At 41.9% G+C, this 57671-nt stretch carries 53 protein-coding genes (1 of these 53 running past the window's edge); 29 read left to right on the forward strand and 24 right to left on the reverse strand.

From position 1 onward, the window contains the following. Positions 1-177 precede the first annotated feature (177 nt). Positions 178-735 (forward strand): gamma carbonic anhydrase family protein, encoded by a 558-nt coding sequence (locus OHT75_RS11175; RefSeq protein WP_264726618.1) that lies wholly within the window; start codon positions 178-180, stop codon positions 733-735. Between the two features lie 90 nt (positions 736-825). Here the strand turns inward: OHT75_RS11175 and OHT75_RS11180 are convergent, their stop codons facing one another. The 4 genes from OHT75_RS11180 to OHT75_RS11195 are packed head-to-tail and all read right to left on the reverse strand — an operon-like array spanning position 826 to position 4636. Next, complete coding sequence (locus OHT75_RS11180; RefSeq protein ID WP_264726619.1) at positions 826-1077, reverse strand: DUF1488 family protein; 252 nt, start codon at positions 1075-1077, stop codon at positions 826-828. A gap of 50 nt (positions 1078-1127) precedes the next feature. Next, entirely contained in the window at positions 1128-1946 is an 819-nt protein-coding gene (aroE, locus tag OHT75_RS11185) for a shikimate dehydrogenase (RefSeq protein ID WP_264726621.1), read from the reverse strand. 31 nt (positions 1947-1977) lie between these two features. Continuing rightward, positions 1978-3243, reverse strand: a complete 1266-nt coding sequence (locus tag OHT75_RS11190) for an amidohydrolase family protein (RefSeq protein WP_264726623.1) — start codon at positions 3241-3243, stop codon at positions 1978-1980. A gap of 10 nt (positions 3244-3253) precedes the next feature. Further along, positions 3254-4636 (reverse strand): amidohydrolase, encoded by a 1383-nt coding sequence (locus OHT75_RS11195; protein WP_264726624.1) that lies wholly within the window; start codon positions 4634-4636, stop codon positions 3254-3256. A 174-nt stretch (positions 4637-4810) separates the two neighbouring features. On the opposite strand from OHT75_RS11195, the gene OHT75_RS11200 reads away from it, so the two are divergent. Continuing rightward, the gene (locus OHT75_RS11200) at positions 4811-5245 is read left to right on the forward strand and encodes a group II truncated hemoglobin (protein WP_264726627.1); all 435 of its coding nucleotides are present in this window, start codon (positions 4811-4813) and stop codon (positions 5243-5245) included. A 22-nt stretch (positions 5246-5267) separates the two neighbouring features. On the opposite strand, the gene hemF is transcribed toward OHT75_RS11200, so the two are convergent. From hemF to OHT75_RS11215, 3 genes are read right to left on the reverse strand one after another with little or no spacing between them, the layout of a single operon-like run. Continuing rightward, positions 5268-6209: an oxygen-dependent coproporphyrinogen oxidase gene (gene hemF / locus OHT75_RS11205; protein WP_264726629.1), complete on the reverse strand. Its 942-nt coding sequence runs from the start codon at positions 6207-6209 to the stop codon at positions 5268-5270. Positions 6210-6213: 4 nt separating this feature from the next. Continuing rightward, entirely contained in the window at positions 6214-6780 is a 567-nt protein-coding gene (locus tag OHT75_RS11210; RefSeq protein ID WP_264726631.1) for an L-threonylcarbamoyladenylate synthase, read from the reverse strand. Between the two features lie 23 nt (positions 6781-6803). Then, positions 6804-7367: a DNA topoisomerase family protein gene (locus OHT75_RS11215; RefSeq protein ID WP_264726799.1), complete on the reverse strand. Its 564-nt coding sequence runs from the start codon at positions 7365-7367 to the stop codon at positions 6804-6806. A gap of 130 nt (positions 7368-7497) precedes the next feature. Between OHT75_RS11215 and OHT75_RS11220 the strand changes: the two genes are divergently transcribed. Continuing rightward, positions 7498-9267 (forward strand): collagenase, encoded by a 1770-nt coding sequence (locus tag OHT75_RS11220; protein WP_264726633.1) that lies wholly within the window; start codon positions 7498-7500, stop codon positions 9265-9267. A 50-nt stretch (positions 9268-9317) separates the two neighbouring features. Here the strand turns inward: OHT75_RS11220 and OHT75_RS11225 are convergent, their stop codons facing one another. The 3 genes from OHT75_RS11225 to OHT75_RS11235 are packed head-to-tail and all read right to left on the reverse strand — an operon-like array spanning position 9318 to position 12012. Beyond that, a complete protein-coding gene (locus tag OHT75_RS11225; protein ID WP_264726635.1) occupies positions 9318-9791 on the reverse strand; it encodes a DUF494 family protein in 474 nt (157 codons plus the stop codon). 2 nt (positions 9792-9793) lie between these two features. Continuing rightward, positions 9794-10894 (reverse strand): DNA-processing protein DprA, encoded by a 1101-nt coding sequence (dprA, locus tag OHT75_RS11230; RefSeq protein WP_454877253.1) that lies wholly within the window; start codon positions 10892-10894, stop codon positions 9794-9796. Positions 10895-10905: 11 nt separating this feature from the next. Further along, positions 10906-12012 (reverse strand): LysM peptidoglycan-binding domain-containing protein, encoded by a 1107-nt coding sequence (locus OHT75_RS11235; protein ID WP_264726637.1) that lies wholly within the window; start codon positions 12010-12012, stop codon positions 10906-10908. Between the two features lie 126 nt (positions 12013-12138). Here OHT75_RS11235 and def point away from each other — a divergent pair, with 126 nt between their 5' ends. The 5 genes from def to OHT75_RS11260 are packed head-to-tail and all read left to right on the forward strand — an operon-like array spanning position 12139 to position 17778. Next, positions 12139-12648, forward strand: coding sequence for a peptide deformylase (gene def, locus OHT75_RS11240; RefSeq protein ID WP_264726639.1), 510 nt, complete (start codon positions 12139-12141; stop codon positions 12646-12648). A gap of 8 nt (positions 12649-12656) precedes the next feature. Further along, complete coding sequence (gene fmt / locus OHT75_RS11245; RefSeq protein WP_264726640.1) at positions 12657-13613, forward strand: methionyl-tRNA formyltransferase; 957 nt, start codon at positions 12657-12659, stop codon at positions 13611-13613. Between the two features lies 1 nt (position 13614). After that, on the forward strand, positions 13615-14898 hold the full coding sequence (rsmB, locus tag OHT75_RS11250) for a 16S rRNA (cytosine(967)-C(5))-methyltransferase RsmB (protein ID WP_264726642.1): 1284 nt from the start codon (positions 13615-13617) through the stop codon (positions 14896-14898). Positions 14899-14914: 16 nt separating this feature from the next. Continuing rightward, entirely contained in the window at positions 14915-16324 is a 1410-nt protein-coding gene (trkA, locus tag OHT75_RS11255; protein ID WP_264726644.1) for a Trk system potassium transporter TrkA, read from the forward strand. Positions 16325-16335: 11 nt separating this feature from the next. Beyond that, on the forward strand, positions 16336-17778 hold the full coding sequence (locus OHT75_RS11260) for a TrkH family potassium uptake protein (RefSeq protein ID WP_264726646.1): 1443 nt from the start codon (positions 16336-16338) through the stop codon (positions 17776-17778). Between the two features lie 41 nt (positions 17779-17819). On the opposite strand, the gene hemG (OHT75_RS11265) is transcribed toward OHT75_RS11260, so the two are convergent. Further along, entirely contained in the window at positions 17820-18359 is a 540-nt protein-coding gene (hemG, locus tag OHT75_RS11265; RefSeq protein ID WP_264726648.1) for a menaquinone-dependent protoporphyrinogen IX dehydrogenase, read from the reverse strand. A 167-nt stretch (positions 18360-18526) separates the two neighbouring features. Between hemG (OHT75_RS11265) and OHT75_RS11270 the strand changes: the two genes are divergently transcribed. Beyond that, positions 18527-18832, forward strand: coding sequence for an ArsR/SmtB family transcription factor (locus OHT75_RS11270; RefSeq protein ID WP_261299181.1), 306 nt, complete (start codon positions 18527-18529; stop codon positions 18830-18832). Between the two features lie 24 nt (positions 18833-18856). On the opposite strand, the gene hemG (OHT75_RS11275) is transcribed toward OHT75_RS11270, so the two are convergent. The 4 genes from hemG (OHT75_RS11275) to pepQ form a co-directional block, all read right to left on the reverse strand. Further along, entirely contained in the window at positions 18857-19390 is a 534-nt protein-coding gene (gene hemG, locus OHT75_RS11275; protein WP_264726651.1) for a menaquinone-dependent protoporphyrinogen IX dehydrogenase, read from the reverse strand. Next, positions 19390-20847: a TrkH family potassium uptake protein gene (locus tag OHT75_RS11280; protein WP_264726654.1), complete on the reverse strand. Its 1458-nt coding sequence runs from the start codon at positions 20845-20847 to the stop codon at positions 19390-19392. Before OHT75_RS11280 ends, hemG (OHT75_RS11275) begins: the two co-directional genes overlap by 1 nt. Positions 20848-20929: 82 nt before the next feature. Then, positions 20930-21544, reverse strand: a complete 615-nt coding sequence (locus OHT75_RS11285) for a YigZ family protein (protein ID WP_264726656.1) — start codon at positions 21542-21544, stop codon at positions 20930-20932. Then, positions 21537-22853 (reverse strand): Xaa-Pro dipeptidase, encoded by a 1317-nt coding sequence (gene pepQ, locus OHT75_RS11290; RefSeq protein ID WP_264726658.1) that lies wholly within the window; start codon positions 22851-22853, stop codon positions 21537-21539. The genes OHT75_RS11285 and pepQ overlap by 8 nt, the downstream gene beginning before the upstream one ends. A 236-nt stretch (positions 22854-23089) precedes the next feature. Here pepQ and fadB point away from each other — a divergent pair, with 236 nt between their 5' ends. From fadB to OHT75_RS11315, 5 genes are all read left to right on the forward strand, one after another. Then, positions 23090-25240 (forward strand): fatty acid oxidation complex subunit alpha FadB, encoded by a 2151-nt coding sequence (fadB, locus tag OHT75_RS11295; RefSeq protein ID WP_264726660.1) that lies wholly within the window; start codon positions 23090-23092, stop codon positions 25238-25240. A 22-nt stretch (positions 25241-25262) separates the two neighbouring features. Continuing rightward, a complete protein-coding gene (gene fadA, locus OHT75_RS11300; RefSeq protein ID WP_264726662.1) occupies positions 25263-26426 on the forward strand; it encodes an acetyl-CoA C-acyltransferase FadA in 1164 nt (387 codons plus the stop codon). Positions 26427-26862: 436 nt separating this feature from the next. Further along, on the forward strand, positions 26863-27126 hold the full coding sequence (gene tusA / locus OHT75_RS11305; protein ID WP_264726664.1) for a sulfurtransferase TusA: 264 nt from the start codon (positions 26863-26865) through the stop codon (positions 27124-27126). Beyond that, positions 27123-27590 (forward strand): MOSC domain-containing protein, encoded by a 468-nt coding sequence (locus tag OHT75_RS11310; protein ID WP_264726666.1) that lies wholly within the window; start codon positions 27123-27125, stop codon positions 27588-27590. Before tusA ends, OHT75_RS11310 begins: the two co-directional genes overlap by 4 nt. A 228-nt stretch (positions 27591-27818) precedes the next feature. Next, positions 27819-31004, forward strand: a complete 3186-nt coding sequence (locus OHT75_RS11315) for an amidohydrolase family protein (RefSeq protein ID WP_264726668.1) — start codon at positions 27819-27821, stop codon at positions 31002-31004. Positions 31005-31224: 220 nt separating this feature from the next. Here OHT75_RS11315 and OHT75_RS11320 read toward each other — a convergent pair whose 3' ends face one another. Then, entirely contained in the window at positions 31225-31797 is a 573-nt protein-coding gene (locus tag OHT75_RS11320; protein ID WP_264726670.1) for a DNA-3-methyladenine glycosylase I, read from the reverse strand. 112 nt (positions 31798-31909) lie between these two features. Between OHT75_RS11320 and glyQ the strand changes: the two genes are divergently transcribed. Next, complete coding sequence (gene glyQ, locus OHT75_RS11325) at positions 31910-32815, forward strand: glycine--tRNA ligase subunit alpha (RefSeq protein ID WP_188843259.1); 906 nt, start codon at positions 31910-31912, stop codon at positions 32813-32815. Positions 32816-32824: 9 nt separating this feature from the next. Then, a complete protein-coding gene (gene glyS / locus OHT75_RS11330; protein ID WP_264726672.1) occupies positions 32825-34897 on the forward strand; it encodes a glycine--tRNA ligase subunit beta in 2073 nt (690 codons plus the stop codon). Between the two features lie 89 nt (positions 34898-34986). Here glyS and OHT75_RS11335 read toward each other — a convergent pair whose 3' ends face one another. From OHT75_RS11335 to dnaA, 6 genes are all read right to left on the reverse strand, one after another. After that, complete coding sequence (locus OHT75_RS11335) at positions 34987-36048, reverse strand: HDOD domain-containing protein (RefSeq protein ID WP_406682016.1); 1062 nt, start codon at positions 36046-36048, stop codon at positions 34987-34989. 133 nt (positions 36049-36181) lie between these two features. Next, entirely contained in the window at positions 36182-36898 is a 717-nt protein-coding gene (locus tag OHT75_RS11340) for a hypothetical protein (RefSeq protein ID WP_264726674.1), read from the reverse strand. Positions 36899-37019: 121 nt separating this feature from the next. Next, positions 37020-39437, reverse strand: coding sequence for a DNA topoisomerase (ATP-hydrolyzing) subunit B (gene gyrB / locus OHT75_RS11345; RefSeq protein WP_264726676.1), 2418 nt, complete (start codon positions 39435-39437; stop codon positions 37020-37022). A 15-nt stretch (positions 39438-39452) separates the two neighbouring features. Next, on the reverse strand, positions 39453-40535 hold the full coding sequence (gene recF, locus OHT75_RS11350) for a DNA replication/repair protein RecF (protein WP_264726678.1): 1083 nt from the start codon (positions 40533-40535) through the stop codon (positions 39453-39455). Positions 40536-40630: 95 nt separating this feature from the next. Then, the gene (gene dnaN / locus OHT75_RS11355) at positions 40631-41731 is read right to left on the reverse strand and encodes a DNA polymerase III subunit beta (protein ID WP_188843246.1); all 1101 of its coding nucleotides are present in this window, start codon (positions 41729-41731) and stop codon (positions 40631-40633) included. Positions 41732-41750: 19 nt separating this feature from the next. Further along, positions 41751-43139, reverse strand: a complete 1389-nt coding sequence (gene dnaA / locus OHT75_RS11360) for a chromosomal replication initiator protein DnaA (RefSeq protein ID WP_264726681.1) — start codon at positions 43137-43139, stop codon at positions 41751-41753. 446 nt (positions 43140-43585) lie between these two features. On the opposite strand from dnaA, the gene rpmH reads away from it, so the two are divergent. The 6 genes from rpmH to OHT75_RS11390 all read left to right on the forward strand — a co-directional run bounded on the left by rpmH (position 43586) and on the right by OHT75_RS11390 (position 48031). Next, positions 43586-43723, forward strand: a complete 138-nt coding sequence (rpmH, locus tag OHT75_RS11365) for a 50S ribosomal protein L34 (RefSeq protein WP_006083827.1) — start codon at positions 43586-43588, stop codon at positions 43721-43723. Positions 43724-43738: 15 nt separating this feature from the next. After that, positions 43739-44095, forward strand: a complete 357-nt coding sequence (rnpA, locus tag OHT75_RS11370) for a ribonuclease P protein component (protein ID WP_264726683.1) — start codon at positions 43739-43741, stop codon at positions 44093-44095. Beyond that, positions 44062-44316 (forward strand): membrane protein insertion efficiency factor YidD, encoded by a 255-nt coding sequence (yidD, locus tag OHT75_RS11375; RefSeq protein WP_188843240.1) that lies wholly within the window; start codon positions 44062-44064, stop codon positions 44314-44316. Before rnpA ends, yidD begins: the two co-directional genes overlap by 34 nt. 3 nt (positions 44317-44319) lie before the next feature. Further along, positions 44320-45945: a membrane protein insertase YidC gene (gene yidC / locus OHT75_RS11380; RefSeq protein ID WP_264726686.1), complete on the forward strand. Its 1626-nt coding sequence runs from the start codon at positions 44320-44322 to the stop codon at positions 45943-45945. A gap of 93 nt (positions 45946-46038) precedes the next feature. Further along, positions 46039-47400, forward strand: coding sequence for a tRNA uridine-5-carboxymethylaminomethyl(34) synthesis GTPase MnmE (gene mnmE, locus OHT75_RS11385; RefSeq protein ID WP_264726687.1), 1362 nt, complete (start codon positions 46039-46041; stop codon positions 47398-47400). 1 nt (position 47401) lies between these two features. Further along, on the forward strand, positions 47402-48031 hold the full coding sequence (locus tag OHT75_RS11390) for a 3'-5' exonuclease (protein ID WP_264726690.1): 630 nt from the start codon (positions 47402-47404) through the stop codon (positions 48029-48031). Positions 48032-48047: 16 nt separating this feature from the next. On the opposite strand, the gene OHT75_RS11395 is transcribed toward OHT75_RS11390, so the two are convergent. Further along, positions 48048-48917 carry a LysR substrate-binding domain-containing protein gene (locus tag OHT75_RS11395; RefSeq protein ID WP_264726692.1) on the reverse strand — a complete coding sequence of 290 codons (870 nt, stop codon included), beginning with the start codon at positions 48915-48917 and terminating at the stop codon, positions 48048-48050. A 202-nt stretch (positions 48918-49119) separates the two neighbouring features. On the opposite strand from OHT75_RS11395, the gene OHT75_RS11400 reads away from it, so the two are divergent. Together OHT75_RS11400 and fghA are read left to right on the forward strand one after the other, a co-directional pair. Beyond that, on the forward strand, positions 49120-50256 hold the full coding sequence (locus OHT75_RS11400) for an S-(hydroxymethyl)glutathione dehydrogenase/class III alcohol dehydrogenase (RefSeq protein ID WP_264726694.1): 1137 nt from the start codon (positions 49120-49122) through the stop codon (positions 50254-50256). Continuing rightward, the gene (fghA, locus tag OHT75_RS11405; RefSeq protein WP_319803635.1) at positions 50256-51098 is read left to right on the forward strand and encodes an S-formylglutathione hydrolase; all 843 of its coding nucleotides are present in this window, start codon (positions 50256-50258) and stop codon (positions 51096-51098) included. The genes OHT75_RS11400 and fghA overlap by 1 nt, the downstream gene beginning before the upstream one ends. A gap of 72 nt (positions 51099-51170) precedes the next feature. Here the strand turns inward: fghA and OHT75_RS11410 are convergent, their stop codons facing one another. Continuing rightward, positions 51171-52538 (reverse strand): alanine/glycine:cation symporter family protein, encoded by a 1368-nt coding sequence (locus OHT75_RS11410; RefSeq protein WP_264726698.1) that lies wholly within the window; start codon positions 52536-52538, stop codon positions 51171-51173. A 123-nt stretch (positions 52539-52661) separates the two neighbouring features. Here OHT75_RS11410 and mioC point away from each other — a divergent pair, with 123 nt between their 5' ends. The 5 genes from mioC to OHT75_RS11435 form a co-directional block, all read left to right on the forward strand. Then, entirely contained in the window at positions 52662-53105 is a 444-nt protein-coding gene (gene mioC / locus OHT75_RS11415; RefSeq protein ID WP_264726700.1) for an FMN-binding protein MioC, read from the forward strand. Positions 53106-53612: 507 nt separating this feature from the next. After that, positions 53613-55502, forward strand: coding sequence for a tRNA uridine-5-carboxymethylaminomethyl(34) synthesis enzyme MnmG (gene mnmG, locus OHT75_RS11420; protein ID WP_264726702.1), 1890 nt, complete (start codon positions 53613-53615; stop codon positions 55500-55502). 113 nt (positions 55503-55615) lie between these two features. Further along, positions 55616-56236 (forward strand): 16S rRNA (guanine(527)-N(7))-methyltransferase RsmG, encoded by a 621-nt coding sequence (gene rsmG, locus OHT75_RS11425; RefSeq protein WP_264726703.1) that lies wholly within the window; start codon positions 55616-55618, stop codon positions 56234-56236. Positions 56237-56292: 56 nt separating this feature from the next. Beyond that, positions 56293-57081, forward strand: coding sequence for a ParA family protein (locus OHT75_RS11430; protein WP_264726706.1), 789 nt, complete (start codon positions 56293-56295; stop codon positions 57079-57081). Between the two features lie 9 nt (positions 57082-57090). After that, positions 57091-57671, forward strand: the 5' portion of a protein-coding gene (locus tag OHT75_RS11435; RefSeq protein WP_264726707.1) for a ParB/RepB/Spo0J family partition protein. The gene runs 298 nt beyond the window's last position; 581 of the gene's 879 nt are visible here — the first part of the coding sequence; the start codon lies at positions 57091-57093; its stop codon lies off the right edge, out of view.

Below are 57671 nucleotides of genomic sequence, written 5' to 3' on the forward strand. Positions count from 1 at the left end.
GCGCTTTGCTTTCGCGCTGTGCCGTGTCAGTGGATGCGCATTATAGGGAGCTAAGATTTTTGCGCAACCCCTTTTTTAAAGTTTTTTGTAATTTACAGCTTGTTTGTTGACAAATTAACCTGACCAGCCAGTTTTTAAGCATTATACTGTCAAAAAACGCCATTTCTAAGGATATTTATGACTTCTAACTTACGATCTTACCAAGGTAAACACCCTGAATTAGCTGATAGTGTATATGTAGATAGTAGTGCTATTTTGGTTGGAGACATTAATTTAGACCATGATGCCAGCATTTGGCCACTTGTCGCAGCTAGAGGTGATGTGAATCTCATTCGGATCGGTAAGCGCAGTAATGTACAAGATGGCTGTGTTTTGCATGTTACTCGAAAATCACCCTCAAACCCTGATGGTCATCCATTGATTATTGGCGATGATGTCACGATTGGTCACAAAGCTATGTTGCATGGTTGTCAGGTGGGTAATCGTGTCCTTATTGGTATGGGCGCCATTTTATTAGATGGTGCCATTATTGAAGATGATGTCATTGTAGGTGCTGGTGCTTTGGTGCCACCAAATAAGGTACTTAAAAGTGGCTATCTATATGTTGGCAGTCCTTGCAAACAAGCCAGAGAATTAACCGATGCAGAAAAAGCCTTCTTACCTCAATCATCTGATAACTATGTGCGCCTAAAGAATGAATACTTGGTTGAGGTTCAACAAGAAGCAAGCTATTAAGTTTCTGACATGTCTTACAGATATATGAAGGATTAATTTTCAATACGGGGAAACGGACGTTTCCTCGTGTTATTAAAAATATTGAAATCGTTACAATAATATAGAACCATCATCCTCAAATAATTCATCTTTTATTGCGTGCTCAGTTAACTCTTCTATATCAAATCTTACCTGTTCGAATGCCATTGCGGCATTATGGATGTTTACTTGCAATAAAGATAATTCACCTAAAGCGACAAAACTTATCTTACAGTTAATATTTTGCCCTTGTTGCTGGGCTGTAAAGATAACCGTATTTTCGCCAACTGTAACATCATCACCAAATATAAGACTCTGATTCATAGGTTATCCATCGCTTCCATAATATAAAATAAAAAGGCCCTGTCAGACCGTTAACTCATCTGCTGACGAATAGTGCTCATGATCATTTGGGGATCTGGCATGACTCCACGCCAGATACTGAAGCTTTTTGCCGCCTGACCAACAAGCATCCCTAATCCATTAACTGTGTGTTTTGCGCCAACAGATTGAGCCCACTGATTAAATATGGTTATGTTTTTTCCATAGCTCATGTCATAACACATGGTATTTGGCCCAATAATAGCTTCAGGCAGGGGGGCTAATTCTCCAGACAAACCAGCTGATGTTGAGTTAATAACGATATCAAATTCATCATTTAGTGTATTGATGTCTTCTGCACAGACATGGCCATAGTCGTGAAATAGTGTCGCTAATTGTTGAGCCTTGTTATAGGTTCGGTTGCATATCACCAGCTTGCCAATATGACTTTGTAGTAAAGGCAAGATACACCCTCTTGCAGCACCACCAGCACCAACCAGCAATATGCGTTTACTGTCTAAGGCACCAAACTGCATTTGTAGATCATTCACCAAACCAACACCATCGGTATTATCGCCAATGATTTTTCCTTTGGAAGTGAAAGAAAGTGTATTCACCGCGCCAGCGAGTTTAGCTAATTCACTGAGTTCATCACACAATGCATAAGCTTGCTCTTTGAAAGGCGCGGTGACATTAGCACCTTTTGCACCTTGTGTAATAAAGGTGCGCAAAGTGGACTCAAATTGATCAACCGGAGATTCTATTGCTTGATAACTTATATCTTGTGATGTTTGCTTAGCAAACTCACCATGAATATAGGGTGATTTGCTTTGCACAATAGGGTTACCAAAAACAGCATATAAGTCGGTCATCAATTATCTCTCTTTCTTCAGAACTATGGCTCTACTTTGTGTACCCACGAGGCAAGTCAGATGGTGTGGTATAGCGTTCACGCAATTTATCATGACGACTTTGGGTACTTTGCTCTTTACCGTCAATGTACATTTTTACCACATGACTACTGAATTCAAACGGGTCACCATTCCAAATAACAATATCAGCGGGCTTACCGACCATAATACTGCCACTGTCTATGTTGAAAGTATCAGCAACGTTAACAGTTAATGCCGCCATTGCCGCATTGTAATCCATCCCATTAGCAACGGCATTTCCAGCACTATAACGTAAATTATAAACGTTATGGCTGTCACCCATATTAGATAAAATGACTTTTACACCCGCTGCATGAAGTTTACCTGCATTGCTTAAATCATTATGAAGTGAATCGAAGCTTTCTGGTAAATTTCGCATGGCATCAACAATGACAGGCACCTTGGCTTTGGCTATTTGATCGCTAATTAATACCGCATCTGCAGCACCAACAAGCACAAGATTGACATTAAAACGTTGCTTTAGTTTCAATATGGCAAGTATGTCACTGGCACGATCTGCGGCAACAATTAACGGTTTTTGACCAGATAAGAGCGACTTAACAATTTCATCAGCCTCTTCAAGCTCTGACACATCATTATTGCCTTTTTTGTCTTTCGACGCTTTAGCTAATGATTTTTGCCCCTTCTCTAATTGGGCGATTAATTGCTGAATAGCCGCGGCTCGAGAGCCTTCATGCTTTGCCCCTAGACGAACAAAGACCGCGGTATTGGTTGCTTTAATACTATCCCAACTGCCAGAAAGATCGACCACGAACGTTTGGCCAGAGTGGATATCTTCGCCGCCACTGGAGGTCACAATGTTACGGGTTATACCGCCTTTGCGGGTAAATGCAATGCTACTCGCTTTAGGATTGTAGCCAAAACTAGGGTCAAAGGTGATATCAGCCTTTTTATCCCATGCATCACTTGAATCGGCGACAGCATTCACTTCGACGAGGCCAAGTATGTTCATCGATCCAATAAAACCTGGTGTCACAATGCCGCCTTTAGCATCGATAACTTTATCGACATCAAGAGTTGCATCGGTTGCTGAGCCGACAGAGGTAATTACACCATCTTTCACCACAACAACGGCATTGTTTAGTACACCTTGCGCTGTTGCGGTGTGCACTGTGGCATGAGTAATTGCAAATGAATCAGCAAATGCTAAACCTGATGCGCCAAACAAAGTGCTTGCCAAAGATAAGGCGAGTAAAGATTGAGTCATATTTTTCATCGTTTTCACCTTATTCCTGTCCAAGTAAAAAATCGCTTTGTGCTTGATAGCGTGTATCTTGATGATCAAACACTTTGGCGCCATCTATAAATACTTGTTCAGCTTTGGCGTAAACACTAAACGGATTCACGTTCCAAATTACCACATCGGCATTTTTGCCTTCGCTAAGTGAGCCGGTTTTATCCGCAATGCCTAGAGACTTAGCGGCATTAACTGTGATCCAGCTAATCGCTTGCTCTTCTGTATAATTGAAACCGTTAGCATTTGCGTTATGCATAATTTTAGCGCTTTCTTGGTTTAGACGTTGAATAGTCACGGGTGAATCTGAATGCACGACAGCGCAGGAGTTCTTCACCGAATCGACAATAGCGACATTTTCTAGCACCATATCGTAAGCTTCTAACTTGAATCCCCACCAATCTGGCCACATCGCGGCACAATTGCCATTTTCAGCCAACGTGTCTGCAATTTTGTAGGCTTCAATAGCGTGGTGGAAAGTCCCCGAGTGATAATTAAACTCTTTACCTAAATCAATCATCATCACCATTTCTTCGGCTTTATAACAATGATTGTGTATAAGAATCTCTCCCTCTAACACTCCCTTTAAGGTATCTAAGGTTAAATCACGCTTCGGTGCGGCGGCATTTTTACCCGCGGCATAATCGGTTTCATATTTATCCCACGCACGTTTATATTCCGTGGCCTCGATAAACGCTTGTCGATAACCGGCCATATTGCCCATTCGTGTCATTGGGAGTTCTGAACGGCCACCATAAAGCGATTTAGGGTTTTCGCCACAGGCCATTTTTAAACCGTAGGGAGCATCAGGAAACTTCATTGCTTGCATGCTTTGCGCTGGCACATTTTTAAGGGTTACACCTCGTCCACCAATTAAGTTGGCAGAACCAGGTAAAATTTGCATCGTCGTCACACCGCCTTCACGAGCACGGTTAAACCCAGGGTCTTGTGGCCACACGCTATGCTCAGCCCATACTTCTGCCGTGACAGGATTGGTCATCTCATTACCATCATTATGAGATTCTGCATTAGGGCTTGGATACACACCGAGATGAGAGTGAACATCAATAATACCGGGCGTAACCCATTTACCTTGAGCATCAACAATGGTGGCGTCATCTGCAGCTAGATTTTTTCCAACAGCATTAATTTTGCCGTCCATCATGATGACATCAGCATTTTCTAATTTTTCACCCGTGCCAGTCAGTACTGTGGCATTTTTGATAATTGTTTTTGTACTAGGTAAAACCTGATAGGTACTTGGGTAAGGATTTTTATTTATGGTTACTTTGGGATCTTGAGCTTCTGATTGGTTGCACCCCACAAGGGCCGCAGTGACAGCAATCATCACCAAAGATGGCATCATCTTAGTCATTATTATTGTTCTCCATTGAAATTGCGGTCAATTTAGCAAGATAGGCTGGTAAACAAAACAGAAAAGTTAACTAAATCGTTTCAAAACATTAACCCAAATGGCGACGTTTGCGTAATTGGAATAACCTGAGTTGATTGAGATATAATCTCAACCAAACAAATATTCGGTATGATTATGAATTGGCTTAAAAAAATTTTCTCAAAACAGGATGCACAACAGGAAAGAGATCCTGAGCAATCCAACGCCTATGATTTAATTGGTGGTGATAAAGTGATTAGGGCTATTGCCCATGAATTTTATCAACAAATGCAACAACGACCCGAAACCCAACCTTTGCTAGCAATCCACCGTTCGCCAATCGCCGAATCGGAAACCAAACTTTATGAGTTTTTAAGTGGTTGGCTAGGTGGACCGCAACTTTATCAACAAAAACATGGTCACCCAGCACTTCGTGCCAGACATATGCCTTTCAGCATTGATGAGTCAATGCGAGATCAATGGCTAATCTGTATGCGTGCTGCTGTTGATAAATGCGTAAAAAAGCCTGAACATCGACTGGCGATTATTCAGGCTATTTCAACATTAGCTGATCACATGCGCAATCAGTAACAAAATTAGGTTAAATCTAGGTTTATGAATTCAGCTTCAACCAATCCTGTGGTTTAAGGTAGTACTCGTATAATTCAGCTTCAGGCGTGCCCTCTTCTGGCGTAAAACCATATTCCCAGCGCACCAGTGGCGGCATTGACATTAAAATTGACTCTGTGCGGCCACCGGTTTGTAAACCAAATAAAGTACCACGATCATAAACAAGATTAAATTCAACATAACGCCCACGGCGGTATAATTGGAATTGGCGCTCTTCATCTTGATATTCGAGATCTTTATTACGTTCTACAATTGGCTGGTAAGCTTCTATAAAGCCATTACCCACGGCTTGCATAAACGCAAAGCTATTCTCAAATCCAGGCTCATTAAGATCATCAAAAAACAATCCACCCACACCACGCGTTTCATTACGATGCGGTAAGAAGAAGTATTCATCACACCATTTCTTATACTTAGGATAAACATCTTCACCAAATGGTAGGCATAAATCATGTGCCGTTTGGTGCCAGCTGATAACGTCTTCTTCAAACGGATAATAGGGCGTTAAATCAAATCCACCACCAAACCACCAAACAGGGTCCGCGCCCTCTTTGCGGGCAATAAAAAATCGGACGTTGGCATGGGTTGTTGGAATGTAGGGATTATTTGGGTGGATCACTAATGACACGCCCATAGCCTCAAAGCTTCTACCCGCCAATTCAGGACGATGAGCAGTAGCCGACGCAGGCATTGCTGCGCCCATCACATGTGAGAAGTTCACCCCTGCTTGCTCAAAAACAGCACCTTGGGTCAATACCATACTGGTCCCCCCGCCGCCTTCTTCCCGCTTCCAAGACTCAGCACTAAAGGTAGATTTACCATCAAGAGCTTCTAATCGCTGACAAATATTTTTTTGCAACGACAATAAAAATGTTTTTACTTGTTCTGCATTGGGTAAACCGACGGCATCTGAACCAGTTTGCATATAATTAGTTTCCGTTTCTAATAATTTGGCCTGTGCGTGCATCAATAATCGTTGAGGGTTGACGCTGCTCTCCTAAAGAGCCCAACACCAAAGCATCAATTTTTCCCTCAAAATCACTGAGGATATCTTCGGCCAAAACAACGGGATCTTCACCCGCTAAATTTGCACTGGTTGATACTAACGGTTTCTGCAACGAGTCGCAAAGTGCGCGAACCACTGGGTGAGCAGAAACTCTAACCGCTATCGATGCAAATTCACCACATAACAGCTTAGAAACTGTGGGTTTAATTGGCATAACAAATGTAAATGGACCTGGCCACTTAGAAAACGCAAATTGAAGTTGTTCAGATGTCAATTGAGACTCATCAATATAAGGTGTCAGTTGAGTAAAATCACTTGCCACCAATATTAGGCCTTTTTGCCATGGGCGTTGTTTTACGGCCAAAAGTTTTTCAATAGCAATGTCATTATCGGGATCACACCCTAAACCAAATACGGCTTCTGTCGGGTATGCAATTACCCCACCTTCTAAAACGATATCAACAACAGCATCAGGCTGTACTTGCAACATGATTGATCCTCAACACAATTTGATTATAACGAACGTTTGTATTTACACATTTTTTGCGGACATTCAACACGATTGCCCGCAGCACCTTTTCGCTCAACCAGAATACCAAATCCGCAATCAGGGCAGGACTCATTAATTGGCGGGTAATTGACGATATATTTACATTTAGGATAGGCATTACAGGAAAAAAACGTTTTTCCATAACGGCTAGTGCGAGACTCTAACTGCCCTTTCAAGCAATGTGGGCAGGTAATGGGGTTAGCTTCATCACTGTGATCATGTTTTTCAATATGATGACACTCGGGATAATTTGTGCAACCAATGAAAATGCCAAATCGACCTGATTTTACAGCCAATTCATGACCACATTCAGGGCAATTTGAACCTGAAATAACCTGTGTTTCGATTGATTCATGCTGCACTAAAGGGCGAGTGTAATCACATGTCGGATAATTATTACAACCAATAAAGCTACCGTGTTTACTGTGTTTTAACGATAACTCACAGCCACACTTAGGGCAGAGTTCAAACTCTTTTTCTAAAGCATGCTCATGGACAGTAAATAATTGCTGATCAATTTTTGACATGGTGATCTCGTTGGCTGAATCTTTGTGCATTTTACCAAGCTCGATGCTGCTTGGGTATCGAATAAGCATCTAATTATCACTGGCCTTTGTATAAAACAAAATGTATATTGTATACAAAAAAGGAGCCGATATGTTAACCCGTTCACTCATTGCTTTGTCTTTCCTCTATCCAAGCCTAGCCCTACTTTCAGGTTGCAGTACTGTTGGGCAAATCGATACTAATCCTGCCATTGCCCAACAACTACAAACTACAGCAGTTGAACAGTTTTTTACTCCGGGTTATCCACACACCCGAGAGACTTTCAATCAAGCCGTAAAGCTCATTCAACATGAAAGTATCCCTGAGCAACTCGATAGACAGCTCTATTTTCTGCGAGCATTTAGCTACTTCGGTCCTTTAGCCACATTAACATTGGATGATAAACAGCGACTTACTGACGCTTTAGTCACACTATCAAAGCGAGAAGGCTTTACTGACAGCCCAAGATTACAAGAGCACTTCGCTGTAACGCTTTACCGCTATTACAATGCTGACGACACCGCTTTATTGCTTGGTGAATTGCTGCCAATACTTAATACACAATTACCACGACTCGCCAAACAACCCAACACCGAGGCGAATGACTACGCCTTATGGGAAACCTTAAGAGCTTACGGATTACTGCTCACTGATGCCAGAAAACACAATGAAGTTGCACTGACGAAACAACTTATTAATGGCAATATCAGTGAAACGTTACTAGCTTTCGCTAGCTCAGAACTGCGCTTTCGTGGGCAAAATGATTGGCCACTCGCAAATGCGTACTGGGCATTAGGGCAATATCGTCTCGCACTCCCGAGCGAGGAGGATGGCAAGCCAACTGCAGCAGAATTAGCTATTGATAACGCAGTTGCACAAATCGCCAAAGCCGATGTAAAACAGCGCGGTATCGGGGCTAAAAACACTTACACATTGGGTTTTCATGTGAACGCTTTTGCGGGGCAAGAAAGCTGTGAGCAACAAAGTGATATTTGCCATATCCCCACACTCACAGAGGTTTTACCAATTAATCATGTCTGTTCAGCATCACTGTTTATTCTAGCGCAAGACCTGAATCAGCAGGAGCTGGCACAAAGCTGCGAAAAACTTACCTCGCAGGAATCAAGTTTTCATCAATTACTTCAAACAGATAACACCCCCACTGCAAATGATACAAATAGCGCCTTGCGCGTGGTGGTATTTAAAAACTGGAGCCAATATAACGCATACGGCCAACTTCTGTTTGATATACAAACTGACAACGGCGGCATGTACATTGAAGGTACCCCCTCAAAACCAGGCAACCAAGCGACTTTCTTTGCTTATCGCCAGTTTTGGATTGAGCCTGAGTTTGCCGTCTGGAATCTTAACCATGAATATGTGCATTATTTAGATGGTCACTTTGTAAAGTATGGCGGTTTTGGACACTTTCCGAACAAAATGGTGTGGTGGTCGGAAGGGCTCGCCGAATATGTATCTAAAGGCAATGATAACCCCACAACATTCGAAGTGATTAAACGGGATATAGAGAAAGCACCGACATTAGCAGAGATATTTGCCACCGAATACAAAGATGGCCAAGATAGAACTTACAAATGGAGTTACATGGCAATTCGTTTTCTCGCTGAAAATTACCATGATGATTTTGTGCAGCTCAGTATCTACTTAAAAACGGACTACTTCGAAGGTTATGAGCTGTTATTAGATGAACTCAGCAAACATCAACCGCAATTTGCATTATGGCTTAATGATCACGCTGCCACTTTTGAAGATGAAACAACACAAGCATCAGCAAAAATAAACAAACTCGATCGCTATGGCTATCGCGACTATTTAACCCCAAGCCATCTTACTCAAGATAACCAACATCTACATTTTTAGATTGCTGAAAACCAAAAAGGAGGCCGAAGCCTCCTTTTTATCTCATTCCTTTATGAGTGTAGTCTTCCATCTGGCTGCTCAAAGATTAAATCTTCCATTTGCTCATAGGCTGATTCATTGCCGGGCACATTGAATAACACCATCAAAATCACCCATTTTAAATCTTCTAATACTAAAGCGGGTTCATCTAAATCCATTACTCTGTCTATCACCATTTCGCGTGTTTCGACACTCAACACCTGAATTTGTTCTAGAAACAATAAGAATCCGCGACATTGCACATCTAGCTTCGCCATTTCTTGCTTAGTATAGATACGGAATGAATGTTGCGCATGATTGCATAAATACGGCTGATCGCTTTCTTGCAAGTCTGCTAAATGCTCAAGCCATGCCAAGGCCTTAATAATATCGACCTGATGAAAACCTGCGCGTGTCAGCTCTTTGGTTAATTCATCTTCATCAACCAATAGCTCTATTTCACTATGAACATAGTTCTCAAATAAATACATGAGGATATCAAACATGGCTAACTCCTCTTTAGTCTGACGTAACCACCGGGTACCACGGCAACCCACCCTTGTAACTCAAGCTCAAGCAATTGTACTAACACCAGATCTATTGGTTTTCCACTGTGCTGAACTACAGCATCAACTGTTGTAGTCTCATATCCTACACTTTCTAACAGACTAGCTAACTGCAAAGGAAATGGCAAATTACTCATTTCGTTATCTTGTATATGGTGGCGCTGATGTAATTGTTCAAGGTGATATTGAGATAAACACCCTAACTCTTCTATTATATCGGCAGCATTCTCGACAAGCTTTGCACCATTTTTAATTAAATCATGACAGCCTTGATGAAATCCTGCCACAGTTGAGCCAGGCACTGCAAAGACTTCTCTGTTTTGCTCCATAGCCAATCTTGCAGTGATAAGAGACCCACTTTTGCGTGCAGCCTCAACAACGACAGTCCCTAAACATAATCCACTTACAATGCGATTTCGCTTAGGAAAATGTCCTGCTAGAGGGCTAACATTCGGCCAAAACTCACTTATCAGGCAGCCATTTTGCTGAATGTTATCATATAAAGATTGATGTCGCTTTGGATAAATCACATCAACGCCACAGCCGAGTACAGCTAATGTCGTACCAGCATTGGCAATAACCGCTTTATGCGCTGCACCATCGATTCCGGCTGCCATACCACTGGTAATACTAAACCCTTGATTAGATAACGCGATAGCTAAATTAGCGGCTGTATCGGCACCGTGCAAAGACATACTTCGACTCCCGACTATCGCGATAGAGGGCGGTAACAATGCATTGAGATTACCTTTAACGAACATCACAGCAGGGGGATCGTAAATTTGTTGCAGTAATGGCGGATATTGAGGATCTGATAAACAAATAAGGTGGTGGTTATCATCTTTTTCAAGCCAATCCAGTGCGCTATCGACTTTATCAAAATCGATAGCGCAAGCTTGCAAGGAACGAGATGAAAGTGGCAAGGCGCTAGGTTCAAACTGCAGTCTTTGCCTTAACTCTTCTACATCCATGTAAGTCAGTAATTGTTTAATCCGAGCGGGTCCTAGCCCAGATACAGCAGAAACAACTAACCAATCGACCAAATTGTCAGTAATTATTCACCTTTAAACGTTAAGTTTGCTGGAGTCACCAGTTTATCTTTTACTCTCACGGGACGATCACTCATCATAATTAACCCAAGGCTTGTTTTATCAAAAACTTTAAACACCATTAAGTTTCCATGATAAACATCAGGGACTTTAAACACTTTATCATCGGAAAAGTGAGCCACCACGTTATCATAGGATGAACGATCGACAGCCCGCACAGGCTGACCGTTGTTATCTAATATAATCTCTTCACCGTCACGATAAATCGCAAACACATGGCCAGGTTGAACACCGTCATTCAACCCTTTATCCATATAAACCACTTCAAGTTTACCAGCTTCACGATTAGCACTAGCGGTAGCGATGACACTGGCAGGTGCATCTAAAACCGCAGCCGTTGGTACGAAGAAGGCCGACATCAAGGCCTCATCTTCAACCGGAATAACCGCATAACCTACTTTAGTTTCCCGCAGGTTGCTTAACAATTGTACTTTTGACACCTCACCATCGGCCGTTACACGACCACTGGCCGTCAGAATAATTTCACGACCTAAAACCTCACCGGTCTCCGCATCTAAAAACTCACGACCTGGCTCATAAATGGCCACTTTCTGCCCGACGCCCATATTGGCATTCACAAACACAATGTCGTTTAGAATATGATGCTTAGATTCACTTTCGCCACTTAATACAAAAGGTTGCGCTGTTAACCACTCTTGTTCTACAACACGATTTTGTAATAAATAAGGTTGCAGAAGGGCTAAGTCAATTGTAGGTATAGCATCACTTTTAGGCACAATACGCCCTTCGATACCTTTTTTAATATGTTGTTTTTTCACTAAACGAGGTTGGCCGTCAATGAACACTAATGTCAGCCTATCACCGGGATAAATTAAATGAGGATTAGCAATTTGCGGGTTAACGCCCCACAATGTTGGCCAACGCCATGGATCTTTAAGAAAATAGCCAGATATATCCCAAAGTGTGTCGCCTTTTTTAACAACATAAGTATCGGGATGCCCCGCTTTTAAAGTTAATGTATCTGCGTTTAATCCAAAGATATTCAATGTCATAAAAGCAAGTAGTATTATCCGTTTCATGGTGTTGTCCATGTTATTAAGCTCTATATTTGAGCTTTTTACTGTTATTGAAGGCCCGTTAGGATTAAAATTATCCTATTTTTTACAGTCAGTATAGCTAACAAGCTAAATATTGACAGATTTGTTAAGAGTTTATCTATGTCATTATTAAATGTTTTACGTTTTCCAGATGAGCGTTTGCGCACTGTAGCCAAGCCTGTAACAGACTTTGGTCCAGCGCTACAGACACAAATTGATAACATGCTAGAAACAATGTACCACGAAAAAGGCATTGGGCTAGCAGCAACACAGGTAGATTTTCATCAGCAACTGATTGTTATGGACTTACAGGATGAAATTGAACGTCCAACTATTTTCATTAATCCAAAAATTGTGGATTCAAGTGGCGACTTTGCCAATGAAGAAGGTTGTCTCTCCGTTCCTGGGGTTTATGCCAAAGTAGACCGCGCAGAAAAAGTCACTTTACAAGCACTTGATCGCCATGGCGAAACTTTCACAGTGGAAGCCGATGAGCTGTTTGCTATTTGTATCCAACATGAAATGGACCACTTACAAGGTAAGCTTTTTGTAGATTACTTGTCGCCACTTAAGCGTCAGCGCATTAAAACTAAGCTTGAAAAAGAAGCTCGCCTAGCTGCAAAAGAATAGGATCCAATTTGAAACCGTTAAATATTATTTTTGCTGGCACGCCCGATTTCGCTGCTCGCCACTTACAGGCGTTAATTGCCTCAGAGCACAATGTTTGTGCTGTTTATACTCAACCAGACAGACCGGCAGGACGTGGTAAAAAACTGACTCCTAGCCCAGTAAAACAATTAGCGGTTGAACATAATATTGCCGTTTTCCAGCCAGCATCATTACGCAATGAGGATGCCCAAGCTGAGCTTGCCGCACTCAATGCCGATATAATGGTTGTGGTGGCATATGGACTGATTTTACCGAAAGTTGTACTAGATACGCCTCGCTTAGGATGTATTAATGTCCATGGCTCAATCCTGCCTCGTTGGCGCGGTGCGGCCCCCATTCAACGTGCCTTATGGGCAGGTGACAATGAAACTGGCGTAACCATTATGCAAATGGACATTGGTTTAGATACTGGTGACATGCTACTAAAAACCGCACTTAAAATTGAAGACACAGATACATCAGCCAGTCTTTATGAAAAATTAGCACTTCAAGGACCGGATGCGCTTATTGATGCTTTAGCACAATTAAGCTTAGGCACCTTAACCGCCGAAAAACAAGATGAATCCTTAGCTAATTACGCTGAAAAACTATCAAAAGACGAAGCAAAGCTGGACTGGAATAAACCCGCTAAACAGCTTTGGCAAGAAGTGCGTGCTTTTAACCCTTGGCCGGTAAGTTACTTCGAACACCAGCAAAGCAGCATTAAAGTATGGCAGGTACGCTACAACACCGCAGCTTGTCATGCCGCCCCAGGAACCATAACTCAGGCGGACAAAAATGGCATCGTTGTCGCCACTGCTCATGGCAGCTTAATTATCGACACCATGCAACTACCCAACAAAAAGCCTTTAGCGGTTGCAGACATTCTTAACTCACGCGCTGACTGGTTTAGTGTTGGAACCCTATTAAGCCAAGAGGCAAATTAGCATGAATGTGCGCGCATTGGCCGCCAAAGCCATTTTTGATGTATTAGAAAAAGGCGTATCTTTATCTGTTGCCTTACCAGAACAACAGCAACATCTTGATAATGGCAAAGACAAAGCCTTAATGGCAGAGATTTGCTATGGTGTCATGCGTCAACTACCTCAACTTGATAAATGCATTAGTGATTGCTTAGCCAAGCCTTTTAAGGGTAAGCAACGAATCGTTTACCAACTTTTGCTTGTGGGATGTTACCAACTTTACTTTACCCGCATTCCAGCACATGCTGCGATTTCAGAAACAGCTGAAGCTTGCAGACAATTAAAGTTTGATGGTTTAGTCAAAGTGGTTAATGGGGTCTTGCGCAATGTTCAACGCAATAATGCGCCGCTGTCTACTGAGGCAGAAACGCTTCGTTATAACACACCTGCATGGTTTATTAAGCGATTACAACAAGCATACCCAGATCAATGGCAACACATTATTGAACAAAGCCACCAGCGCCCGCCAATGTGGTTACGCAACAATCAATTATCACAAAGCCGTGATGCCTACATTGCCATGCTGGCTGAACAAGATGTATTGGCCAGCCAAGGCCCTAGTGCTGATGCGATTTTGCTTGAAAGCCCAAAGGATGTAAATCAACTACCAGGCTTTATGCAAGGCGCCGCTTCAGTTCAAGATGGGGCAGCACAATGGGCCGCAACCCTATTAGCCCCAGAAAATGGCGAGCTAATATTAGATGCCTGCGCAGCACCCGGTGGCAAAACCTGTCATATTTTAGAGCAAGCCTCTCAAGCCCAAATCGTTGCCGTCGATTTTGACGAAAAACGTCTTGCCAGAGTGCAACAAAACCTCGACAGATTGAATTTAAAAGCGCAAGTTATTCATGGTGATGCCGCCAACATTAGTGCTTGGTGGCAAGGTGAAAAGTTTGACCGAATTCTGTTAGATGCTCCTTGTTCTGCAACCGGTGTCATTCGTCGTCATCCTGATATCAAATGGCTACGTAAGAATAATGACATTGCCGAACTGGCTATTTTACAACAACAGATATTTGATCATTGTTGGCAGTGGTTAAAACCGGGAGGCACGTTACTTTATGCAACGTGTTCAATCTTACCGGAAGAAAATAGTCAGCAAGTTAGCGCGTTTTTATCTCGTACACCTGACGCGCAATTAGTGCCGATTAGTCAACAACAAAATGCACAAGATATTGGCTGGCAGATTTTACCCGGCCAGAACAATATGGACGGTTTCTACTACGCTCGCTTAATAAAAGCACTGTAAGGATATTGGCAAGGATATGAAGATTATCATCTTGGGCGCTGGACAAGTAGGCGGCACGTTAGCTGAAAATTTAGTTGGCGAAAATAACGACATCACACTTGTTGATAGCGATCGTGCCAGACTGAGAATTTTGCAGGATAAGTTCGATTTGCGCGTTGTTGTTGGCCATGGCGCACACCCTAGTGTCCTTAAAGAAGCGGGCGCCGAAGATGCCGACATGCTAATTGCGGTAACCAACAGCGATGAATGTAACATGGCCGCCTGCCAAATTGCCTATTCATTGTTTGGCACTCCCACTAAAATCGCCCGTATTCGTTCAGAACCTTATTTAGATTTACGCGAAAAACTGTTTATTAACTCAGAAGTTAAGTCTGGTGATACCAAGCCACGCGGTGGCTTTATTATTGATGAATTAATTGCGCCAGAACAGTTAGTAACTGCTTACATACATCGTTTGGTCGAATACCCAGGTGCACTTCAAGTTCTTGAGTTTGCTGAAGGAAAACTTAGCTTAGTCGCTGTACGTGCTTATTACGGTGGCCCATTAGTGGGGAATGCCCTTGCCACCTTACGTGAACATATGCCTAATATCGATACTCGAGTGGCAGCGATTTTCCGCCAGGGTAAAGCCATCATGCCCCGTGGCACAACTATCATCGAAGCTGACGATGAAGTATTCTTTGTGGCCGATAGCCGCCACATTCGCGCTGTTATGAGTGAAATGCAAAAGCTGGATAACTCGTACCGCAACATTATGATTGCTGGCGGGGGCAATATCGGTTTTGGTTTAGCCAAACGATTACAAAAAAATCATTCGGTGAAATTGATTGAGCATCGCCAAGAGCGCGCCGAGATGTTGTCAGAGAAACTCGAAAAAACCACGGTTTTCTGTGGTGATGCATCGGATCAAGAATTACTTAATGAAGAACATATCGACCAAACGGATGTATTTATTGCCGTAACCAACGATGATGAAGCCAATATTATGTCGGCGTTGCTGGCTAAGCGCTTAGGTGCAAAGAAGGTGATGGTACTGATCCAGCGTGAAGCCTATGTCGATATCGTGCAAGAAGCGAATATCGACATTGCCATCTCACCTCAACAAGCCACCATTTCAGCATTGCTGACCCATATTCGCCAAGGCGATATTTGTAATGTGTATTCATTACGTCGTGGTGCAGCAGAAGCCATTGAAGCCATTGCCCATGGTGACTCCAACACCTCTAAAGTGGTCGGTAAGCAAATTGGCGACATCAAACTACCACCGGGCACAACTATCGGCGCCATTGTACGCAAAGATGAAGTATTAATGGGTCATGACAAAACCGTTATTCAGCAAGGAGATCATGTGATTCTTTTCTTAGTCAATAAGAAGTTTATCGGCGATGTTGAAAAGCTGTTTCAACCGAGCGCGTTTTTCTTTTAGTTCGAATATAAATGATAAATTTCAAGCAACTGGTTTTTGTAATTGGCATATTCCTCGCCATCCTTACCAGTTTCATGCTTATCCCCATGGGTTTTGCGCTAGCATATGGCGAAGAAACCATTGGCGACTTTTTGCTATCCGCTTTATTCACCGGGATTGTCGCGACCATTTGTATCCAATCGGGTCGGCAGCATGACATTCGCTTGAATATTCGCGACATGTTTGTGTTAACCAGTGCAACTTGGCTAGCGGTCAGTTTTTGTGCAGCGCTGCCCTTTACGCTGTATCACGGCATTACTTATACCGATGCGTTTTTTGAAACCATGTCAGGGATTACAACCACAGGTTCAACCGTACTGTCAGGTTTAGATAGCATGGATCACAGCATTTTAATTTGGCGTTCTTTACTGCAATGGCTTGGCGGGATCGGCTTTATTGTGATGGCGGTGGCTGTTCTACCGTTTTTAAACGTGGGTGGCATGCGTTTATTTAGAACTGAATCATCGGATTGGAGCGATAAAGCGACCCCAAGAACTCAGCACATGGCAAAACACCTTTTCGTGCTTTACGCTGGTCTAACATTTCTGTGTGGCTTAGCTTACCACCTTGCGGGAATGAATTGGTTTGAAGCGATTAATCATGCAATGACAACCCTTTCAACTGGTGGATACTCGACATCTGATAGCTCAATGGCGCATTTTTCCAATGCATCACACTGGGTTGGGATAGTTTTTATGTTAGCAGGTGGTTTACCCCTTTTGATGTTTGTCCAGTCTATTCAACAACGTAGCCTGTTGATTTGGAATAATCAGCAAGTAAAAGGTTTTCTGCTGTTTGTCGGTGTGGTGTCACTAAGTATTGCAGTGTGGTTATCTTTTCATAAAGAAATAGACTTTATTGATGCATTAAGATTATCCAGCTTTAATGTGATTTCTGTGGTCACGACCACAGGCTACGGCTTAACTGATTATCAAGCTTGGGGGGCTTTTGCTGCTACAGCTTTCTTGTTTTTAATGTTGGTCGGTAGCTGTTCAGGCTCTACATCTGGTGGGATAAAAATCTTCCGATTTCAAATTGCGATGGCGATTATGCGTCAGCAAATCAAACATCAATTCCACCCAAATGGCATTTTCAAAGAAACCTACAATGGTCATAAGGTTCATGAAGATATCGTGCGTTCACTGGTGACGTTCTTTATGCTGTTTTTCTTGGTCATATTGGGTTTATCAATGGTATTGGTATTAACCGGTTTAGATATCATGACCAGCTTTACTGGGGCGATTACCGCGGTGGCTAATGTCGGCCCGGGTTTAGGCCCGATTATTGGCCCAGCGGGTAATTTTTCTAGCCTTTCTGATGTAGCTAAATGGGCATTAGCATTAGGTATGTTATTGGGTCGATTAGAAATATTGACCGTTGCGGTCCTTTTTCACCCCCAGTTTTGGCGATACTAACAATGTTCATGGCCTATAAGCTATAGGCCTTCTCTGAAGTTCTAAGGCTTAACCAGCGTCAATATATGCTCGGCATAACGCTTTACATCGTCCCAGTCTGTGTAATCTATAATCGCTTTAGGATCAGTTGGTCCATCAGTCATTTTCATGATCAAGCGGATCATCAAACTGTCGTACCAAGGCCAGGATGGGTAATCTACTTTACCGGCAATAATTTTGACATCTTGCGGTTGCCAAGGTGACAAAGATAAAAACTTTTGTAAATACTTATTGTTTTCAGGAATGCGCTTTTCAGGGTTGCGAGCCACCACATTCACACAAAAAAAGCTGTTCGGTGCTTGGGTTAATTGCGTTTGATAGCGCTCAACAAATTCAAAAACAGACTTATGATAAGAGCCATATAAAACACATGCACCCAATGCTATGGCATCATATTGAGGCCAGTCAATATCACCTTTAACATCATGGATATTAACAACATCACACCCGTTGCCTGCTGCCATAATTTGCTGTGCAATAGCACGACTAATTTGTGCAGTATGACCCCCGCGAGAATAATACAGTACCAATATTTTAGACATGGTTTAGCCTTATTGATTTGCAAAGTGTTAGTGTGGCAAAAAATTGCCTAAGATACCGATGAAATGATCACAAATTAGAATTAGCTCATATAATTAATACTGAGAATTGAGATCTCTCTTAGGCACGAGTATCATTCCCATATAAATCATCGCCCAAGGAATCCATCATGCAGCAAGAGATTGATGTCACGACTATGTTAGAAAATGCTGAAACGGCTGCAAAATGGCTAAAAGCCATCGCCAATCCTTATCGATTAATGATTTTATGTTTATTGTTAGACAAAGAACTGAGTGTGACTGAGCTCAACGAAACCGTGCCATTAAGTCAATCAGCGCTGTCACAACACTTAGCCGTATTGCGTGCAGAAGATTTGGTCAATACCCGTAAAAGCTCGCAGGTGGTATTTTATACTTTGAAAAACGAGCAGGTCACTGAGGTTATTTCGATACTACATCGGCGTTACTGTGCCTAACATTCACATCCTTACATTAGGCATTTACTGATTGATTTGCTGCTGCAACTTGGCAGCAAACTCATCTACTTTGTGCCAATCAGTAAACTCAAACGTGCCAGAAACATCAGTCGGGCCTTTGGTCATCCACATAATAAAGCGGATCATAAATTTATCGAAAAAGCGGTATTTGGGATAATCAATTTTACCGGCAAACACCCCAAGTAACTGCGGTTGCCATTGTGACAAAACTAAAAATTTTTGCATATATGGGTTGGTTTTTGGGGTGTTTTTCTCAGGTTTTCTTGCCACCACATTAACCGTAAAAAAACTATTTGGCTTGCCTTCAATACTCGATTTATGGGTTGAAATAAAATCATACAATGCGGGTCTATGCTTACCATAGCGAATACTGGCACCTATGACGATCTGCTGGGCAGCATTGACATCGGCTTGACTAACCTGCGCAACATCTTGCAACGTAACAAACTGCCCAGCCTCTTCAAGACGTTGCTTTATACGCTGACAAATTGCTAATGTTTGCCCATCAACTGTTGAATACACCATCAAAATTTGCATTAATTTTTCCAAAATGTCGGTGTGAATAACACCAAAAGGGTAAACACTTCTAACCGCCCAAAGAGCATCGCCATCACTAATACCCACTTTGCGCCATCTGTAATGCTGGCATAGTTATTAGCCACATCACCTAACCCTGGGCCCAAGTTATTCAAACTGGCCGCTGTAGCACTAAAGGCTGTAATCGCATCCATGTCCATTGCCATCAAGATGACCATACAAATCACAAAGACTAACGCATAGGCCGAAAAGAAGCCCCATACGGCATCAATAATACGATCGGGTAATGCTGTACCGCCAATACGAATTGAATACATGGCTTTAGGATGAACTAAGCGCTTAAGCTCACGCGAACCTTGTAATACTAATAAAATCAGTCGAATCACTTTCATCCCGCCGCCGGTGGAGCCCGCACACCCTCCAATAAAACTTGAGAAAATCAGTAAAATAGGTAGAAATAACGGCCAAGAATGGAAACTTTCAGTACCAAAACCAGCTGTAGTGGATATCGAGACAACCTGAAAAAAAGCATAATCTAAGGTTTGTTCGGGGGAGTCGTATATACCTGATGAATATAGCGTGACAAAACAAATAGCGGTTAAAACTAATTGCACAGCAATTAATACTTTAAATTCAGCATCTTTAAAATAAATTTTAAAGTTAATCCCTCGACGGGTAAATGCCGCAAAATGCAGACTAAAATTCACCGCTGCGATTAATAAAAACACCGCACATATAATGTTGATTAACGGACTATCGAAGTACCCTAAGCTGGCATCTTTTGTCGAAAAGCCACCAATGGCAATGGTTGAAAATGAATGACAAATCGCATCAAAAATATCCATGCCAGCAAAATAAAATGCCGTTGCACAGGCAATTGTTAACATTAAATAGATATACCATAAGGCTTTAGCAGTTTCTGCAATTCTCGGGGTCATTTTGCTGTCTTTTACAGGCCCGGGAACTTCAGCCTTGTAAAGCTGCATACCACCAATACCTAATAACGGCAAAATGGCTACAGCCAAAACGATGATACCCATACCGCCCATCCACTGTAATAGATGTCGATAAAACAGCACAGCTTTAGGTAAATCGTCCAGCCCCACAATAACCGTGGCCCCAGTTGTTGTTAGGGCCGAAAATGATTCAAAAAAGCTATCAGTCCAGCTTAAATCAGGTTCTTTAGAAAAGATAAAGGGTAACGCACCAATCGACCCTAGTACGGTCCAAAACAACACAACAATCAAAAAACCTTCACGGGTACGTAAATCGCCTTTTTCACGACGATTGGGATACCAAAGTAAAAAGCCTAAAAATAAGCTTACAAAAAAAGCCTGAATAAACGCCGTACCACCGCCATCTTTATATAACACCGCCACCAGCGCAGGAGGAAGCATAGTGATGGAGAATAACCCCATCAATAACCCCGTGATTCTTATGATTGTTTTATATTGCATTAATGGCTTCTGTTGGCTAAATGTTGTAAAAACATGAATAAATAAGCTTTATTAGGGCATTTTGGCATAACTTCAGCCTAGCTCAAACTGTAAACTTCACTTGAAGTGCCCCTTGGGTCATAGTGGCCAGCTGTGTATTGAAATGTTCGAGGGCATCTTTAGCTAATTCAAACTTAAGTTCAACCTTGTCGGTAAACTCTTTAGTTAACATCACCCCATCATGTTGGCCGATAATATATTCAATATCAGCTAATTGTGCATAGCTACACGCTAAGTAAACTGGATAGCGAATAAACTTAGTCACCAAACTGAGTTGTGGCATTCCTTGTTTAATACCCGAGCTGTAAGCCCGCATTAAACCGCCCACACCTAGCTTGGTACCACCAAAATAGCGCACCACAATTGCGCCAACTTCACCCACATTCGCCCCTTGCAATGCAGCAAGCATCGGTCTTCCTGCACTTCCCGCTGGTTCACCATCGTCACTGGAGCCGATATTCACCATATCATTAGGCGCACCTGCTATATAGGCATAGCAATAATGGCTTGCCCCGGGATATTCTTGCTTGATGTTAGTAAGTGTTAACTTCAAAACATCCTGAGTTGGACAATGAAACAGAAAAGAGATAAAACGACTATGTTTTATCTCTTCTTCAATCAATAAGTTAGACTCTGGTATCGAATAACTCTCAGTCAAGACCACACTCTCTTGTCATATTTTCATTTCTATCTGCATGAACGATGACATTATCTTCAATACGGATCCCACCAAAAGGACGCATCAAAGCAACCGTTTGCCAATTGACTAATTGTTTTGCATTATCCGATAAGTCATTCAGTAATGAATCGATAATATAAATCCCCGGCTCTATTGTGAGCACCTGGTTCACCGCTAGCGTTCTGGTGCAACGCAAAAATGGATGTTTTTCAGGTGCAGGGATATGAGTCCCTCTTTCATCATGGGAATACCCTCCCATATCATGAACTTGCAGACCAAGCATATGGCCCAAACCGTGCGGGAAAAAGGCATTGGTTACGCCTGAGTCGATTAATGCCGAGGCATCCGAATATGCCAGCTCAAAATCAATCAATAACTGTGCAATTCGCTCATGGGTCATGATGTGTAAATCAGTGTATTTCACCCCTGGTCTCATTGCATCAATAATACGTAATTGTTGCTGATTCAGTGCGCTGATTAATTCAGAGAAGCGGTTTTTCTCAAATGAATAAGTTCGGGTAATATCTGCCGCATAACCATGGTAGCTTGCGCCAGCATCAATCAAAAAAGACAATCGCTGCTGTGGCTTGACGTGCGCTAAAGTCATGTAATGTAAAATTGCAGCATTTTGATTGAGGGCAATAATGTTGCCATAGGGCATTTCATTTTCACCTTGGCTTATTTCGGCCAAATATTGCTGCTGGATCTCAAACTCACTAGCACCATTAAAAAATGCGCTTTTTGCCGCTTTATGACCTCTTACTGCAATTTGATTCGATCGGCGTAAACACTCAAGCTCGTATTGTGTTTTGTCTGCACGATGATAATGCAGATAATTCATGACAGCATCGGGGTTGCGTGATGAAAAATCAAGCACATCAGCAACATCTAAATGCTCACCTATATATGCCCACCCAGTTAAATCTTTTGGTAAAAACTCAGCAACTTTGTCGGCTTTAGTCAATAATTGAATATCAAAGTGTTCGGTCCAAAATGCTTCGGGAACATCACTGACCTTATGCCAAAAATCCACCGGACGATAAAAAACTAATTTAGGTTTATCTACACCATTTACAATGACCCAGCAATTAGGATTATCGAGTACTGGTAACCAAGCTTTGAAATGAGGGTTAACCTTAAATGGATAATTCATGTCATCTAAAAATTGCCGGTGTGGCTGCCCAGAGTGGATGACCAATCCTGCTAACCCTTCTCGGTGTGAAATTTCGGCCACACGACGATTTAATTCAGCAATATGCGCATGATAAAAGCTAGCCAGCTTATCCATTTTTTAATCCCTATTCTTGAGTTGGCGAACCTTAACAGTCTACCACAAAGGAAAAAAATCACCTCAGCAGACAAAAAATTAAACGGTCGTTTAAATTGGGTGTTGTAATTTTTGTCATTTAGTCGCACACTGTTGTGTAACTGGTCAAATGATGGCCTACACTGCTGTAAAACAAGCTTGATAACTACACGGTAATAAAGATGTGGAAATCGCTTTAAGCAATAAGGAAGCAAGCAATGATCTACCAAAGCCCTACCATCCAGGTTGAGTTACTAGAAGACAATATTGCCAAGCTGTGCTTTGATGCACCGGGCTCGGTAAACAAGTTCGACAGAGAAACTTTAGCCTCTTTAGATGCTGCATTAGATAGCATCAAGCAACATGCTGAGATTAAAGCACTGTTACTTACCTCAGCCAAAAGCACATTTATCGTTGGTGCTGATATCACTGAGTTTTTAGGATTATTTAAGCAAGATGACGCCACATTACTCGCTTGGGTTGAACAAGCTAATGCGGTATTCAATAAGCTTGAAGATTTACCTTTTCCGACAGTATCTGCCATCAACGGTTTTGCCTTGGGCGGCGGTTGTGAAACAATTTTAGCAACAGATTTACGTGTTGCAGATACTAATGCGCGTGTAGGTTTACCTGAAACAAAATTGGGGTTAATTCCAGGTTTTGGTGGCACAGTACGTCTACCTCGGGTGATTGGCGCAGACAATGCGTTAGAGTGGATCACATCAGGTAAAGAACAGCGCCCAGATGACGCGCTTAAAGTGGGTGCTATTGACGCTGTCGTTGCCCCAGAAAACTTACAATCTGCAGCCATTCAAATGATACACGATGCGCTAGCGGGTAACTTAGATTGGCAAGCTCGTCGTAAACAAAAGCAATCTCCCCTTCAGCTTGCTAAGTTAGAAGCTATGATGTCTTTTGCTACCGCTAAAGGCATGGTGTTCTCGATTGCCGGTAAACATTATCCAGCGCCAATGGCAGCTGTGAATGTTATCGAGCAAGCTGCAACACTTGATCGCGCAGGTGCATTACAAGTTGAAGCGCAAGCCTTTATTAAGCTAGCTAAAACTGAAGTCGCTACGGCGCTTATCGGTATTTTCTTAAACGACCAGTTCGTTAAAGGCAAAGCAAAAAAAGCGGTAAAATTAGCTAAAGATGTTAACAATGCAGCGGTACTTGGTGCAGGCATTATGGGCGGTGGTATCGCCTACCAAAGCGCTAGCAAAGGTACTCCGATTGTCATGAAAGACATCGCCCAGCCTGCACTTGAGTTGGGACTAAACGAAGCGGCTAAACTGCTTTCTGCACAAGTTGCCCGTGGACGATCTACGCCAGAAAAAATGGCCCAAGTACTCAACAATATCACGCCATCTTTAGACTATGCTGCAATTAAACATAGCGATGTGGTCGTAGAAGCGGTTGTCGAGCATCCAAAAGTGAAAGCGACCGTATTGGCTGAAGTGGAAGGTTTCGTCGCTGAAGATGCCATCATTGCATCAAACACCTCGACTATTTCAATCAACTTACTCGCAAAAAGCCTCAAGAAGCCTGAACGTTTCTGTGGTATGCACTTCTTTAACCCTGTGCACAAAATGCCATTAGTGGAAGTTATCCGTGGTGAGCATAGCTCAGAAGAAACCATTGCTTCAGTTGTGGCTTATGCCAGCAAAATGGGTAAAACCCCTATTGTTGTTAATGACTGCCCAGGCTTCTTTGTTAACCGTGTACTGTTTCCATACTTCGCAGGCTTTAACGGTCTACTTGCCGACGGCGCAGATTTTGCCGCCGTTGATAAAGTGATGGAAAAACAATTTGGTTGGCCAATGGGCCCAGCTTACTTACTTGACGTTGTAGGATTAGATACCGGCCACCACGCACAAGCTGTTATGGCTGAAGGTTTCCCTGACAGAATGGGTAAAACAGACAAAGATGCAATTGACATCATGTTTGAAAACAAACGCTTAGGACAAAAGAATGCCAAAGGATTCTATGCTTACTCTGTTGACCGTCGCGGTAAGCCGAAAAAAGATATCGACCCAACCAGCTACGAGTTACTCAAAGGTACATTTGGCGAACTAAAAGCATTTGAAGCTGATGACATCATCGCACGCTGTATGATTCCAATGATCATTGAAACTGTGCGTTGTTTAGAAGAAGGCATTGTTGCCTCTCCAGCAGAAGCTGATATGGGCTTAGTTTACGGCTTAGGTTTCCCTCCATTTCGTGGGGGTGTATTCCGTTATTTAGACACCATGGGCATAGCAGCATTTGTTGCCCTAGCGGATAAATATGCGCATTTAGGTGGCTTATACCAAGTGACTGATGCAATGCGTGAACTTGCAGCCAACAACGGTAGTTACTACCAAGCCTAATTAGCGGGAAAGGAATTAAATCATGAAACAAGCTGTTATCGTAGACTGCATTCGTACCCCAATGGGCCGTTCAAAGGCTGGTGTATTTAGAAATGTACGTGCAGAAACCCTGTCTGCAGAATTAATGAAAGGGCTACTGCTTCGTAACCCACAACTAGACCCTAACCTGATTGAAGACGTCATTTGGGGTTGTGTACAGCAAACATTAGAGCAAGGTTTTAACATTGCTCGTAATGCTTCATTATTAGCTGGCGTCCCTAAAACCGCTGGCGCTGTTACAGTAAACCGTTTATGTGGTTCATCAATGGATGCCATTCACCAGGCGGCTCGCGCCATTATGACAGGCATGGGTGATACCTTCATTATTGGTGGTGTTGAACACATGGGTCATGTGCCAATGAACCACGGTGTTGATTTCCACCCTGGCCTAGCTAATCGTGTCGCTAAAGCCTCTGGCATGATGGGCTTAACGGCTGAAATGCTAGGAAAGCTTCACGGTATTACTCGTGAACAACAAGATGCCTTTGCTGTTCGCTCTCACCAACGAGCTCACGCAGCAACCGTTGAAGGCCGATTTGCCAAAGAAATTTGGGCAATTGAAGGTCATGATGCCAATGGCGCATTAATCAAGGTGGCGCATGATGAAGTAATTCGCCCTGAAACCACTATGGAATCACTTGCAGGTTTACGTCCGGTATTTGATCCCGCAAACGGTACCGTAACAGCGGGCACCTCTTCAGCACTTTCAGATGGTGCGTCTGCAATGCTCGTCATGGAAGAGTCCAAAGCCCGTGCTTTAGGCTTACCAATTCGCGCTCGCATTCGCTCTATGGCAGTTGCCGGTTGTGATGCAGCAATCATGGGTTACGGTCCAGTGCCAGCAACACAAAAGGCGCTTGCTCGCGCAGGCTTAACTGTTGCAGATTTAGATGTGATTGAGTTAAACGAAGCATTTGCTGCACAGTCTTTACCTTGTGTTAAAGATCTTGGCTTACAAGATGTAGTTGACGAAAAAATTAACCTTAATGGTGGTGCTATTGCACTAGGTCACCCACTAGGTTGTTCTGGCGCACGTATTTCTACAACGCTAATCAATTTAATGGAAGATAAAGATGCAACATTAGGCTTAGCCACAATGTGTATCGGATTAGGCCAAGGTATAGCAACAGTTTTCGAACGCGTGTAAATTGTAGCCTAATGCTAACAAGCCAAAGTTGACCCTGTAGCTTGATGGCACTGAGTGAAAAAAACCGAATTATGATAAAATAATTCGGTTTTTTTATTTTCATGAAACGGCTTATGTTCCACGTGAAACATATTTGAGAAAAATTAAAAAACACAAAAAATGCGACTGATTGAGTAGCTACTCATAGAAAATCACTGAATGCTAGGACAAGTTAAAAAGATTAAAACATCCTTTAGCCTTAATTGTTATTTGCACATTCCAAAACCAAAGATAATGATTTACCAAACTGATCATCAATCAAAAAGTCATCGTCGGTTCACATCACTCTTTCAAATAATTTTGCTCGCTTTAAATCACATTAGCCGTCACTAAACTTGGCAAGTTTAACTTGGCGGAGTACCATAAACACATCGTTATGTTGTCAGTAGAAATGGTAATGTCAGAACAATTAACCTCAGCAGATATATTTAAACAAGCCCAACATCAACTTAATGCTTTAGGTTTACGCTGCCCTGAACCCGTCATGATGATCCGCAAAACGGTGAGAAAAATGGCGGACGGTGAAACACTGCTCATTATTGCCGACGACCCTGCAACAACCAGAGACATTCCCAGTTTTTGTGAGTTTATGGATCACACTCTAATCGCCAGCGCGACCGATGTGACGCCATATCAATATTTGCTCAAAAAGGGATTATGATGCAGCAACCTAAAATTGACATCACATTAGCTGCAATAGCTTATAAAACTGCAAAACGTGGTGTTATGAATTCGGTATTCTGCGCCAACGTCACCGTCGAGCGTGGCGTTGAAAATGATATCTTTGGCCGCCCCGGTAAACGTCAAGTCACCGTGATGTCAAAAGAGCAATGGCAAATAGCATGTCAGCAAATTGGTAACGATTTAGATTGGCTTACCCGCAGAGCCAATTTAATGATAAGCGGCTATCAATTCAGTGCGGCTGATGTCGGTAAAGTGATTCAAATAGGTGATGATTTACAATTAATCATTACGGGTGAAACGGATCCCTGTAAAAAAATGGAGCAGGCTTATTCAGGCTTAGAGCAAGCACTAACACCCAATTGGCGTGGCGGCGTTACCTGTAAAGTAATAGTCTCGGGCCTAATTCAACAAGATGATATTGTCACCATCAAAACGCTATAAACAAGCATAAAAGTCTTAATATCACCAGTGAACTAAGCAATTTTGTCACTATTTAAGCCTCAAAGATGATGCATTGTCATCAATTGAAACAGAATTTTTGTGTCGTTAATTGCCCATTTATGCGATAAAGGTTGCCAAGCCAGATTTGATGCTAGCAACCTTGCTAAACCACTCACCAACGGTTTGCTAGTATTCATTTTCTTATAACGATAAATAAATGGATCTTGCATGTTCACACAAAAACTTACCCCAATATATACTGCGATAGCTTTATCGCTTGGTATCAGTACCAGCAGTTTTGCAACCGAAGAAGAAGCGGCTAAATGGCAAGTAAATGCCCCAGAAAATGCCCCACTTCAAAAAGTCGATATTAATGTTACCGATGGCACATGGATGAACGTTAGTGTATCTCCTGACGGTAAAACCATCGTATTTGATTTGCTAGGTGACATTTATCAAATGCCAATATCCGGCGGTGAAGCCAAGGCAATATCAAGCGGTATTGCATGGCAAATGCAGCCTGTATATAGCCCAGATGGAAAATACATCGCTTTCACCTCTGATGAAGATGGCGGCGACAATATATGGGTCATGAATGCTGATGGTACTAACCCACACCCTGTAACAAAAGAAACCTTCCGCCTATTAAATAGTCCGGCGTGGAGCCCTGATTCACAGTATTTAGTGGCGCGTAAGCACTTCACCGCAAGCCGAAGTTTAGGTGCTGGCGAGGTATGGATGTATCACGTTGCGGGCGGTCAAGGTGTTAAATTAACTGAGCGCCCTAACGACCAAAAAGATTTAGGCGAGCCAGCTTATTCGCCTGACGGACGTTATATTTACTTCAGCCAAGATGCGACCCCTGGTAAAACCTTTCATTACTCAAAAGATTCGGTAAAAGGCATTTATAAAATCAAGCGCTATGATACCCAAACCGGTGATATTGAAGTGTTGATTGAAGGTACAGGCGGTGCAATTAGACCCACACCAAGTCCTGATGGTAAAAAGCTCGCATACATTAAGCGTGATGGCTTCCAATCCACCTTATATTTACTTGATCTAAAGTCGGGTGAAACCACAAAGCTATACGACAAATTAGACCGTGATATGCAAGAAACCTGGGCCATTCATGGTGTCTATCCAACCATGTCTTGGACCCAAGATAATAAAGAAATAGTATTTTGGGCTAACGGTAAAATAAATAAACTGAATGTAGCAAAGCAGACGCTTAGCGATATTCCCTTTTCAGTTAAAACCCAATTAGACATACAACCGTCAGTACGCTTTACACAAAACCTTGACCAAGATAAGTTTGACGTAAAAATGTTACGTATGGCGCAGGTTTCACCCAATGGTGAAAAAGTGGTATTTGAAGCGCTAGGTAAACTGTGGATACGCGACATTAACAATGGTACCCAACAACGTTTAACTCGATTAGACGACGGCATCAATGAACTCTTCCCACAATGGTCTCGTGATGGTAAAGACATTGTGTTTACCACTTGGAATGATCAAGACCAAGGCACTGTAAGTGTAGTCAGTGCGCGAGGTGGAAAAGCCAAAGTATTGACCAGTGAGCCAGGTAAATACGTTGAAGCCACCTTCTCGCCAGATGGCGAAACCATTGTATACCGCAAAGCAAAAGGCGGTTACATGACACCTCGAACTTGGTCGCAGGAACCTGGTTTATACAAAGTAGATATCAAGGGTAAGCAAAATACCAAGATTTCATCCAGTGGTCATCAACCCCAATTTGGTGCCGATAATGATCGCGTATTCTTCATGGACTATGGTGACAAACCTGAGCTCGCTTCTATCGGTTTAAATGGATTTGAAAAACGTACCCATTACACTAGTGATCACGCTACTGAATTCCGAGTATCTCCTGATGGCGAGCATTTAGCGTTTGCTGAACGTTTTCGCGTGTATGTCACCCCTTTTGCTAAACACGGTGAAACAATTCATATAGGTCCGAAAGCGAACAACTTACCTGTGGCACAACTGAGTGTCCGTGCAGGTGAAAGCATTAGCTGGAACAATGACAGCAATCAATTATATTGGACGCTTGGTCCTGATCTATACCAAGCCAAAGTAGATACCTCTTACGCTCAGTCTGACACAAAAATCGAGCCTAGAATTACTTCAATCGGCTTTACAGAAAAAGCAGATGTTCCACGTGGAACCATCGCGTTCGTTGGCGGTAAAGTGATTACCCTTGAAAATGATCAAGTGATTGAAAATGGTGTGGTAATTGTCAAAGACAACAAGATTCTGAGTGTCGGTGATGCAACGACTGAGATCCCATCTGGTGCAGAAGTTATCGATATTAAAGGCAAATCAATTATGCCTGGTTTATTCGATGCCCATGCTCATGGTGGTCAAGCTGACGATGAAATCATTCCACAGCAAAACTGGGCGCTATACTCAGGGCTATCATTAGGAGTTACTTCAATCCATGACCCTTCAAATGATACCACCGAGATTTTTGCCGCTTCTGAGCAACAAAAAGCCGGTAATATTGTTGGCCCGCGAATCTTTTCAACTGGCACTATTTTGTATGGTGCTAACCTACCGGGTTACACATCACATGTAGACTCATTGGATGATGCAAAATTCCACTTAGAGCGTTTAAAGAAAGTCGGTGCCTTTAGTGTTAAAAGCTATAACCAACCTCGACGAAACCAACGCCAACAGGTTATTCAAGCAGCACGAGAGTTAGAAATGATGGTGGTGCCTGAAGGCGGTAGCTTATTGCAACATAACCTATCAATGATTGCCGATGGTCACACAACCGTTGAACACTCATTGCCAGTTGCATCTATCTACAGTGATATCAAACAATTTTGGCAACAAACAGAAGTATCATATACCCCGACTCTAGTAGTCGCATATGGTGGTATTTCAGGTGAACATTACTGGTATGACAAAACTGATGTATGGGCACACCCACGTCTAAGTATGTATGTTCCATCAGATATTCTCGATGCGCGCTCAATGCGCCGTACTACTGCGCCGGATGAACATTACAATCATTTCAATGTCGCGCGCGTAGCGAACGAGCTAAACAATGTCGGTGTTAAAGCCAACATTGGTGCACATGGGCAGCGTGAGGGTTTAGCAGCACATTGGGAAATGTGGATGTTTGCACAGGGCGGCATGAGCAATATGGAAGTGTTAAAAACGGCCACCATTAATCCTGCAACGACCTTCGGGATGGACCATCAATTAGGGTCGATTAAGCCTGGTAAATTAGCAGACTTAATCGTTATTGACGGTGACCCACTTGAGGATATTCGCACTACAGACAAAGTCACTTACACCATGGTCAATGGTAAACTGTTTGATGCCGAATCAATGAACCAACTTAACGGCGACAAAAAGAAACGCAAAGCTTTCTTTTTTGAAAACCAGTAATCCATTCATTTCTATGAACTAACAAGAAGGGTGTTCCACGTGGAACACCCTTTTTAATTTATCAAATAGTATTGTTTTTTATACCAAGCACAGTCAATCAGTGAACATAAATAACCTAGTAAAAATGCGACATAGCAAAGCAGATTTATCGATAAATCATTATTATAAAATCAAAAATATAACACTGTGACCAAGTATTTTTACAAGCAAGGATCATCAGTTAGAGATTTCGATTGGCACTATAGCAAAAACAGTCCGTAGTATGATCATTGACCATACCTACTGCCTGCATAAAAGCATAACAAATCGTTGGACCAACAAAGTTGAATCCAAGTTTTTTAAGCGCTTTTGACATGGCTTCTGACTCAAGGGTTTGAGCCGGCACATCGGCCAAAGAAGCGAGGTGATTCACTTTAGGAATACCGCCAACAAATGACCATAAGAAATCAGCGAAATCATTACCCTGCTCTACAAATGCCAAATAAGCTTTGGCATTACGAATAATTGAATTAATCTTCAATCGATTACGGACAATACCTGGCTCAAGCATCAGCGCCTCTACTTTTGCCTCGTCAAAGGTAGCGATTATGCTAGGCTCAAAGTTTGCGAATAACGCTTCGTAATTAGCCTGCTTCTTTAAAATGGTTATCCAAGATAACCCCGCCTGTTGGCCATCTAAACACAACTTAGCGAAGAGTTGTTGCGGATCATAAACTGGTCGCCCCCAAACCTCATCATGGTATTGTTGATATAAAGGATCATCGCTCACCCAACCACATCGGTTTACCTGCATGTGTAGTGTCCATTAACAAAAATAGTATTACGTTAAAAAATAACCTACATCTACCTTGCTCTACAAGGTATAATCAATGCCATTTTCTATTAATAGCCTAACAGTAGTAGACATGACGACGAAACACGACGTAAAGACTTTTCAGGGTTTCATCCTAACCCTACAAGAATATTGGGCGCAGCAAGGTTGCGCAATTGTTCAACCTCTAGACATGGAAGTGGGTGCAGGAACATTTCACCCGCAAACATTCTTACGTTCATTAGGCCCAGAGCCAATGAGCAGTGCCTATGTTCAACCATCGCGCCGCCCTACCGATGGCCGTTATGGTGATAACCCAAACCGCCTGCAACACTACTATCAATTTCAGGTTGTGTTGAAACCATCGCCAGACAATATCCAAGAGTTGTATTTAGGCTCATTAGAAGCTCTTGGTATTGATACTCAAGTACATGATATACGTTTTGTTGAAGACAACTGGGAATCTCCAACACTAGGCGCTTGGGGATTGGGTTGGGAAATCTGGTTAAACGGTATGGAAGTCACTCAGTTTACTTACTTCCAACAGGTTGGTGGTTTAGAGTGTAGCCCAGTTACGGGTGAGATCACTTATGGTCTTGAACGCCTAGCCATGTATATTCAAGAAGTCGACAGTGTCTATGATCTCGTCTGGACTGACGGCCCTATGGGTCGAGTGACTTATGGTGATATTTTTCATCAAAATGAAGTTGAACAGTCAACTTATAATTTTGAGCATGCCAATGTTGAAGTGCTATTTAAACAGTTTGATGACTGCGAAAAAGCCTGCCAGCATTTATTAGGCTTAGAAAAGCCACTACCTCTACCTGCCTACGAGCAAGTGATGAAAGCATCGCACGCTTTTAACTTACTTGATGCCCGCCATGCTATTTCAGTGACCGAACGCCAGCGTTATATTTTACGCGTTCGTACTATGGCTAAAGGTGTAGCAGAATCTTATTATCAAGCACGTGAAGCGCTAGGCTTCCCTATGTGTAAGTAGAGGTAAACAATGAATTTTGAAAACTTACTCATTGAGATTGGTACAGAAGAACTGCCACCAAAAGCATTACGTAATTTAGCTGAGTCATTTTTAGCAAACTTTAGCGATGAGCTAGCAAGGGCTGATTTACCCTTTAGCGCATCAACTTGGTATGCAGCACCTCGCCGTTTAGCAATTAGCTTTACTGAGCTGGCTTTATCTCAAGCTGACAAAGTAGTTGAAAAACGTGGTCCTGCTGTAAGCTCGGCATTTGACGCTGAGGGTAATCCAACTAAAGCGGCTCAAGGTTGGGCTCGTGGCAATGGAATTACCGTTGATCAAGCCGAGCGTTTAGTCACCGACAAAGGTGAATGGTTAGTGCATAATGCAAAAGTTGTCGGTGTGGCAACCAGTAGCTTAATTGCTGATATGACCCAGCGCGCATTAGATAAATTGCCGATCCCAAAACCCATGCGTTGGGGTAACAGCAAAACCCAATTTATTCGTCCAGTTCATACCGTCACTATGTTATTAGGTAGCGAAGCGATTAACGGTGAAGTGCTTGGCATAAAATCTGCCCGCACCATCCGCGGTCACCGTTTTATGGGACTTGCCAGTTTTGAACTTGATCATGCCGATAACTATATCAGCATGCTCAAAGAACAAGGCAAAGTGATTGCTGACTACCACGAACGTAAAGCACTTATTAAAGCCGATGCAGAAAAAGCGGCAAGCACCATTGGTGGTATTGCTGACCTAGAAGATAGCTTACTTGAAGAAGTGACCTCTTTAGTTGAATGGCCCGTGGTATTAACCGCCCATTTTGAAGAAAAATTTCTTGATGTGCCCGCAGAAGCGCTAGTTTACACCATGAAAGGCGACCAAAAATACTTCCCTGTTTTTGATGCTGCTGGCAAATTATTACCTAACTTCATTTTTGTATCTAACATAGTATCTAAAGATCCTCAGCAGATTATCTCTGGAAATGAGAAAGTGGTTCGTCCACGTTTAGCTGATGCTGAGTTTTTCTTTAATACCGATAAAAAACACACGCTGGAATCTCGTTTGGCGAGCTTAGAGACCGTTGTGTTCCAAAAGCAATTAGGTACTTTAAAGCAACGTGTTGAACGTATTTCAGCAATGGCAGGTTTTATCGCCGCGCAATTAAATGCTAGCGAAGCGGATGCTAGCCGTGCTGGTTTATTGTCTAAAGCAGATTTGATGACCAACATGGTCATGGAGTTTACCGATACACAAGGCACAATGGGCATGCACTACGCTCGCCTTGACGGTGAAACCGAAGCGGTTGCCGTTGCGATTGAACAACAGTATAAACCTAAGTTTTCTGGTGATACGGTACCAACAGATGCAGTATCTTGTGCGGTTGCCTTAGCTGAAAAATTTGACACCCTTGTAGGTATTTTTGGTATAGGCCAAGCACCTAAAGGAGCAGCAGATCCCTTTGCTTTGCGTCGTGCGGCAATTGGCATTTTACGCATCATCGTCGAAAACAATTTGCCACTCGATTTGGTTGATTTAATTGCTAAAGCGCAAGCATTACACGGTGAAACGTTAAGCAATAACAACACAGCTGATGATGTACTTGAGTTCTTTATGGCTCGCTTCCGCAGCTGGTATCAAGATCAAGGTATTGAAGTCGACGTTATCTTAGCCGTGTTGGCACGCCGCCCAACACGTCCTGCTGATTTTGATAGCCGTGTTAAAGCGGTATCTCACTTCCGCAGTTTAGAAGCCTCTACGGCGCTTGCTGCAGCGAATAAGCGTGTTTCAAATATCTTAGCTAAAGTGGAAGGCACATTGCCAGAAACGATTAACTCAAGCTTACTTGTTGAAACCGCAGAAAAAGCCTTGGCCGATAAGTTAACTCAGCTTCAACCAGAGTTAGCGCCTTTATTTGCCAGCGCCAATTACCAGCAAGCACTGACATTGTTAGCCGATTTACGTGAAAGTGTTGATCAGTTCTTTGAAGATGTGATGGTAATGGCTGATGATGAAGCCCTGAAACAAAACCGCATTGCCTTACTTAATCGTTTACGTGAACAATTCCTGCACGTAGCAGATATTTCGGTGTTGCAGTCTTAGCCACTCGCTCATCAATAAAAAGGCGCCTTAGGCGCTTTTTTTATGCCGATTGAATAGTGTCGTTTGTTATGCAATAAAAACCAATGAGATTAAAACTCAATTAATTTTTGATGTAATCCATCAAATGCTTCCCGAGAAATTTCGACTTGCCCAAGCAACTTAATCAACATCTCTTCCGACAACTTATTAGCCTGCAACAACATTGAGCATTCACTAATTACATTTGCTCGCCAAACCGCTTTTGCAGCACCAGAGTTGGGCACAATATTGACATTGGCTAATAAGGATAAGTTATCGGCAAACGAATCGGGGATCTGCCAATATTTAGCCAGCAAAGCACTTAAGGTAAGCGATTTCGTTGTCATTAACTGACTAAAAAGCAGAGAATTTGGTTGCTCTCCTGGCTCAGCCTGATAAAAGGCATCGATAAGTATTTTAAAAATGGCTATCTTGCCCACGTCATGTAAAAGCCCTAACAAAAAGACACTATCGCCATCTTGTTCGGCTAACTCACCTGACAAAAAGGCCACTTGCATTGAATGTCGCCATATCTCGGCACCAAATCGACGAAAATAAATAGGCTTAATATCAATCATTTCACGGGTAAGACAAACCGTAACAAGTCGTCTTAACTGTTCCCGTCCCAATTGCACCAAAGCTTGCTGAAGATTCGTCACGGTTTTATCTGAACGCCTAAACACCGGAGAATTACACAGTTTCAATATTTCTATGCTTAACAATGGGTCTTGCTCGATAAGTTTAAGCACGTCTTTAGTATCAATGTTCTCATCGGCTAATTGGTTATCTAACTCCATGATTTTACTTGGCAACTTAAGTACATTCTCAGCAATCTCTTTAGGCGAACTGAGTGATGTTTCAATTTGCGCCATCACTTGGCGTTCAAGATTATTAGCAATACCATCTTGTTGCTGTTGTTGTGGAAACAGTAAAGTATAGAAAAGCGCGGAAACATCAATTGAAGATAATTGATCAGCATCTTTAAGCTGATTGACTGGAGATGAAGCACTTGGTTGAGCCGACTTTGCTTGTAATGCCGCCGTCATTTTTTCAACACTAGACACGCCTGTAAATTTGGCTTGGTCGTGAGGATCTCGAACATTAAACAGCTTTTTAAAAAAACGGGTCACCACAACAAGCCACCTTTGAAGAACAATGGGAATAAACGTCTAGTTTACTCTGTTAGAACAATTATCCCACTAGACAATATTAATTAAGGTGAACCATTAATAATATTATTTTATTCAATTAATATTAGCTGGGGTTTTAGGTTTTTTTTTGATAAGTAATCACAATGTCACCACTAGCCATAGACATATATTGAACTTCCAATTCTGGATGGCTTAAAATAAATTTGTTGATAGCCTCTCGAGCGAAATTCACTGAATCATGTTGGGCTCTCAATAAACAAATACTTTGTTTGCAGTAATGATAGTTAACAACAAAATCCTCAAAATCTCCCCCCCAATTGTCAACATAATCTTCATCAATTAGATTAAACTCTTCAACTTTCAATTCAATATATTGATCAGGGTCTTCAACTATTAATGAAGATAAATCCGGTGGTATCGCTATAAAAAACGATTCATCACCTTCTTCGTTATAAATATATACGGTACCAAGTTCTGCAAAAAGTCCTCTTTCAGTTAGATACTTATTATAGAGTCTTTGATAATCACTGTGACTTGAGTCGATTTTATATTTCTTTAATTTATTTATTTCATTATTTTCAATTGAGTTTTCAACGGAGCTTTCGACGGAGCTTGCAACTGAACTTTCAACGTTAATCTCATCTGATTTTGAATCAATGGGGACAAGCTCTGCTTCTGATTGGCTAGATTTAATTTCAACGGACTCAGGAGAAACAACAGCTGGTGTATTTTCTACTTTTAGTTTTTCAGATTCGGATCCTTTCCCATTAAGTTGAAAACCGAAGAGAATAAACATGATTACAATTGCGATTGATAGGTAGCTAATTTTCATTACAGACATCCTTTTCGTAATTTTATTATTATAAATTAATGCTATGGCATATGAATGTAAACCTAAAACAAAAAAAAGAGCCCTAGATAAATCTAGAGCTCTTTTTCAAACTAATTTCTAACTAGACGTCTAGGTTAGCCACGTTTAACGCGTTGGTTTCAATAAACTCACGGCGCGGTTCAACTTGATCACCCATTAAACAGGTAAACAGTTGGTCTGCAGCAACGGCATCCTCAATCGTTACGCGCAGCATACGACGAGACTCAGGATCCATGGTGGTTTCCCATAACTGCTCAGGGTTCATCTCACCCAGTCCTTTATAGCGCTGGATATATAAACCACGTTTCGCTTCGCTTACGGTCCAATCTAATGCTTCTAAGAAAGTATCAACTTCTTTTAAACGTTCACCACGTTGAACATAACCACCCTCTTCAATCATACCGTCTAATGCCGCACCTAACTTAGCGATACGCTGGTAGTCAGTTGAGGTGAAGAAGTCATAACCAAATAGGTAGTTAGTATCAATACCGTGCTTACGAATCGTAATGTTTGGGGTATAGACTTTACGCTCAGGATCTAAAATCACATCTGATGAATAGATCACACCGCTGTTTTCAAGATCAACCAGATCAGCAATAAATCGATCACACCAAGTCTTCATCGCTCCTTCATCAGCAAGCATTGCCAATGTAATTTCAGGATGGTACAGCATGCGGTTAGTAATATTTGTTGGGAAACGCTTTTCTAAACGACTGATAATTTTCTCAACATCACGGTATTGACTCACTAAACGCTCTAACGGCTCACCGCTCATTCCTGGTGCACCTTGGCTTGGATACACATGTGTTCCATCAAGCGCTTGAGTTGTTAAGTATTCGGTTAATGCTAACTCATCTTTCAAATACTGTTCCTGTTTGCCCTTTTTCACTTTGTATAACGGTGGTTGTGCAATATACACATAACCACGCTCAATAAGCTCAGGCATTTGACGGAAGAAGAAGGTCAACAGCAAGGTACGAATGTGCGAGCCGTCGACGTCAGCATCGGTCATGATAACAATATTGTGATAACGCGTTTTATCAGGGTTATATTCATCACGACCAATACCACAGCCAAGTGCAGTAATGAGTGTAGCCACTTCTTGTGATGACAACATTTTGTCAAAACGTGCTTTCTCTACGTTAAGAATTTTACCTTTCAACGGCAGAATTGCTTGGTTTTTACGGTTACGTCCCTGCTTGGCACTACCGCCAGCAGAGTCACCTTCCACTATGTATATTTCAGAAAGACCAGGGTCTTTCTCTTGGCAATCTGCAAGCTTTCCTGGTAAACCACCTAAGTCTAACGCACCTTTACGGCGAGTCATTTCACGCGCTTTACGTGCGGCTTCACGTGCTCGTGCTGCATCAACAATCTTACCCACAATCAATTTCGCATCTGCAGGGTTTTCTAATAGGTAGTCATTTAATTGCTCACCCATTGTTTGTTCAACGGCACTTTTCACTTCACTAGAGACCAGTTTATCTTTGGTTTGTGAACTGAATTTTGGATCAGGTACTTTTACCGAAATAACTGCCGTTAACCCTTCACGTGCATCATCGCCGGTAGCACTGGTTTTGCCTTTTTTATTGAAGCCTTCACGCTCCATATAGTTATTCAAGTTACGGGTTAATGCACCACGGAAACCGGCTAAATGAGTACCACCATCACGCTGAGGGATATTGTTGGTGAAACAGAAAATGCTTTCTTGATAACCGTCGTTCCATTGCATTGCCACTTCTACGGTAATGCCGTCTTCACGCTCTTGAGTAAAGTGGAAAACATCTTTGTTAATCGGTGTTTTATTACGGTTTAAGTAATTTACGAATGCGCTAATACCGCCTTCGTATTTAAAAAACTCATCTTTATTGTCACGCTCGTCAACAAGGCGAATACCCACCCCTGAGTTTAAGAAAGACAACTCGCGCACACGCTTAGCTAAAATATCAAAGTGAAATTCAACATCAGAGAAGGTTTGAGCACTGGGCCAAAAACGGATTTCAGTACCAGTTTTAACGGCATCGCCAATTTCTTTGATAGGTTCGTTAGGTACACCATGAGTATAAAACTGCTCATAAATTTTACCGGCACGACGAATGGTTAACTGTAATTTTTCTGATAAGGCATTAACAACCGACACACCCACACCGTGAAGACCACCCGATACCTTATACGAGTTATCATCAAATTTACCGCCGGCATGTAATACCGTCATGATAACTTCTGCAGCAGAGACGCCTTCTTCTTCATGGATAGAAACCGGAATACCACGGCCATCATCTTTTACTGAAACAGAACCATCTGAATGAATGGTGATGGTGATATCGCTACAATGGCCGGCTAACGCTTCATCGATAGAGTTATCGACGACTTCGAATACCATATGGTGAAGGCCGGTACCGTCATCGGTATCACCAATATACATACCAGGGCGCTTACGTACTGCATCAAGGCCTTTTAGCACCTTAATACTCGAAGAATCGTAACTATTCTCTGACATATTTCTCTCTCGTTGTTATTCAATAACCGTTACTTGCCCATGTTCCACATGAAACATCCTGTCGGGAGGGCTTGTTAACGAATCGACTATTGCTGATGGTTCGATTGCGGTGACAAAGATTTGTGCGCCGGTTTCGGTTAACTGTTTCAACAATAGCTGCCTATGCTGTGCATCCAACTCTGACGGTAAATCGTCGACCAAATAAATACTGTTTTTATTTAGCTGTTGTTTGAGCAACTTTCCCTGTGCAATACGCAGTGCACAGACTAATAATTTTAATTGCCCCCGGGATAACGCATCCTGCGCAGGTAAAGTACCTACCCTTAAACGTAAATCCGCTTTATGCGGGCCGCTTAAGGTATGTCCGGTGGCTAAATCTCTAGGATATTGGTTTTCAAGTAACTGCGAAAACGTCGTTTTACTATCCCATCCTCTGGTAAAAGAAACGTTGATATTAACCTGAGGTAAAAACTCACTTATTATACTCTTTAGTAGCGCATTTAACGAGTCTACATAGCGATTTCGTATATCTGTGACCAGTTCAGCATACCGCACCAATTCCTTATCCCAAAACTGTATTTGTGAATAGCTTGCTTGATTTCTAAGAAGTTGATTTCTTTGCTTTAAAATACGTCGAGTATTCACCCAAGCTTGATAGAATTGCGGATCAGAATGAAACGCCCCCCAATCAATAAATTGCCGCCTGGCTTTCGGGCCTTCAAATAACAATGAAAAGCTTTCTGGGGTGATAACTTGTATCGGCAAGGTTTCGGCTAGTACCGACAGTTTTTTTACTTTGTCGCCATTAATTTTAACTTCTATCTCACCGCTTCGATGGCGTCGTAACCCAATTTTGGTTTGCTCATCATCACCTTCAAGCTGTGCAAACAGCGTTAAATTATCTGCTTCAACATTAATCACGCGTTGAGATAAATGACTGCGAAATGAACGGCCCATACCTAAGAAGAAAATCGCTTCTAAAATACTGGTTTTGCCACTGCCATTTTGACCATAAATTAAGTTCAAGCCACTGGCTGCATTGAGGTTAGCAGACAAAATGTTACGAAATGAGCTAATGGTTAAACGGCTAAGACTCATGCAGACCTATCGGTAAATAAATGGCTAGAATAAAAGACAAAACAAGGTGCCTTAAGCACCTTGTTAATGATATGAGTTAGACTACCACAATGCGCTTAAAGACGCATAGGCATCACCACATACATAGAGTCTTCTTCTAAATGATTTTCAATTAGCGCACTTGAGTTACCGTCTATTAAGGTAATACGTACTTCGTCACTGGCGAGGTTATTTAATACATCCAACAAATAACTCACATTGAAGCCTATTTCTAAATTATCCGAGTCGTAATCAACATCAATAATCTCTTCAGCTTCTTCTTGCTCAGGATTGTTTGCGGTAATTTTTAATAAACCAGGTTCAAGCTGAATACGCACACCACGGAATTTTTCGTTAGAAAGAATTGAGGCGCGGGTTAAAGCCTGTTTCAGTTGATTACGACTAGCAATAACAATTTTATTGCCACCTTTTGGTAATACACGGCGATAATCAGGAAAACGTCCATCCACTAGCTTGCTGGTGAACACAGCATTGGCCGTCACGGCACGAATGGCATTATCACCAATGCTGATAGTGATATCTTGATCTTCACTATCGAGTAAGCGTGACATTTCGACCACACCTTTACGTGGCACAATCACTTGTTTTTCAGGCAGTGTTTGGGCAACTTGGCGATGGCTTAATGCTAAACGGTGACCGTCGGTGGCAATAGAGCGTAAAACGTTACCCTCGGTTTCAAATAGCAAACCGTTTAAGTAGTAACGCACATCTTGGTTAGCCATCGAAAATTGGGTTGAATCGATAATTGATTTCAATACACCCTGCTTTAGGCTGAATTCAATATCAGCTTGGAAAGCTTCAACATTTGGGTAATCTTCAGCGGGCAAGGTTGCCAATGAAAAACGGCTACGGCCAGATAGTAGTAACCATTTATTATCTTGTTGTTCGATACGCAGTTCAGAAGAATCCGGCAATGATTTTACAATATCTAATAGCTTTTTAGCCGGAACGGTAGTCCGCCCAGTGACAACATCACCATGAATAGCGGCCTGCCCGACAAGCTCCACTTCTAAATCTGTGCCAGTTAGTTTAAGTGAGTCTTCACTAACTTCTACAAGTAAATTGGCAAGAATGGGTAAGTTGTGTCTACGTTCTACGGCACCACAAACCAATTGCAATGGCTTTAGCAGTGCATCCCTATCAATTGAAAATTTCATTGTGTCAGTATTCCCTGAATTAAGAAGAGAGCGTTCTGATTAAGTTGGCATAATCTTCTTTAATGTCATGACTTTCTTCACGCAATTGCGCAATTTTACGGCAGGCATGCAGCACTGTAGTATGATCACGACCACCAAATGCATCACCAATTTCAGGTAAGCTTTGGTTTGTAAGTTCTTTAGATAACGCCATCGCCACTTGTCTAGGTCTTGCCACACTGCGCGAGCGACGTTTAGACAGCATATCTGCCATTTTTATTTTGTAGTATTCAGCAACGGTTTTCTGAATATTGTCTATAGTGACTAATTTTTCTTGAAGTGCCAAGAGATCACGTAATGCTTCGCGCACAAAATCAATGGTAATGGGTCTGCCAGTAAAGTTAGCATTGGCAATAACCCGATTTAACGCACCTTCTAATTCACGCACATTCGAGCGTAAACGTTTAGCAATGAAGAATGCCACTTCATCAGGGAGGTTAATGCCACTTTCTTGCGCTTTACGCATTAAAATTGCCACACGGGTTTCTAACTCAGGTGGCTCAATAGCCACTGTTAAACCCCAGCCAAAGCGGGATTTTAAGCGATCTTCTACGCCGTCGATCTCTTTTGGATAACGGTCTGATGTTAAGATGATCTGATGATTGCCTTCTAATAATGCGTTGAAGGTATGGAAGAATTCTTCTTGAGAGCGATCTTTATTGGCAAAAAATTGAATGTCATCAATAAACAACGCATCAACACTTCGGTAATAGCGTTTAAATTCTTCAATAGCATTGTTTTGCAGTGCTTTAACCATATCCTGAACAAAACGCTCAGAATGCATATAAACCACTTTCGCATTGGGATTATTTTTAATAATGCCATTACCCACCGCATGTAAAAGGTGAGTTTTACCTAAACCAGTGCCACCATATAAAAATAATGGATTATAAGCGCCACCTGGGTTTTCAGAAACTTGCAACGCAGCAGCTTTCCCTAACTGGTTTGATTTACCTTCAACAAAGTTATCAAACTGATAAGTTGGGTTAATATTGCTACGGTGATTAGCATTTGCTATCGGCTCAGCCTGGGTATTAAAGCTAGTACCCACACGAGCTTTAGTTTGTTGACCACTGGGTTTAGCATAAACAGGCGCTGAAACCATAGGCGTTTGACGTGCAGAAGGACGACTACCAATATCAAAACGCAACTTAGGTGCATTACTGCCCATTTGCTCAGTAAAGAATTGATTAATGATATTGATGTACTTATCACGCACCCAATCCAATACAAATCGGTTTGGAGCATAAAGGACTAACGTATCGCCATCCATTTCAGCTTGTAACGGACGGATCCACATACTGAACTGCTGAGCCGATAATTCGTCTTGCAGTCTACCGATACATTGTTGCCAAAGTGAAACCGCCACTTATATTTTCCCCAAAATAGGTTAACAAAAGGAGATGTATTCTATAGCGAGATCACAAGGATCGCTATCGTTAATCTAATATTTATCCCCAACGCGATCATTGTATGTGGATATCTTCGATCATTAAAGATCAAACTCGATCTAATTTCTGTGAAAATGATGTAAATCGCGCTTTATTAACCGATCCAGATTGATCTATAATGCGCGGCCTTTGATCTGTTTTAACAGTTTTAAAACCACTAGATATTGTGTTGGTGCACAGAGTTATCCACACTCTATGGTGCTTTTTAGCTAAATTCAGCAAAGAAATATTGGCAGAAATTTTTCATATAACCATTTTGGCTGTTGACGCTGAGGGTTAAAGTGATTACAATTCGGCCTCTTTTTTACCCTTACCTCTAATGTTGGAGCTAAGGCAAATTCACTAACAAAGACGGATTGCCATCATGAGTAAACGTACTTTTCAACCTAGCAACCTGAAGCGCAAGCGTTCTCACGGCTTCCGCGCTCGTATGGCCACTGTAGGCGGCCGTAAGGTGCTTGCACGTCGTCGTGCGAAAGGTCGCGCTCGTTTATCTGCTTAATAAGTAGATAACTAGGTGACTAGCTATACCTTTACGCGGGAGTTAAGACTCTTAACTCCCGCGCAATTTAAATCTGTATTCTCCAATCCAATCAAAGCATCCTCTGCTGAAATAACCCTGCTCGCCATTCCGAATTCAGAGCAACATCCTCGTATTGGTTTAACTGTTGCAAAACGTTTTGTTAAACGTGCAAATCAACGCAACCGAATTAAACGTGTGATAAGGGACAGTTTTCGTTTACATCAACACGACATTCCTAACATAGATATCGTGGTATTAGTCAGAAATGGCGTGATGGAAATGGAAAATGCAGAACTACACAAATTAATAGAAAAGCTATGGCGCAAACTCAGTCGCCGCTACAATGGCTAGCAACCACGTTAATTCGTGGCTATCAACTCATTATTAGCCCTATGATTGGACCGCGTTGTCGATTCAATCCAACATGTTCACATTATGCTATTGAAGCAATAAAAACACATGGAACGGCAAAAGGTAGTTGGTTTGCAATCAAACGCATATTAAAATGTCACCCTTTACATCCCGGCGGAAGTGATCCCGTCCCACCCAAAAATGACAGGTGTAATAAATAGGCTATGGAATCTCAACGCAATATATTGCTAATCGGTCTGCTGTTTGTCAGCTTTTTAATGTGGCAACAATGGCAAGCAGATAAAGCACCACAACCGGTTGCTACACAAACCTCATCAGTTGCCGCTTCAACAAATGCGCAACTATCTGATGTGCCAGATGCAGATGCTTCTCTACCTGAAGCCGTAACCGCATCAAAAGAACTCATTACAGTTACCACTGACCAATTAGTGTTAAAAATCGATCCAGTCGGTGGTGATATTGTTTACTCGGCATTAGTTGGACATAAAGTCGAAATCGATAAAGAAGAATCGTTTGTGCTGCTTGAGCAAACAAATGATATTTACTATATCGCCCAAAGTGGCTTAATTGGCCGCAACGGTATCGACAGCAGTGTTAAAGGGCGCGCTCATTTTAGCAGCCAATCACAACAATATACCCTTGCTGATGGCCAAGACACTGTAGAAGTACCATTAACATTTGTTGCCGATAATGGGGTGACATACAACAAGGTATTTACCCTTCATCGCGGTAAATTCAATGTTGATGTCGATTATCGCATTAACAATACTTCAGCTGAACAGCTTCAAGTACAAATGTATGGTCAAATTAAGCACAGCATCAAAGAAAGCGAAAGCAGCATGATGATGCCGACATATCGTGGTGCAGCCTTCTCTACTGCTGATACCCGCTATGAAAAATACAGCTTTGAAGACATGGCTGACAAAAACCTAGACAAGAAAACATTAGGTGGTTGGGCAGCAATGCTACAGCACTACTTTGTTTCTGCTTGGGTACCGCCTGCAAATGATCAAAATACGATTTTCTCTAGTTTAAGTGCTGGTGGTTTAGCAAATATCGGTTTCCGTGGTGCAATTTATGATATTGCTCCGGGTGCCGAACAAACACTTTCAGCTCAATTCTATGTTGGTCCTAAAGATCAAGAAGCCTTAACAGCCATTTCTGAGTCATTAAACTTAGTGGTTGATTACGGTTTCCTATGGTGGCTAGCTATCCCAATCCATTGGTTATTGATGTTCTATCAATCATTTGTGGGTAACTGGGGTGTGGCAATTATTCTAATTACCCTAACAGTTCGTGGATTGTTGTATCCGCTAACTAAAGCGCAATACACCTCTATGGCTAAAATGCGTAACTTGCAGCCTAAATTAGCTGACATGAAAGAGCGTTTTGGTGATGACCGTCAGAAAATGGGTCAAGCCATGATGGAACTGTACAAGAAAGAGAAAGTAAACCCTATGGGTGGCTGCTTACCTATCTTGTTACAAATGCCAATTTTCATCGCACTATACTGGGTATTACTAGAAAGCTATGAATTGCGCCATGCACCATTCATGCTATGGATTAACGACTTGTCAGTACAAGATCCATACTACGTATTACCATTATTAATGGGTGTGTCTATGTGGTTAATGCAAAAAATGCAGCCAATGGCACCTACCATGGACCCGATGCAAGTGAAAATGATGCAGTGGATGCCGGTTATCTTTACCGTGTTCTTCCTATGGTTCCCAGCAGGTCTAGTGCTTTACTGGTTAGTCGGTAACTTAGTTGCGATTACCCAGCAAAAGATTATTTATGCCGGACTTGAGAAAAAAGGCTTAAAATAAGCCCAAGCTCTGCAGTAAACTACGTATAGTTTGATAATAAAAAGGCGGCTTAATTGGCCGCCTTTTCAATTAATGATTTAGCAGGAAATAACCGTGACAACAGATACTATTGTGGCACAAGCTACCGCACCCGGACGTGGAGGTGTAGGCATCATTCGTGTATCAGGTGACTTAGCCAGTAATGTGGCGACAGCCATTATTGGCCATGTGCCAAAAACCCGATATGCTGAATATTGTGATTTTAATAGTAGTGACGGACAGGTTATTGACCAAGGCATAGCACTGTTTTTTAAAGGCCCAAACTCGTTTACTGGTGAAGATGTACTTGAACTACAAGGACATGGCGGCCAAATTGTACTTGATATGCTAATCAAGCGAGTGATGGAAGTTGACGGTATTCGAATTGCTAAACCAGGCGAATTCAGTGAACAGGCCTTTTTAAATGACAAGCTTGATCTGACTCAAGCAGAGGCCATTGCCGACTTAATTGATGCCACCAGTGAACAAGCCGCTAAAAGCGCATTGCAATCACTACAGGGTGAATTTTCAAAAGAAGTACACGAGTTAGTCGACCAAGTAACGAACCTGCGTTTATATGTTGAAGCGGCGATTGATTTTCCTGATGAAGAGGTCGACTTTTTATCCGACGGTAAAATAGCCAATGCGCTGTATAAGATTATCGATAAATTAACCCATGTTCAGGCCAGCGCCAAACAAGGATCGATTATTCGTGAAGGCATGAAAGTGGTTATCGCCGGTCGCCCTAATGCGGGTAAATCAAGTTTATTAAATGCTTTAGCGGGTAAAGAATCAGCCATTGTGACCGAAATTGCCGGTACTACCCGTGATGTATTACGTGAGCATATCCACCTAGATGGCATGCCATTACATATTATTGATACCGCCGGATTACGCGACACCACAGATACCGTAGAACAAATTGGCATTGAGCGCGCTTGGACTGAAATAGCCACGGCTGACCGGGTATTATTTATGGTAGATGGCACCACAACCGATGCAGTAAACCCACATGATATTTGGCCCGATTTTATCGACCGTTTACCACCAAGGCTTGGCATAACGGTTATCCGTAATAAAGCCGACATCACTGGTGAGCCGTTAACCATGTCAGCAGAACAAGGTTACGATGTTTACCGTATATCAGCCAAAACCGGCTTAGGTGTAGAAGAGTTAAAGCAGCATCTTAAGTCGCTAATGGGTTATCAAAGTAATCTAGAAGGCGGCTTTATTGCCCGTCGCCGTCACTTAGAAGCTTTAGATTTAGCTCAAAGCCACTTAATGTTAGGTAAAGAACAGTTAGAGGTGTTTTTAGCTGGTGAGTTACTGGCTGAAGAGCTACGTATGTGCCAGATGGCGTTATCTGAAATTACCGGAAAATTCACCTCAGATGATCTACTTGGTAAAATATTTAGCTCGTTCTGTATTGGTAAATAAGATGCTGGTAAATGGTGATATGGCATTAGCACATAATGTCGTTGTACTCGATTTTGAAACCACAGGTTTATCACCAGATAATGGCGATAGAGCCATTGAAATCGGCGCGGTAAAAATAGTTAACGGCGAAATGGTCGATACTTTTCAGTCGTTGATGAACCCGGGGAAAAAGGTAAACACGTTTATCGAACAATATACCGGTATCAGCAACGCAATGCTGCGTGACGCACCAAGCTGCCAAATTGTGATGAACCAATTTGCAGACTTTATCGGCGACTTTAGCTTGGTTGCCCATAATGCCAGTTTTGATAAAAAGTTTTTAGATGCTGAATTAGACTATTGTCAACGCAACTATAAAGGCCAATTTGCCTGCTCACTGTTGTTATCACGCAGAATAAGTTTAGATGCGCCAAATCATAAATTGGGCACTTTGGTGGCTTACCATCAGCTGCCAACTGAGGGATTATTTCACCGAGCCTTAGCAGATGCCAACATGACCGCTCATCTGTGGTTATATCAATTGGCACTGATTCAGCAAAAAGCGCCGCATGTTGAATTAACCTTTGATGTTATTAATCGCTTATCCCGCATACCCAAAGCTAAAATTAATCAATACTTAACTACCTTATAACCCTATCGCAATAGCATTAAGTCAGTTGTTCACTCAGCATATCGACTAACAGCCTTACCTTGGCAGATAAGTGCCGATTTTGTGGATATAAAGCCCAAATCCCCTCTTTTGCTTGTTGAAATGATGCCAACACCACCACTAACTGACCTTGCTTAATGGCTTCATTAACATAATAACCAGGTAACTGTACCACGCCCATTCCACGCAAAGCCGCATCCAGTAACGTCAGGCCACTGCTACATTGCAAACGACCTTGTACCTTAATGACTTTTTCTTTTCCCTGCTCATCAAAATGCCAATGACTATTAGTGCCAATCAAACAATGATGTTGATTTAAATCAGCTAAGGTCTGAGGCACACCATATTGTTGCAGGTAAGCGGGCGAAGCACACACATATTGGCGACGACTGGTTAAGCATTTAGCCACCAAACTCGAGTCCGCTAATCTGCCTAATCGAATCGCCAAATCATAACTACCATCCACTAAATCCAATTGCTTATTGGTCAGCTCGCAAATCACTTCCACTTGTGGATATTTTTCCATGAAGTTGAGCACGATAGGCATAACAAAACGTTCACCATAGGTCACTGGCGCCGTCATTCTAATTAACCCTTGTGGAGATTGATGCAAGCTTGAAATAGCCCGTTCGGCCTCTTCTAACCCATCTAAAACTTGCCGACAATGACGAAAATACACCGCACCTTCTTCTGTTAAAGACACCTTACGGGTGGTGCGGTAAAACAGCTTGGTTGTTAAGCGGTTTTCAAGCTGACTGACCTGACGACTGACTTGTGCGGTTGATATCCCCAAACGGCTGGCCGCCTGAGTAAAACTTTCTGTTTGCGCCACAGCAACAAACTCTACCACTCCATCCCATGGCAACATTATTACAGTCTCGTAAAAGTAATTTACAATTTAAGCTAATTATCAACTGATATAAAACAATTACAATAGTCTTATCGTCTACACTGTGTAGATATTTATTTTCATCTACTGAGTTGTTTGGTTTTTGTTGGTTAGTATTTCATCAACAACGCCAAAGCAAAATATGCCCAACAACACTTAATATCGATAAAGGAACAAACACATGTCAGCGCAATTTATCAAATCAAAAGCGGCTGTTGCCTGGGGCCCAGGACAAGCATTAAAAGTTGAAGAAGTGGATGTCATGTACCCCAAAGCAGGCGAAGTAATGGTAAAAATTGTCGCTTCAGGTGTTTGTCATACCGACGCATTTACACTTTCTGGCGATGATCCTGAAGGAGTTTTTCCTGCCATTCTGGGGCATGAAGGTGGTGGAATCGTGCATATGGTGGGCGAAGGTGTTACCAGTGTAAAAGTAGGCGATCATGTTATTCCACTGTACACCGCAGAATGTGGAAAATGTAAATTCTGTACCTCAGGAAAAACCAACCTGTGTAGCGCGGTACGTGAAACCCAAGGTAAAGGCTTAATGCCTGATGGTACAACGCGTTTTTATAAAGATGGCGAGCCTATTTTCCATTACATGGGGTGTTCCACCTTTTCTGAATACACTGTCTTGCCTGAAATATCATTAGCTAAAGTTAATAAAAATGCACCGTTAGAAGAAGTGTGCTTGCTGGGCTGTGGCGTAACCACCGGCATGGGCGCTGTGCTCAATACTGCCAAAGTACAAGCGGGCGATACTGTGGCAATTTTTGGTTTAGGTGGTATTGGTTTATCGGCCATTATTGGTGCGACCATGGCGGGTGCCGCGCGTATTATCGGCATTGACTTAAATGAATCTAAATTTGAATTAGCCAAAAAACTCGGCGCAACAGACTGCATTAACCCAAAAAACTTTGATAAGCCTATTCAAGAAGTCATTGTTGAAATGACTGATGGCGGCGTGGATTTTTCATTCGAATGTATTGGTAACGTCAATGTCATGCGCAGTGCTTTAGAGTGTTGTCATAAAGGTTGGGGCGAATCGATTATCATTGGTGTAGCAGGTGCTGGCCAAGAAATTTCAACCCGTCCATTTCAATTAGTGACAGGTCGAGTATGGAAAGGCACCGCATTTGGTGGCGTCAAAGGTCGTAGCCAATTACCAGGCATTGTTGAGCAATATCTCAATGGCGATTTTAAACTGGATCATTTCATCACTCATACTATGGGGTTAGAGGGCATTAATGAGGCTTTTGAGTTAATGCATAAAGGTGAAAGTATTCGCAGTGTGATCCATTTTAATCAGGACAAATAATCATGCTTGAACAAGTCAGCAGCACAAAAGTGTTTGGTGGGTGGTTACGGCAATTTAATCATCAATCAGAGGTAAATAATTGCTCCATGCGCTTTGCTATTTATTTACCTCCACAGGCTGCAACCCAAAAAGTGCCTGTTTTATACTGGTTATCTGGATTAACCTGCACAGATGAAAACGTGATGCAGAAATCTGGTATTCAACGCGTGGCAGCAGAGCTAGGTATCGCCATTGTTGCCCCTGATACGAGTCCGCGTGGTGATGATGTAGCCGATGATCCAGATGCAAGTTATGACTTTGGCTTGGGTGCTGGTTTTTACGTTAATGCAAATCAAGCCCCCTTTAAGTCAAATTACCAAATGTATAGCTACATCGTCGATGAGCTACCAGCACTGATTGAAGCAAAATTTAATGTTAACCAAACTCGAAGTATTAGTGGCCATTCAATGGGAGGCCATGGTGCTATCACTATAGGGCTTAAAAACTCACTACGTTATCAATCAATTTCAGCATTTAGCCCTATCTGCAATCCGATAAATTGCCCTTGGGGACAAAAGGCATTTAATGGATATTTGGGAGCGGATCAAACAAGCTGGGCAGAATACGACAGCTGTGAGCTAATAAAGAAAACTGACGCTAAAATCCCTATGCTGGTGGATCAAGGAAATGCTGACAATTTTTTAACCGAACAACTGCAATCTGAATCGTTAAAAACGGCCGCTAATATCAATCAATATCCACTAACATTACGCATGCAGGAAGGTTACGATCACAGTTACTACTTCATTAGTAGTTTTATTGAAGAGCATTTACGTTTTCATGCAAAGTACTTAATCAAATAGGCTATTACTGACTAGACATAAAAAATGGAGTGATAATTCACTCCATTTTTTATACATCATCATTTGATAGGGTTAGTTTACCGCAGCCAATTTGGCAAAGTACTTCTTTGAAGCCTCTCTCACTTTTGGCGCTAATAAGATAGCCGATGTCATTGTAGGTATTGCCATTAATGCATAAGCTGCATCAATGATATTAACAATTTCCTGCAAGCTTGCCGTTGCGGCAAATAAAATCGCCAAAAGGTAAAAATACTGATAAAAGCGAATATGACGACGGCCAAATAAAAACGCGAAACACTGACCACCGTAAAAAGCTTGGGTAAAGATAGTACTGATACTAAAAAACACCACACACAAAATCAGTAAATAAGGCCCAACACCAGGCATAGTGACACTAAACGCCTGAGCCGATAAATTAACCCCTTCAGACTCAGTTCCTTGCCAAACACCTGATATCAAAATAATCATTGCCGTTGCAGTACACACCATTAAAGTGTCAATAGCAGGACCAAGCATTGCCACTAAACCTTCTTTAACAGGTTCATTCGTTTTAGCACTGCCATGGGCCATCACCTCCGTACCTATTCCCGCTTCATTTGAAAACGCTGCGCGACGAATACCAATTAACATTGTGCCTAAAATACCACCGCCAACCGAGTTTAATGAAAATGCTTCAGTAAAAATAAGCGCAAAGTAACCAGGTATATCAGCTAAATTGGTCGCTATAACATAAAAAGCACAGCTCATATAAATGAAGATCATCAAAGGCACAATTTTTGATGCCACGGTGGCAATACGTTTGATCCCACCTAAAATCACACTCGCCACAATCAACATCACAATGATCCCTAAGCCCAAATCCACCATAAAGGTAGATTGATCTGAGGGAAAATAACCCGGTTTAACAATTAGCCATTCACGAATAATCTGCACTAATTGATTTGAGTTAAATAAAGGAAAGTTCCCCACTAGGCCCACTACACAAAAAAATACTGCCAAAAAATGCCATTTTTTAGCCAATCCTTGGGTAATAATGTACATAGGTCCACCTTGTACATCACCGTTTTCATCTTTTCCGCGGTACATAATGGCTAAAGTACAGGTAAAAAATTTAGTTGCCATACCCACTATCGCGCTAATCCACATCCAAAAAATAGCACCTGGTCCCCCCACCATAATAGCCACTGCCACACTGCCTATATTCCCCATCCCCACAGTGCCAGCCATAGCACTCGAAAGTGCGCCAGCATGGCTAATATGACCTTCTGCACCGTCATCTGGATATTTGCCCCTAACAATATTAATGGCGTGACCAATATAACGAAAAGGCACAAAACGAGAGTAAATCAGGAAGAATAATCCGCCACCCACAAGTAGAATAAGCATATGTGGGCCCCAAGCCATATCGGCAAGTTGCTGAGTCAGTTCAACTAAAGTCATAAAAATGTTACTAAATTGTAAATTGGTTAAGCTAAAACTACTGAGTAACAACACAAGGTGCAATGAAAAATTCGTGTTTATGGGGCAAAATAGTTCAATATCTTCAATATTTTCGGAGTAAAAATGGCAAATATAGCGTTATTAGTCGGCACAACATTAGGTGGTACAGAGTATATCGCTGACGATCTTGCTGCCCAATTAGTGGCAAAAGGTCATCAAACAAGCGTAATGTTAGACCCTAATTTGGCTGAATTAGCAGATTATCCATTGTGGATCTTAGTGTGTTCGACCCATGGAGCGGGCGATCTACCCGATAATATTCAGCCTTTTTACAAACAATTGCTGCTTGAAAATCCCGATCTCAGCCAGTATCAGTTCGCTTTATGTGCAATTGGCGATTCCAGTTACGATACATTCTGCCAAGGGCCTGAAAAATTAATCTCCCTCTTTGAAGCAGCAGGAGCAAAAGCATTTGTGGATAAGATCCAAATTGATGTACAACACGATCCCATTCCTGAAGAGCCCGCTTTATCATGGTTATCTGAGTGGCAAGATCAGATCATATAGATCCTGCTAAGGATAATATTGTGATAAAAGATCATTAACCCACACTTTAGATCCAGTTTATCCACAAAATATCATTTTTATTTATAACTTTGTGGATAAGCTATTATTTTATGCGATCATAACTCTGTATTGTTCACCACCCGATCTTGAAGAAGATCCCCCCTGTGGATAACCATGCGATCTACCCACATGTTATATCAGGTTTGATCGCGAACAGATCACAGGATTAAGATCGTGTAACACACTAATTATTATTAATAATTATCGTTACCCACAGATATTGACGATCTTAATAGTAAACATAATAAGAAGATCTATATAAAGATCTTAAGATCTTTTACTCAAGCCACTTTGGATCAAACAAGCAAAAATGATCTTTCATGATCAGCCCTGCAAATGCTAAAATGATCTGCTCAATTTGAACTCGACTGATCATCGACTCAAACTGAAGAATCTTTTTACTCCCTTTATTTTTGAATAAATAAAATTAGCTAACGTAGGTCCAAGATGCATTTTCATGAACGGTTTGATGTAATTGTTGTTGGTGGTGGTCATGCCGGAACTGAAGCGGCACTTGCAGCTGCAAGAATGGGGTCAAAAACCTTATTGCTAACGCACAATATCGATACTCTAGGACAAATGTCCTGTAATCCAGCGATTGGTGGTATTGGTAAAGGTCATTTAGTCAAAGAGATCGACGCCTTAGGCGGCTCAATGGCAATTGCAACTGACTACGCAGGTATTCAATTTAGAACATTAAATTCGAGTAAAGGACCAGCGGTACGAGCAACACGGGCTCAAGCTGACCGCGCTTTGTATCGTCAAAAAATACAACAAATACTTCAAAATCAAGTTAATTTACGTATATTCCAACAAGCTGTAGATGACTTAGTTGTTGAAAATAATAAAGTTGTTGGTGTAGTTACCCAAATGGGATTGGCATTTGAAGCACCCGCTGTAGTACTTACTACAGGCACATTTTTAAGCGGTAAAATTCACATCGGTTTACAAAATTACAGCGGTGGTCGTGCTGGAGATCCACCGGCTATCGCATTAGCTCACCGTTTACGTGAATTACCAATACGTGTTGGCCGATTAAAAACCGGTACTCCACCACGTATTGATGCCAACACCATAGATTTTGACCAAATGACAGAGCAAAAAGGTGACACTCCTTTGCCTGTTATGTCTTTTTTGGGCGATGTAAGCCAGCATCCTAAGCAAATTTCGTGTTACATCACGCACACTAACGAAAAAACCCATGACATTATTCGTGGTGGATTAGACAGAAGTCCGATGTACTCTGGTGTTATCGAAGGCATTGGTCCAAGATATTGTCCATCGATTGAAGACAAAATCCACCGCTTTGCAGACAAATCCTCACATCAAATATTTATTGAACCTGAAGGATTAACAACCAACGAAATTTATCCAAATGGTATTTCAACCAGCTTGCCGTTTGATGTTCAGTTGAATTTGGTTCGATCGATCAAAGGCATGGAAAATGCTGAGATCGTTCGTCCTGGCTATGCAATTGAATATGATTATTTTGATCCACGAGATCTTAAAAACTCATTAGAGACTAAAGCAATCAATGGGTTGTTCTTTGCTGGACAAATCAATGGTACAACTGGCTATGAAGAAGCTGGCGCACAAGGTTTACTTGCGGGGATGAATGCAAGCTTACAAGTTCAAGGTAAAGATAGCTGGTGCCCACGTCGTGATGAAGCTTATCTTGGTGTTTTAGTTGATGATTTATCAACTTTAGGCACTAAAGAACCCTACAGAATGTTCACTAGTCGAGCAGAATATCGCTTACTACTTCGTGAAGATAATGCCGATTTACGATTAACTGAAAAAGGTCGTGAGCTTGGGTTAGTTGATGACGAACGTTGGGCTAAATTCAGTGAAAAACGTGAGTCTATCGAATTAGAACTGCAGCGTTTACGTAGCCAATGGGTACACCCTAATTCACCGTTACTTGATGTATTAAATCCACATTTAAATACCCCAATTTCACGGGAAGCTAAATTTGAAGATTTATTGCGTCGTCCAGAAATGGATTATTCAAAATTAATGTCTTTAGAAGGCTTTGGTCCAGGACTAGAAGATCCTCGCGCAGCAGAACAGGTGCAGATACAGGTTAAATATTCTGGTTATATTCAACGTCAACAAGATGAAGTTGATAAAGCCATTCGACATGAAAACTCATTATTACCTTTGGATCTGGATTATCAAGAGGTTCCTGGGTTATCAAATGAAGTGATCGCGAAGTTGAATAACCATAAACCTGATACAGTAGGCCAGGCATCTCGAATTTCGGGTATTACACCGGCGGCAATCTCAATTTTGTTGGTGCATTTGAAAAAACGCGGTTTATTAAGAAAAACGGCATAAAATTAAACAAACTGATCGAACTCAATAATAAGGGGAGCCATAAGGCTTCCCTTAGTGCTTTTACGGCTTCATAATAACGAAGCTTATCGTGTTAAATTAAAGAGGCATTATCTGTGTTAGCAGCTCAACTTAGTGATTATTTAGCTGAAATGGACATTTCAGCAACTGAATTACAGCAAAAACAACTTGTTGGCTTTGTTGAAATGCTTAATAAATGGAATAAAGCGTATAATTTAACCTCAGTGCGCTCACCTGAACAAATGTTAATCCGCCATGTGATGGACAGTTTGGTTGTATCCCCTTATCTTGAAGGTCAGCGGTTTATTGATGTCGGAACGGGCCCTGGACTACCAGGTATTCCCTTAGCGATTTTAAATCCTGATAAAGAATTTGTATTATTAGACAGTTTAGGGAAGCGGATCCGTTTTCAAAAACAGGTACAGTTTGAGTTAAAAATTAATAACTTTACCTCGATAGAAAGTCGGGTTGAAGCTTATCAACCGGAACAAAAGTTTGATGGCGTATTAAGCCGAGCGTTCGCCTCGATTGCTGACATGTTGAATTGGTGTCATCACTTACCTAAAGAAAATGGCCTATTTTATGCCTTAAAAGGTCAATTGACTGCAGCTGAACTCACGGCAATACCAGCAGAGTTTACACTTGTTGATACCATTACATTAGAAGTACCAAAACTTGAAGAACAGCGACATTTATTAAAATTGGTAAAAGTGTAATACTCACCAGCGAAATACGTATACCGGACATCAATAATCATAAACAGGATGACATTGTGGGTAAAATCATTGCCGTAGCTAACCAAAAAGGTGGCGTAGGAAAAACAACAACTTGCGTAAATTTAGCCGCATCACTTGCCGCCACTAAGCGTAAAGTGTTGTTGATTGATTTAGATCCTCAAGGTAATGCCACTATGGGCAGCGGAGTTGATAAATACGAAGTCGAAAATACTGCGTATGAATTATTGGTTGAAGAAAAACCTTTTGAAGAGATAGTGATCAAAAATACTGCGGGTAAATATGATCTGATTGCTGGCAACGGTGATGTGACTGCTGCTGAGATCAAATTAATGGAGTTTTATGCCCGAGAGATCCGTTTACGAAATGCATTAGCCCCTATCAGGGATCAATACGATTATATTTTCATTGATTGTCCGCCCTCATTAAACATGCTGACGGTAAATGCCATGTCTGCAGCTGATTCAGTACTTGTGCCTATGCAATGTGAATATTATGCATTGGAAGGCCTTACTGCGTTGATTGATACCATAACCAAATTGGGTGCGATGGTTAATCCAACGCTGACAATCGAAGGGATCTTACGTACCATGTATGACCCACGTAATCGATTGTCAAATGATGTGTCAGATCAATTAAAACAGCATTTTGGTGAGAAAGTGTATCGCACCGTGATCCCTAGAAATATTCGTTTAGCTGAAGCGCCAAGTTTTGGAGCACCCGCCATGTATTATGATAAAAGCAGTGCCGGCGCAAAGGCATACTTGGCCTTAGCGGGTGAAATTATTCGCCGCGCAGAACAGCAAACACCCATTCAAGAAGCGTAGGATTAAACAATGACGGTAAAAAAACGCGGTTTAGGTAAAGGACTGGATGCCTTACTGAGCCATAGCAATGCAGCAAGTCGAAAATCTGATACTCAGCAACCTGAAAATACAATCGACAATGAATTAATTCATCTTGATTTAGACTTATTGCAACCTGGCAAATATCAACCGCGTAAGGATATGTCACCTGAAGCGTTAGAAGAATTGGCTGAATCAATTCGTTCTCAGGGGATTATTCAACCGATTGTTGTACGTAAAGTCTCTGAGTTTAAATATGAAATTATTGCCGGAGAACGTCGTTGGCGAGCCGCTCAACTTGCTAAGTTAGATAAAGTCCCTTGTTTAGTTAAACAGGTTGCAGATGATGCCGCAGTGGCAATCGCTTTGATTGAAAATATTCAACGTGAAGATTTGAATGCGATGGAAGAAGCCATCGCATTACAGCGTTTATTAACCGAGTTTGAATTAACCCACCAACAAGTCGCCGATGCGGTTGGTAAATCACGTGTATCAGTATCGAATTTATTACGTTTAAATAGTTTAAATGAGCCGGTAAAACGTTTATTAGAGTACGGTGATATTGACATGGG

Source organism: Shewanella subflava, from assembly GCF_025971955.1.
Lineage (GTDB): Bacteria > Pseudomonadota > Gammaproteobacteria > Enterobacterales > Shewanellaceae > Shewanella > Shewanella subflava.

Excerpts from the sequence above, each read along its gene's own strand:
- aroE (WP_264726621.1), bottom strand. The coding sequence starts at position 1,946 with ATGACCGACTTATATGCTGTTTTTGGTAACCCTATTGTGCAAAGCAAA.
- glyS (WP_264726672.1), top strand. The coding sequence starts at position 32,825 with ATGAATTTTGAAAACTTACTCATTGAGATTGGTACAGAAGAACTGCCA.
- OHT75_RS11200 (WP_264726627.1), top strand. The coding sequence starts at position 4,811 with ATGAATTGGCTTAAAAAAATTTTCTCAAAACAGGATGCACAACAGGAA.
- OHT75_RS11215 (WP_264726799.1), bottom strand. The coding sequence starts at position 7,367 with ATGTCAAAAATTGATCAGCAATTATTTACTGTCCATGAGCATGCTTTA.
- OHT75_RS11395 (WP_264726692.1), bottom strand. The coding sequence starts at position 48,917 with ATGTTGCCATGGGATGGAGTGGTAGAGTTTGTTGCTGTGGCGCAAACA.
- hemF (WP_264726629.1), bottom strand. The coding sequence starts at position 6,209 with ATGCAAACTGGTTCAGATGCCGTCGGTTTACCCAATGCAGAACAAGTA.
- OHT75_RS11175 (WP_264726618.1), top strand. The coding sequence starts at position 178 with ATGACTTCTAACTTACGATCTTACCAAGGTAAACACCCTGAATTAGCT.
- OHT75_RS11410 (WP_264726698.1), bottom strand. The coding sequence starts at position 52,538 with ATGACTTTAGTTGAACTGACTCAGCAACTTGCCGATATGGCTTGGGGC.
- fadA (WP_264726662.1), top strand. The coding sequence starts at position 25,263 with ATGAAACAAGCTGTTATCGTAGACTGCATTCGTACCCCAATGGGCCGT.
- dnaN (WP_188843246.1), bottom strand. The coding sequence starts at position 41,731 with ATGAAATTTTCAATTGATAGGGATGCACTGCTAAAGCCATTGCAATTG.
- yidD (WP_188843240.1), top strand. The coding sequence starts at position 44,062 with ATGGCGCAAACTCAGTCGCCGCTACAATGGCTAGCAACCACGTTAATT.
- rsmB (WP_264726642.1), top strand. The coding sequence starts at position 13,615 with ATGAATGTGCGCGCATTGGCCGCCAAAGCCATTTTTGATGTATTAGAA.
- pepQ (WP_264726658.1), bottom strand. The coding sequence starts at position 22,853 with ATGGATAAGCTGGCTAGCTTTTATCATGCGCATATTGCTGAATTAAAT.
- OHT75_RS11195 (WP_264726624.1), bottom strand. The coding sequence starts at position 4,636 with ATGACTAAGATGATGCCATCTTTGGTGATGATTGCTGTCACTGCGGCC.
- OHT75_RS11320 (WP_264726670.1), bottom strand. The coding sequence starts at position 31,797 with ATGCAGGTAAACCGATGTGGTTGGGTGAGCGATGATCCTTTATATCAA.
- mnmG (WP_264726702.1), top strand. The coding sequence starts at position 53,613 with ATGCATTTTCATGAACGGTTTGATGTAATTGTTGTTGGTGGTGGTCAT.
- OHT75_RS11270 (WP_261299181.1), top strand. The coding sequence starts at position 18,527 with ATGCAGCAAGAGATTGATGTCACGACTATGTTAGAAAATGCTGAAACG.
- OHT75_RS11225 (WP_264726635.1), bottom strand. The coding sequence starts at position 9,791 with ATGTTTGATATCCTCATGTATTTATTTGAGAACTATGTTCATAGTGAA.
- hemG (WP_264726651.1), bottom strand. The coding sequence starts at position 19,390 with ATGCAAATTTTGATGGTGTATTCAACAGTTGATGGGCAAACATTAGCA.
- rpmH (WP_006083827.1), top strand. The coding sequence starts at position 43,586 with ATGAGTAAACGTACTTTTCAACCTAGCAACCTGAAGCGCAAGCGTTCT.
- OHT75_RS11340 (WP_264726674.1), bottom strand. The coding sequence starts at position 36,898 with ATGAAAATTAGCTACCTATCAATCGCAATTGTAATCATGTTTATTCTC.
- def (WP_264726639.1), top strand. The coding sequence starts at position 12,139 with ATGTCATTATTAAATGTTTTACGTTTTCCAGATGAGCGTTTGCGCACT.
- OHT75_RS11220 (WP_264726633.1), top strand. The coding sequence starts at position 7,498 with ATGTTAACCCGTTCACTCATTGCTTTGTCTTTCCTCTATCCAAGCCTA.
- tusA (WP_264726664.1), top strand. The coding sequence starts at position 26,863 with ATGTCAGAACAATTAACCTCAGCAGATATATTTAAACAAGCCCAACAT.
- OHT75_RS11235 (WP_264726637.1), bottom strand. The coding sequence starts at position 12,012 with ATGGACAACACCATGAAACGGATAATACTACTTGCTTTTATGACATTG.
- mioC (WP_264726700.1), top strand. The coding sequence starts at position 52,662 with ATGGCAAATATAGCGTTATTAGTCGGCACAACATTAGGTGGTACAGAG.
- OHT75_RS11280 (WP_264726654.1), bottom strand. The coding sequence starts at position 20,847 with ATGCAATATAAAACAATCATAAGAATCACGGGGTTATTGATGGGGTTA.
- recF (WP_264726678.1), bottom strand. The coding sequence starts at position 40,535 with ATGAGTCTTAGCCGTTTAACCATTAGCTCATTTCGTAACATTTTGTCT.
- OHT75_RS11310 (WP_264726666.1), top strand. The coding sequence starts at position 27,123 with ATGATGCAGCAACCTAAAATTGACATCACATTAGCTGCAATAGCTTAT.
- OHT75_RS11400 (WP_264726694.1), top strand. The coding sequence starts at position 49,120 with ATGTCAGCGCAATTTATCAAATCAAAAGCGGCTGTTGCCTGGGGCCCA.
- OHT75_RS11210 (WP_264726631.1), bottom strand. The coding sequence starts at position 6,780 with ATGTTGCAAGTACAGCCTGATGCTGTTGTTGATATCGTTTTAGAAGGT.
- OHT75_RS11390 (WP_264726690.1), top strand. The coding sequence starts at position 47,402 with ATGCTGGTAAATGGTGATATGGCATTAGCACATAATGTCGTTGTACTC.
- OHT75_RS11260 (WP_264726646.1), top strand. The coding sequence starts at position 16,336 with ATGATAAATTTCAAGCAACTGGTTTTTGTAATTGGCATATTCCTCGCC.
- hemG (WP_264726648.1), bottom strand. The coding sequence starts at position 18,359 with ATGTCTAAAATATTGGTACTGTATTATTCTCGCGGGGGTCATACTGCA.
- glyQ (WP_188843259.1), top strand. The coding sequence starts at position 31,910 with ATGACGACGAAACACGACGTAAAGACTTTTCAGGGTTTCATCCTAACC.
- fadB (WP_264726660.1), top strand. The coding sequence starts at position 23,090 with ATGATCTACCAAAGCCCTACCATCCAGGTTGAGTTACTAGAAGACAAT.
- trkA (WP_264726644.1), top strand. The coding sequence starts at position 14,915 with ATGAAGATTATCATCTTGGGCGCTGGACAAGTAGGCGGCACGTTAGCT.
- OHT75_RS11180 (WP_264726619.1), bottom strand. The coding sequence starts at position 1,077 with ATGAATCAGAGTCTTATATTTGGTGATGATGTTACAGTTGGCGAAAAT.
- yidC (WP_264726686.1), top strand. The coding sequence starts at position 44,320 with ATGGAATCTCAACGCAATATATTGCTAATCGGTCTGCTGTTTGTCAGC.
- OHT75_RS11190 (WP_264726623.1), bottom strand. The coding sequence starts at position 3,243 with ATGAAAAATATGACTCAATCTTTACTCGCCTTATCTTTGGCAAGCACT.
- OHT75_RS11315 (WP_264726668.1), top strand. The coding sequence starts at position 27,819 with ATGTTCACACAAAAACTTACCCCAATATATACTGCGATAGCTTTATCG.
- gyrB (WP_264726676.1), bottom strand. The coding sequence starts at position 39,437 with ATGTCAGAGAATAGTTACGATTCTTCGAGTATTAAGGTGCTAAAAGGC.